The organism is Flavobacterium mesophilum, assembly GCF_039581405.1.
Lineage (GTDB): Bacteria > Bacteroidota > Bacteroidia > Flavobacteriales > Flavobacteriaceae > Flavobacterium.
The window spans coordinates 922,743-980,413 of the sequence record NZ_JBCPXZ010000002.1; the positions used below are offsets into that span (position 1 = coordinate 922,743).

A 57,671-nucleotide genomic window follows, 5' to 3' on the forward strand; every position below is an offset into this window, starting at 1 on the left:
TCTGTTTATCTATCTCTTTTTAGCATATAGTGGCATAGAAGCATATCAAGATGTAAGACTTCCGGGAGTTTTGCAAAGAATTGCTGTTGTTTATTTTGTTGTTTCCCTTTTGTATCTAAAAACATCACAGAGAACACAAATCATTACCGGAGCAGTTTTATTGTTAGGATATTGGGCCATGATGACCTTAATTCCAGTTCCAGGAATTGGCGAAGCAAATCTTGATAAAGGAACAAATCTTTCGGCATGGCTGGATGGTGTTTTATTAAAAGGACATATGTATCATGAAACCATGACTTGGGATCCAGAAGGAATTCTAAGCACAATTCCGTCAATTGTAAACGGAATTATAGGTTTATTGATCGGGAAGCTTTTGCTTTTTGACATGACCAAAATTCAAAAAGCTCAAAAAATGGGAATTGCAGGAACAGTACTTATATTTTTAGGATTAATTTGGGATCTTGTTTTCCCAATCAACAAATCAATCTGGACCAGCAGTTATGTTTTATATACAACCGGATTAGCAACTGTATTCTTGACTTTATTGTATTTAGTAATAGACATTGCCGATTATAAAAAAGGCTTCAAACTGTTTTTGATTTGGGGCGTAAATCCGATGATTGTATTTTTCAGCTCTCAAATTATCCCACAAGCTTTAGTTATGATAGAGTTTCAAAATCCGCATAATCCTTCAGAAAAAATCAATTTATTGAATTATCTGTATAGTTTCTGGATCGCACCATTTTTCAGCAATCCAATGAATGCTTCATTGGCTGGCGCATTGGTGTATGTTTGTATTTGGACCTTTATTTTGTGGATATTCTATAGAAATAAATTGATTTTCAAAGTGTAAATCTTCTAACCATATAAGTGATATAAGTTCATTTTAGCGAAGCTCCATATTTTTTGCGCACAATTAAATGAACTTATATAACTTATACGGTTTAAAAAAAACACTTTCTTGGTTAAAACATCATTCTAATGTGTTTTAATTATGAATTTATTAAAATCAATTCACAAAAAAAGTCTACTTTTGCACAAAATTAAAAATAAGCAATAAAATGGCAACAAATAGAACTTTTACAATGATTAAACCAGATGCTGTTGCAAACGGACACATCGGGAATATCTTAGCAATGATTACTAATGGAGGTTTCAAAATCGTTTCATTAAAATTAACTCAATTAACTGTAGCTGATGCAAAAGCATTTTACGCAGTTCACGCAGAAAGACCTTTCTACGGAGAATTAGTTGAATTTATGTCTCGCGGACCAATTGTTGCTGCAATTTTAGAAAAAGACAACGCAGTAGAAGATTTCAGAACTTTAATTGGTGCTACAAACCCAGCTGAAGCTGCTGAAGGAACTATTCGTAAAGCATATGCTACTTCAATTGGAGAAAATGCAGTTCACGGATCTGACAGCGACGAAAACGCTGCAATCGAAGGTGCATTCCACTTCGCAGGAAGAGAGCAGTTTTAATTTATGATTTTAGAGTTCAGATTTTAGATTGCTGAACTTTGTAAATTAATTTTAAAAGTAAAGGCCGATTCAAAATTGAATCGGCCTTTTTATATTTTACTACTGGAAAAGTTTAGAAGATTCCTTTTTAAAATTCGATTTTATTTCTCCCAAATCAACAAGATTCTTTTGCAGCAACATTTTCATATTATCAAAATTAGAATGATAAAAACTAGAAATACCACCTATTCTTTTTCCTTCTTTAACAATAAAAACAGATTCTGTAATTGCACCCTTTGCGGATTCAAGTAAAGTTACAAAACCTTCTAACTCATTAAAATGATAAACTTTAGATTTTCCAATTCCAAAATATCGTTTAACAATTATTCTATCTTTATCAATTTCTATTTTAAATGCTCTGGTTCTTAAAACTGTCAGCCAAAAAAAAACTACAAATAATAACATCAGAATCGGCAAAATCATACCTGCAACAGGAGACGTATATGCCATATAAACAACCAACAAACCTAAAATTGAAAGATACGAAATAAGTAAAACCGGAAAAATTTTAAATTTAGACTTCATATTAAACAAAATCATTCATATTACCTCAAAACAACATCTTTCACCACATCACGACCCAATTCTTCATTAATCATTTTAACGATTTTAGACTTTCCGTGGCTTAGTTCTTCTCTTAAAACAGCTGAACCCAATTCAACGTACAGCGTGCTCCCCTTCAATACAACGTTTCTCGTGTATGTGTTTACACCACTTCCCATTAATTGTTTCCAAGCGTCACGTACATCAATTTCATCCATTCCAGACTGAAGCTTGTTTGTCTGAATAATTTGTTTCAAAACAGCCCCAATCGTACTTTCGTTATTTAGTCTCTTTGCCATCGTTTAAAATATTAACTGGTCCTGCTTTTTTATAATGATACTCTTTATTCTGGTCATTTTTCACCACAAACTCTTTGTCCGAAATCGAAATCAGCTCCTCGCTCCACTTCGCATAATTCGTTTTATAATCCAAAAAAGTTCCTTTATCTGTAAATCTAACCGAAAAATTCTCAAAAGTATTCGTAGTCAAAAAAGTCCCATCTAATTGTGCCATCACTTTCGTCCTCGTTCCTTTTGTTCCTTTAATTTTAAAAAAATCAAAGTTCTCATTCATTCCGTAAGCCTTCTCTTCCCCTTTATCAAAAACAACTTTTTCAATTTCCCAGTAGCCATTAAGTTTTGCAATATCTGCCGGTTTGATCTCCTGTTTGCACCCCACAAACAAAAGCGATAAAACCAAAATCATAAAAGTGTTTTTCATAGTAATTTATAGTATTAAGTAGGAGCCGTTTCCTGCTGTCCACTGTATCTTTTATGGTGAACCCCACCATAAAAGGATGCCGCTTCCATCAGGGCTAGGGCACCTGTTTTCAAAAGAAAATTTAGCGAACTACAAAGTTAAACTTATAAATTTCAAAAGAAATAAAAATTTACAAAACCCATTAAACTATTTTACATATTTTTGGTCAAACCCCAAAACCAAAACCAAAAAAACATGAAACAAATCATTTGTATCATCCTGACAATGTTATTGTTCAGCGCATGCAGTAAAGACACAACCGAACCAGATACTGCTCCAACAGAAAACATGTATTTTCCGCCATTAACAGGAACAACTTGGGAAACAAAATCAGTTGCTGACTTAAAATGGAATCAAAATGCCGTACAGCCACTTTTAGATTATCTAGAACTTAAAAACTCGAAATCATTTATGATTTTAGTAAACGGCCGAATCGTTTTAGAAAATTATTTCAACGGACATTCAGCAACAACAAACTGGTATTGGGCTAGCGCCGGAAAAACCTTGACCTCTACTGTAACCGGAATTGCACAACAAGAAAATTTGCTGAACATAAACGACAAAGTTTCAAAATATCTAGGTACTGGATGGACAAGCGAAACTGCAGCAAAAGAAGACCTCATTACCTGCAAACATTTGCTCACGATGACATCAGGTCTAGACGACAGCACCGACGATGTTGAACCAGCAAATTTAATATACAAAGCTGATGCAGGCACGCGCTGGGCGTATCACAACGTTTATGTAAAACTTCAAGATGTTGTAGAAAAAGCCAGCGGACAAAAGTGGGAAACTTATTTCAACAGCAAATTAAGAGACAAAATCGGGATGAACGGAAATTGGGTCCAGCTTGGAGTAAACAGTGTTTATACCAGCACTACAAGAAGCATGGCGCGTTTTGGATTGTTAATGCTCAATAAAGGAAAATGGGAAAACAATACCATTTTGAATGAAGCCTATTTCAATGAAGCAACAACAACTTCGCAAAACATCAATTTGGGATATGGATACTTATGGTGGTTAAACGGAAAAGCCTCTTATCATTTGCCACAATCACAACTTACTTTTCAAGGAAGCGTAATCCCAACTGGGCCAAACGATATGTTTATGGCTTTAGGAAAAAACGACCAAAAAATCTATGTAATTCCAAGCAAGAAAATGGTCGTTATCAGAATGGGAGATGCAGCAGATAACGTAAATCTAGCATTATCTGATTTTGACAAAACGCTTTGGGAAAAGATAAACGCGTTGTATCAATAAAGCAATTTTAAATCAATTGCCATCCTTTACTTCTCAAAAAGCTTTTGCAATCATTGCAGAAGCTTTTTTCTTGATCAAAAGGATTTCGACCTTTAGCGTCACGCATTAAGCAAGTTTTAATTTTACAATGTGGCAAACCTTCTGTGTGTCCTAATTCATGCAAAACTAATTTATAAAACTGCTCGTTTTTATTCTTTGGGGACAATCTAAAATCTGAAACAACACAAGATTTACCAGGCCTATAACCTAATCCCATTACACCCCAATCTTTCACACCATCTTTAGTCGTACTGATATCAAAATGCGACAAACCAACAATTATGGAATCTCGCCCAATATCATTTTTTAGATTCTTAATGATACTATCTGCTCGATATCTATTCCTTGGCTTATAAAATGATTTTTCCGGAAAACGAATATTTGGCCTCAAAACTACTTTGGGATTGATCGCCTTAATCTCGGCAAAAATTTTACGAGATTGCTTTACTTGAAAATCACCTAGAGGTTGAATGACAATAACTTTCTGATTTTCAATTTCATTTTTAGTCTTCGTACATGAAAACAAACCAAAAAACAAAATGAATAGCAAAAACCGTATCATCTACAAAATATAATTATCGCTTAGTTTTCAATCTTTTTAAAATTCCTAAAAAGAACAAACCTACACCAAGAACTAATAGAATGTAATAAAAAGAAAGCGAATTATCCCTAATGACGTTAGCTATTGCAAGACAAATTATGCTTGCAAAATAAAATGCAATAGGAGGTAATTTTTTTAAAGATTCAAGACTCATTATATATTATTTAAAGAAACTGTCAACGAATTCATATTTATTAAAGACCTGCAAATCTTCAATACCTTCGCCAACACCAATATACTTTACTGGTATTTTAAACTGATCCGAAATACCAATTACAACACCACCTTTTGCAGTTCCATCTAACTTAGTTACTGCCAATGAAGTTACTTCCGTCGCAGCTGTAAATTGTTTTGCCTGCTCAAAAGCATTTTGACCAGTTGAACCATCTAAAACTAACAATACATCGTGAGGAGCATCAGCAACCACCTTTTGCATTACGCGTTTTACTTTTGTCAACTCGTTCATCAAATTGATTTTATTATGCAGACGTCCAGCAGTATCAATAATTACGACATCAGCATCTTGAGCTACAGCAGATTGTAAAGTATCAAAAGCTACAGAAGCTGGATCGCTCCCCATTTGTTGCCTTACAATTGGTACTTGAACTCTATCAGCCCAAACTTGTAATTGGTCAATCGCTGCAGCGCGGAAAGTATCAGCTGCACCTAAAACCACTTTGTGGCCCGCTTTCTTAAATTGATAAGCTAATTTTCCAATTGTCGTAGTTTTACCAACTCCGTTAACACCAACAACCATTAAAACGTAAGGTTTTTTGTCTTTCGGAATTTCAAATTCTGTTGCTTCGCCTGTATTAGTTTCAGCCAATAAAGCACCTATTTCATCACGAAGAATTTGATTCAACTCGTCAGTTCCAAGATATTTATCTTCAGCAACGCGTTTTTCAATTCTTTCAATGATTTTCAAAGTAGTGTTAACACCAACATCTGAAGCCACAAGAACTTCTTCTAGATTATCCAAAACATCATCATCGACTTTAGATTTTCCAGCAACGGCTTTGCTTAACTTCGAGAAAAAAGTAGTTTTAGTTTTTTCAAGACCTTTGTCTAAAGTCTCTTTTTTTTCGGTAGAGAATAATTTTTTAAAAAAACTCATTTTTTGTAGTTTATTTAGATTTACTAGATTTCTCAATTTCCATGCAAGAAATCCAAATCTTTAAAGAAAGCGTAATTGTTTTTCAAAAAAAGACCAATTGTTGCGATTCTTTAAATTTTTAGACAAATATAGGTAATAAAAAAGCTACTTCCTGTAAGAAAGTAGCTTTTCTATATAATGTAATTGTAATTATTTCTTTTTCAAGAATTCATCAACTTCTTCAGGAGCCATAATAGATTCTACGAATGTATATGCACCAGTTTTAGGAGATTTTACCATTTTGATGGCTTTTGACAATCTCTTAGAAGCTGTTTGTAACGATGCTACGGTTTTCTTTGCCATGATTCAAATGTTATTGAACTTTTCATAAAACTCGAATGGCCAAACCATTTGAGATTTATAAAAATCTCTAATTATTACTTAATTTCTTTGTGAACAGTTACTCTTTTTAAGATTGGATTAAATTTTTTAATCTCTAATCTGTCTGGAGTATTTTTTTTGTTCTTAGTTGTAATATATCTAGAAGTTCCTGGAACACCAGAAGTCTTGTGCTCAGTACATTCTAAAATTACTTGGATTCTATTACCTTTCTTTGCCATCTTGCTATATATTTATTTAGGAAAAGATTATTTGATAAATCCTTCTGACTGCGCTTTTTTCAAAACTGCAGTGATTCCATTTTTATTAATTGTTTTTATCGTAGATGCTGCTACTCTAAGAGTAATCCATCTATCTTCTTCTGGAAGATAAAAACGCTTTTTAACTAAGTTTACAGAAAACTTTCTCTTAGTTTTGTTCATAGCGTGAGAAACGTTATTTCCTACCATCGCTCTTTTACCTGTAAGGTCACAAACTCTTGACATTATACTTATCTTTTATCGTTATTCAAAATCAGGGTGCAAAGAAAAGAAAAATAAACCATTGTAGCAAAAAATTATTGCACAATTTTTAAAATTTCTTTCTGTAATATTTCTAAACTCTTAATAGAGGCTCTATCTATCACTTTTTCACGAGGTTGTCCAAAGTTAAATTCTTCAACAATTACTTCATTTGGCGTCGCTAATGCAATAAAAACAGCACCAATTTCAGCATCAGAGTCACCTTTTGAAGGCCCCGCATTACCTGTCGTTGCAATTGCATAGTCTGTTTTAAGCATCTCTTTCACATTCAAAGCCATAGCCGATGCAACCTCAGCACTAACTACAGAAAATTGATCAATTAAATCCTGCGAAACCCCAAGAACATTGACCTTTGCTTCTGTAGCATACGAAACAACACTTCCTTTAAAATATTTAGAAGCTCCTTGCACAGAAGATAAAAGCGAAGCAATTTTCCCTCCCGTACAACTTTCTGCCGTTGAAATTGTTTTATTTTGCTTGGTCAAAAACTTTGCAATAACGGTTTCAATTGTTTCGTTTTCTTCATAACCGACTATAATATCATGAATTATCGCATCAAGAGAGCGAACATTATCTTCAATTGCCTTTTCTAACTCTTCTTTATCCGTTCCGCGGGCAGTCATACGCAATCGAACTCTTCCTGGATTTGGCAAATAAGCTAATTTGATAAATTCTGGCAAATTGTTTTCCCAATTCTCAATACGTTCAGCAACTAAACTCTCTCCTTGACCATAAGTCAAAATAGTTTTATGAATAATATATGGACGTTTGTATTCACGAACTATTTTTGGAATTATTTCCTCTTCAACTAAATATTTCATTTCATACGGAACCCCCGGAAGCGAAACAAAAACAGTGCTTTCTTTCTTCATCCACATTCCTGGCGCAGTCCCCACTTGATTATGCAAAACAGTACAAGTTGACGGAACTAATGCCTGATCTTTATTTAATTGCGAAATTGGTCTTTTGTAAAAACCTTCGATCAATTGCGTCACGTGCGCTAGAACCTCCGGATTCACAACAAGCTCATCATCAAAATATTCACAGAATGTTTTTTTAGTGACATCGTCTTTTGTTGGCCCCAGACCTCCTGTTACAATAACAATATCAACTTTATTTTGAAGCTGAGCAAACGTATCTAAAATCTGTTTTTTATCGTCACTTATGGAAATCATTTCCGTCACTTCAACACCAATTCGGTCTAATGATTTTGCAATAAAACCCGAATTCGTATCGATAATCTGACCTATTAATATTTCATCCCCAATAGTTATAATAGTTGCTTTCATAACATTAAAATGCTTTATTATTTCTTACATGAGTAAGACAAAAATTTATAGAATTGTAAATTTTGTTTTGAGGAGATATTAAAGGGCTTTTACCAATTAAAAGCCACTTTCACAAAATTTAGAAAAATAAAAAAATTGACTTATTCCTATTTAGTAGAGCTAGGAATAAGCCCGATTTAGATTTTAAAGATCAAAGTCTTTTTTGATTTCTTTTATCGCTTCTTTTACTTGTACTTTAATACTTTTAAAAGTCTCAATGATATCTTTTTTCTTGCCTTCAGCCTTTGTCCAAGCTTCAACTTGAAGAATTTCTTCAAAAGCGACATTCAAGCCCATCAAATCTAATGTAGGCTTTATTTTGTGCGCATAAGAATAAGCATATTTATGATCCTTTTTCTTGATTCCTTCTTTGATTTGCTTTAAATCTTCAGGAACTTCAGTAACAAATAATTTAAGAATTTCGTTTACAAATTCCGGATCATTGTCTGAAAGCGCATATACTTTCGAAAGGTTGTACTTTAAAGCCATTATTTTACTTGTATTCTGAATAATTTTTTATCTTCTAAAAAGCCTTCTAAAACATCATTTGGCTTTACAGGCGCAACTCCCGCAGGCGTTCCTGTAAAAATTATGTCTCCAATTTTTAATGTAAAAAACTGAGAAACATAAGCAATAAGCTCATCAATTTTCCAAAGCATCAAGCTAGTATTGCCTTTTTGAACTGTATTAGAATTGTTTTTCAATTCAAAAGTAAGATTTTCCATAGAAACGAAATCACTTTTTGGCAAAAAATCTCCAATCACAGCAGAACCATCAAATGCTTTTGCTTTTTCCCAAGGTAATCCTTTTGCTTTTAGCTTATCTTGTAAATCTCTGGCAGTAAAATCGATACCTACACTAATTTCGTCATAATACTTATTAGCAAATTTAGGTTCGATGTACTTCCCCACTTTATTTATTTTAACAATTATCTCTATTTCGTGATGAATCTCCTCAGAAAATTCTGGAATTACAAACGGATGCTGTTTCAACAAAACTGCCGAATCAGGTTTCATAAAAATAACCGGTTCGTCTGGACGTTCGTTTTTTAATTCCTCAATATGATTGGTATAATTTCTACCGATGCAAATAATCTTCATTTCTTTTATAGGTTCTAAGGTTCTAAGACACTCAGGTTCTAAGGCGCTAAAAAGCTTAGCACCTTAGAACCTTAGCACCTCAGTCCCTTATTTCGTATTTAATTTTCTTAATTTAATTCCAGTTAAAACCTTTTTGGTGTACAATGGGAAATCTGCGTTTTGAATCCAGCTGAAATATCCTGGCTCTGTTTCAAGAATTTTTTCAACTTTGGCTCCTTTGTGTTTTCCGAAAGTAAAAATCTCTTCATCATCTTTATCAAAAGCAATCATTCCTGCAAAATCAGCGATTTTTTTGCGTGTTGTAAACTCAGACAATGCTTTCATATCATTTTCCAATTCAGGATAACGATCCAACTGTGCTTTTAAAATTTCGTAAGTCGCCATTGTATCTGCTTCTGCCGAATGCGCATTATCCAATGTTTTTCCGCAATAAAACTTCAAAGCGGCACTTAATGTACGTTCTTCCATTTTATGAAAAATAGTTTGCACATCTACAGAAACCTTGTTTTTCATATCGAAATCAACTCCTGCACGAAGCAATTCTTCAGCAAGCAACGGAATATCAAAACGATCTGAGTTAAAACCTCCCAAATCACTATCTTTTATCATATTATAAATATGAGGCGCAAGTTCTGCAAAAGTAGGTTCGTTTGCTACTTTTTCATCGGTAATGCCATGCACAGCTGTTGTTTGAGGAGGAATTGGAATTGTAGGATTCACCAACCATGTTTTACTTTCCTTATTCCCATTTGGGAAAACTTTGAAAATTGAAATTTCTACGATTCGATCTTTACCGATATCTATTCCTGTTGTTTCAAGATCAAAAAAGCAAATTGGTTTGTTAAGTTTTAATTCCATTTTAATTTTTATAAGATTACAAATGTAAATTTTAAAGCCGAATTTTCCGCCCCTATTTTTATTTTTTTTGCCTAAAAAAAGGCCATTTATTAGATTTTAACTTTAATCAAGAGCCTTAAATGGCAGTCATGAAATTTTAACTTCTAATTTTCTTGTTAATAAAAAACCCGGAAAATCATGACTTTTTCCGGGTTTTGAAATTTATTTATGAATTGATTAGAAATCTCTATCTACATCAAAAGCTTCTAAATATTCTGCTACTCTTTTCACAAAACTTCCTCCTAAAGCTCCATCTACAACTCTATGATCGTAAGAGTGCGACAAGAACATTTTTTGGCGAATTCCGATAAAGTCACCTTCTGGAGTTTCGATAACCGCAGGCACTTTACGAATTGCTCCAAGGGCAAGAATACCAACTTGAGGCTGATTGATAATTGGCGTTCCAAAAACACTTCCAAAAGTTCCTACGTTGGTAACTGTATAAGTTCCGCCTTGCGTATCGTCTGGTTTTAGTTTTCCAGCTTTTGCACGATTTCCTAAATCATTAACCGCTTTCGCCATTCCAACCAGATTTAACTGATCTGCGTTTTTAATTACAGGAACAATTAAATTTCCGTTTGGCAATGCAGCCGCCATTCCTAAGTTTATATTTTTCTTTTTGATGATATATTCACCATCAACAGAAATATTCATTCCTGGAAAATCTTTCAAAGCTTTCGCAACTGCTTCCATCATAATTGGCGTAAAAGTCAATTTCTCGCCTTCTCTTTTTTCGAAAGCTGTTTTCACTTTATCTCTCCATTTTACAATGTTCGTCACGTCAACCTCAATGAATGACTGAACGTGAGCCGAAGTTTGCACTGAAGCCACCATGTATCCTGAAATCAGTTTACGCATTCTGTCCATTTCGATAATTTCATCACCTCCATTTACAGAAACCGGAACCGCTTGATGACTTTTTTGCACTACTGGTTCTACCGCTTTTACTGGCTCAGCCACTTTTACTGGTTCTGCAACAACTTTTACAGGCTCTGCTGCAACGGGAGCTGCTACTCCAGATTTACGATCTTCAATATATTTTAAAATATCTTCTTTAGTTACACGTCCATCTTTTCCTGAACCTTGAATACTGTCAAGCTCAGCGACAGAAACGCCTTCTTCTTTGGCAATATTTTTAACCAATGGAGAAAAGAATTTATCAGACGAAGCAAAATCCTGCGGCGCACTTACCGTTTCCTTAACTGCTTCAATTGTTTTTTCAATTTCTGCCGCTGCTTCTGGAATTACTGTTTCTTCGACTTTTGTTTCAGCTGGAGCATCACCTTCTGTTTCAATAATTGCAATAGTCTGCCCTACCTGAACTAAATCATCTTTACCAAATAATTGTTCAACTAAAACTCCTGATACCTCGCTTGGCACTTCGCTGTCAACTTTATCAGTCGCAATTTCCAGTACAGCTTCATCAGCTTCAATTCTGTCTCCAACTTCTTTCAACCAGTTTGTAATAGTTGCTTCAGCGACACTTTCTCCCATTTTAGGAAGTTTTAATTCAAATCTTGCCATATTGTTAACCTCAAGGGTGATTTTGATTTTCAGATTGCGAAATTACTGAATATTTTAAATATAAATTACATTTAATATAATTTTTTACTCAATTTTTACAATTTGCCCCCTGTCATTTCGCGAATTGCTTCCAATAATAAAATTAGTTTTTTTGGGGAAAATCTTAAAAGTAACATTCTTATCTTTAAGAGTTTCTATGATTTTGATACATTTTTTGAACGAAACGTACTGATTATCTAAAATAATCTCAACTCTTTTACCCTTAAAAACGTGGGACGAATTTACCATTTTTTCTTTTTTGAAATCCAAAAACAGCACTTTATTTTTCAAAATTGACGGTAGTTTTTCAGACAAAATACTATTTGAAGAGTAAAAAATATACTTTTCCGGTAGCGGTTTTCGCTTTGGTTTTCCTTGAAACATTTTTATAAAAGAGAAAAACCAAATGCCTATCTGAATAAACGAACTAAAAAACAATGATTTCCTGAAATGCTTATTATAAAAGAAATTCATTGCTTCTTGAAAACGCTTCATGTATTTCTCATCTTTTATAGTGCTTTCACCTTTATAATGCAAAACCGTTGTTTCAGCGAAATAATAATTTGTCTTTTGTTTTTGCAACACACGATACGACAAATCAATATCGTCTGCATACATAAAGCAATCTTCATCGAAACCTTTCAAATCCTCGTAAAGCTCTTGTTTCATTAGCATGAATGCTCCAACAAGAATTTCGACTTTCCCGTTTTCATTTTCATTTATGTGCTGTGCATAATACTGATTAAAGATTTTCCATTTTGGAAAGAATTTATACAATCCTAAAACTTTCGTGAAAGCAACCCAAGGTGTTGGGATTCCACGTTTACTTTCGGGCAAAAAATTCCCTTTTCCGTCAATTAGCTTGCATCCTACAATTCCTAAGTCTTGTTTTTCTTCGGCGAAAGCCAAAATTTTTGCAAAAGTATCTTCTGCGACGACTGTATCGGGATTCAAAATACAAATGTATTTTCCTTTCGCTTCTTTAACGCCAATATTATTGCCTTTTGGAAATCCGAAATTTTCTTTGTTTTGAATAAGTTTTATAGAAGGAAAACGCTCTTGCATCATCAGACAAGAATCATCAGAAGAATTATTATCGACTACAATGATTTCGGCATCCATTGCAGAAACAGCTTCTTGAACACTCAAAACGCACTGTTCCAGAAAATAACGCACATTATAATTTAAGATGATAACCGAAAGCTGCATAAAAAAACAGGAAATTTATTTTTGGGGAAGTTAGAAATTTTCAGATAAACCTAATCGCAATGACCAATCGTTTTTACTAATTCCGTAATCCAATACTAAATTACTGTTGTTTTTTTTGTTAAATTTAATGCGCAGTCCCGTACCAACAGCGGGATTCCATTTTGAGAAATCATAAGTCTCAAACTTTGAAACCGACGAAATATTAGTAAAAAAAACAGCTCCCCAAAATCCATTTCTTGAAATATCCATTCTGTATTCTCCTTCAAAATATAAAAGCGCATTGCTTCGAAATCTATTTCGGGTAAAGCCCCTTCCTGTTTTTCCGTCACGATCCCAACCAATACTTGGAAGATCCAAATAATGAGGCTTTCCTCCAAAAGTCGACCAATAAAATGCTCGATAGGCCAAAACTTTATGTCTTTGTTTGCTAAACGAATGATATTTTCTCGCGTCTATATAAATTGAATTCCATTTTTTCCCTTCCACTCCGCTCGTATTTATTCTGTAATCAGCTTCTATATACATCCCTTGTTCAGGATTTACGTTATTTTCACGAGAATCATAAAGTCCTTGAATCGCAACTCCAAAAGAAGTATCGTTAGAAAAATCTCCATTCATATATTTATAGTAATCTGTCTCACCATCTATATAAGATTCCTCAGATATATTTTGATAATTGTCATACAGCAAACCCAATCCCGCCCTATAATTGCCAACTATCTTTCGTGTCACAAATTGGTAAAAACGCCATTGTTGGTAATCGAGAGTAGACATTTCATCTGCCGTATTATTTCCGCCCAAACCATAAGTATCTTGCGGATAAATCATAAAACGATAATCTCCTATAAAATTCCAATGATTATCTCTTGTATAAATATAGGATTGAATTGGAAAAACATATTGATTAGTGAAACTGAAATAAGGTGAAAATGTGACTTGAGACATGTTGGTCGTTTTTTCATCGCCCAAATAAAAAGAAGTCAAAAAGGAAACCACCAACCCTGCACTTTTATCAGCATTGACAGGAACGGGCAATAATGAAAAAGCAATCTTTTTATCCATCCCGGTTCTTACAGAATCGTTCTTGTGAAAAAGTTTGTATAGAACATCCAGAATATCTCTTTTATTATTCGTAATTGAATCAGTTTGCGAATAACAAAACGGCATTAAAAAAAAGAAAAACAAGACAATCAGACATTTCGTATTTTTCATCATATAAGGCTTTCAGAAACAACTTCTTACAAATTTAAAATTTTATTCTGAACAGAAGCTGATTTTAGAAAATAATAAACCCCAAGAAAAGCGCTAATTATCCTAAAAAATGATATTTTTGATTTGATCTCGAAATAATTCATTTCTATGAAAACTCAGAAGCAAGTTCCTATTTCTTTATTTCTTTTGCTAATTATATGTTGTTGTTTTCTTTTTGGTTTTTCTTCAAAAGAAAACAATCAGGAATCTGTTTTTAATTTGGTTGAAAAATCTACTTGGTACATTGCTGGGCCTGCAAATGAAAATCAAGAAACCATAAATAATCTTCGGCTAAAAAATGGCATCGTGAAAGTTACTGCAAATGATCATCCAAAAGGAGAAATTGAATTAAATGTGATGATTACGCCATCTGATTCTAATGATGGGAAACCCACAAATGTTTCAGAATCAAAGTTTGTAAGCATAACCTACAGATCTTCTCATTTGATAAAACTTCAAGCGCGAGAAGGAAATGAAAACGGGACGGGTTGCGTACATGGCGGTTCACACCCAAGAGTTGATTTGAATCCGTCTCCCAAGAAATTTATAAAAGTGAAAATTCCGTGGACAAACTTTAGACAAGACGGATTATCAAGCGGAAGACTTTTGAATATTCATAATCTTTGCAAGTTCAATTTTGTAAATTACAATCCCGTTGCAGGCGCATCTTTAGAAATAAAATCCGTTCTAATTCACAATTAAACTATGAAAACAAGACTTTTGCTTTTTGTTGCAGTACTTTTTTTTAATCTTGGCCATAGCCAACAAAAATCAATTCCGCCAAAAATTGACATCAATGGGGTTTGGGAAGATATTAATCCAGGCGTTCAGAATGCTGTCGCCATTATCTCAGAGCAAAACGGAAAGATTATTTTCACTCATTATTTAGAATGGAAAGGGCAAAAATTCGTAGAAAGTGGCACAGGAAAAAGGACAGGAAATGCAATTACCTATAACGTTAATGTGACGTTGCCAATTGAAGGTTGGGCTACTGCAGGAACGCACACTTTAATTTTGTCTGAAGACGGAAATAAACTCGAAGGGACTTTTAAAGACAATAAAAACCGAAGTGGTACAATTGCCTTCAAGAGAGTTCGCTGAGAATTTGTTTCAAGTTTCAAGTTGACAACCTGAAACCTGAAACCTTTTTATAAATGCAGTTGAATTTTATATTTGTTGCAAATTTTCATAACCAAAAGCATAATCGTCGAGAAAAGCAACGACCAAATAATTCCCGGAACTCCTTCTCTAAAATATTCTGGAATAATTTGAATATTAAAAGCTAAATTAAAATAATAAATAACGCCCGGCAAAATATAAATCAGTAACGGATTTGCTGCTGCGGGCATAAAAAACTCGCTCCATTTTGTTTGTTTTTTGACTTCCATAAGCCAAAAAAGAAAGTAGAACAAAATGGTACAAATTCCGGCACAAATCATTGTCCATGATGGAGTGCCTTGAATTTTAGAAATTCCGTAATACGGACGAAGTGCAAAACCGACAACAAAAAACAATGCTATAAATACTATTACGGCCCAATTGATTTTGGTTTCGATTTTTCGATCAAAAAACATCAATGAAATTACAACTCCAGCCGTCACTAACGAAGCATGAGTTAAATGTCCGAAAATAAAACCAAGCCATTCCGGCAAATGAACATTCTTAGTTAAGTTAATCGAATTTGCGATTACGCAGCAGATCAAAAAAGCAATCATTGCATACAACTTGCCCGAAACCAACCAATAATAAACAACAGAAATAAGATAAGCCCATCCAATCAAACCTAAAATTCCCCACCATTTTGGCGTCATTCCTCTTTCACCCGTATCTTGAATATACAGAAAATAAAGGGCTAACAAAACAAGCATTCCACCATACTGAAGCGTATTTTTCAACCAAGCCGGAAAATTCTTAGCATATTTATTCCAAATAGGAATAGGCATCGCATAAGCCAAAAGTCCCCAAAAAGCTGGAGTGACTATCATTTTTGAAGCATCATAACCATATTCGGCATTGACCATGAAAACGCCAATGATTATCAAAGCCAATGCTCTTTTCAAAGTATGTATCCAAATTGTTTTTGCGCTATCGCCTTTTATTAATCTAGCATTAAAAGCAAATGGGATCGACATTCCAACAATGAACAAAAAAGCAGGAAACACAACATCCACAAAAGTCATTGCATCGGCATCGGCGGGCATGTGCTTCGTCCATTGAGGCACATTTTTTACACTTGCCAACTCATTTACAAATATCATTACAAAAATTGTAATTCCTCGCAAAGCATCTATAGAAACAATTCTTTGATTATACAAATTCTCTTTAATTCTCATAGAACATTAAATTATTACTATAAACAAATATAAAATAATTGTTGAGATAGAAAAATCATATCACAATTCTAAATATACCTGTAATAAAAAGTTTACCTTTTATAATATAAAATACGAAGTACTTTCCTTACTTTTGCAGCATGTTATCATTTTTAAAATCAAAACCGTACCTAAAGGACCTTCTTGCTGGGAACTATGTCGATATTCATTCACATTTATTACCAGGAATTGATGATGGTGCCAAGACAATAGAAGACACGAGCAAACTTGCCAAGTCTTTTCAGGAAATGGGTGTTGAGCAATTTATTGCTACACCACATATTAGTCATTACATTTGGAATAATTCGCCTCAAGAAATTATTGCTAAACAAAAAGAAACTCAAATTTTGTTGGAAGCTGAAAATGTCAATATACCTTTTAAAGCAGCAGCAGAATATTTCATGGATGATTGGTTTGAGAATCATTTCCAAAATGAAAAACTTTTGACATTGAAGGACAACTATGTTTTAGTAGAAATGTCATATATGAATGCACCTGTTCAACTGTACAAAATTCTTTTCGACATTCAAGTAGCAGGCTATATTCCAGTATTAGCACATCCAGAGCGCTATTTGTTCTATCATAAAAATTTCAATGAATATGACAAATTAAAAAAAGCGGGATGCATGTTTCAACTTAATTTGTTGGCGACAGTTGGATACTACGGTGGTGAAATCACCAAAGTAGCAGACGAGCTTCTTAAAAAAGGAATGTATGATTTTGTTGGTACAGATGTACACCATAAAAACCATATAGCTTCTTTTAATCAAAAACTAAAAATTGACAATAATAATGTTAAGGCACTAAAAGACGTTATTGCAAACAATCAATTCTTCAAATTTTAATCTACATTCTTATAAATAAAAAAAACGGCTCAATTACTTGAGCCGTTTTTTATTTACAATATCTCTTTTTATTTCTTAGAGATTAATCTTTTGTACCATGGTTTCTTATCTACTTTAACGCCATAACCATAACCATAACCGTAACCTTTTGTAGAATCGGTATCATTAAGTACGATACACATATTAGGTAATTTCTTCTCTTTGTAGAATGTATTGGCAATATTCAGCATACGCTTTTCTAGAACATTAGCACGCATCACATATACAAATGTATCCGCATTTTTAGCGATTAATAATGTATCTGTAACCAAACTCACCGGAGCAGTATCTACAATAATATAATCGTATTCTTTTTTAAGTTCCTCAAAAAGCTGATCTACTTTATTGCTCATCAACAATTCAGCCGGATTTGGAGGAATCACCCCAGAAGGCAGAATAAAGAAATTCTTGTATCCTTCATGTTTAATGATGTAATCTTTGACGTCCTTATCCGTAGATGATAAATAATTAGTTAAACCTACGCCCGGAACATTGATGTACTCTCCAAACTTTGGATTTCTAATATCAGAACCAATCAACAAAACTCGTCGTCCTGACAAAGCAAAAGTTGCTGCCAAGTTCACAGATATGAATGTTTTACCTTCAGAAGGGAAAGTAGAAGTCACAAAAATAGTCTTTGCAATTCCATCTGGAACCTTTGTAAGCATGAACTCCAAGTTGGTTCTCACAATACGAATTGCCTCAGCAGAACTTGTTCTGCTTTCTGACTTAATTAATTCGGCAATATCATCTGAAGTTGGCACATCTCCAATAAATGGAATTTGAGTTTTCCCTTCAAGATCCAATTTACTTTTAATTTTTGTGTCTAAAAGATCATTTCCATAAATCGCACCAAATGGCACAAGCAGCCCTAACAACATTCCAGCCAAATAAATAATTTTTTTCTTTGGACTGATTGGATCTTTCTCTGCTTTTCCAGCATCAATTACTCTTGCATTTGGTTCCGTTGCAGACAGAGAAATTGCAGTTTCTTCACGTTTTTGAAGTAAATACAAATATAGTTCTTCTTTAACTTTTTGCTGTCTTGCAATTACCCTAAACTGACGCTCTTGAACTGGAATTTTACCAATTTTATTATTCAACACACTTTCCTGGCTTTTAATATCACGATTTTGAATTTGCAAATTAGCTTGTATACGCTTTAAACTAGAAGCAACATTTGATTTTAATGACGTGATTTGTTGATCCAATTTCACTACTGATGGATTTTCTTCAGTAGCTGATTTTAAAATCCTATTACGATCTAGAACTAACTGATTGTAAGATGAAATTAAACCACTTGCGTCAGTATTGTCAGAAATCATGTTAGATGGCAATAAATCAGAATTAGTACTTTTTTTCATGAAATCCAAAAGTGAAGAAACAACATTCAATTGAATTTCAGTTTCAACTCCTTTTTTATCATATTCTGTAGAGCCTTCAATAAAAAGTTTTGCTTCAGATTCTATATCTGTCAATTTATTAGATTTTTTAAAACTTTCCACATCAGCTTCTACACCATCAAGTTCCTGAGCAATCAATGCTAATCTACTAGCAATAAACCTTGAAGTATTCTCTGAAATGAAGTTTTTGTCTTCAGCGGCATTTTCATTATAAATCTGAATCATTTTATCCAAAAAATCTTCTGCTTTTTTAGCAACAGGATCAGAAATTGAAACGTTCACAACACTACTAGTTTTGCTAATAGGTTCTACCTTTAATTTTTTTCTAAAACTTTCAGTCAATTCATCCAATGGATTAATAACTATACGAATGGATTCAAATCTACCAGTATGGTTTTTAGCATAAAAAGCTGTTTTTACAATAACTAAAACACCTACTGTAGTAGGTATTTTTTCCCCAAATTTAAATTCATTTTTAGTAGACAGAATAAAATTTCCCTTTTCCTCTCCTTCTTCGTTTTCTAATGAAAATGTAGTTGAATTTAAAAGTTTACAATTTAAGACAGCCTCACTCTTATCGAATAGGATCGTTTTGTTTGTAAAGCGAGCATTAATTGGCGCATCTAAATATATGTCACGATCAACAACTTTTCCTTCAACATAAAGCGCAACATCTAAATTTAACCGCTTTATCGTATTTTCTACTAATGTTCGTGATTTTAAAATCTCAACTTCATTATCGACGTTGTTTTTCATACTTCCGCCTAATCCTAAATCAGCAAAGGCAGATAATTCTGAAAGCATTCCTCCTTTTTTCTCATCCTTAACTAAAATAGAGGTTGTTGCTTCGTAACTTGGTGTAGTATAACGCAAATAAACAAAAGCTAAAACTAAACCAACAGTAACACTTATTAAAAACCAACGCCAGTGAATTAAATATTTATCTAGTTGTTCTCTTAAATTAACATCTTCGATTTCATCATCAATTACGTCATTATAAAAATCTTGCTTTTGCATTTTTTAGTTCAATTTTATTTAAAGATTAGGACAGAAAGCGATACTAAAATAGAAACCGCCGATATAATTACTGAAGTATTTGGACCAACTGCTGATGCATTTACCTTTGTCTGATTAGGCTCTACATATACAACATCATTTTGAGCCAAATAGTAAAACGGTGAATTAATAAAATCTGATTTTGTTATATCAACTCTGTTATATGATTTTACTCCATTAGTTTCTCTAATAACTAATATATTATCTCTTCGTCCATAAATGGTTAAGTCTTTTGCCATACTTAACGCTTCAATCAAAGTTACTCTCTCAGATGCAATCGGATAAGTTCCCGGCAAATTAACTTCACCTTGCAATGAAATTTTAAAATTCATAATGCGAAGATTGATAATCGGATTTTTAATGTAAGTACTAATTTTATCTTGAAGTAATTTTAGCACTTCCGTACGGGTCAATCCACCCACATGTAATTTTCCAATTACTGGAAATTCTATATTACCTGTTTGATCAACTAAATACAACTGAACTGTTTCTTGACCACGAACTAGATCAAGTTTATTATTTGTAGAAATACTGACCGTTTTTAAATTAAACGGCAAAGCGACTTCTGGATCATCTGCTGAAACGATAATCATTAACAAATCATCAGGCTGAATTTTAATTTCAAAAGAATTTGTGTTTTGCTGAGACAATTTATCAATATCTTGATAATAAACTATGTCTTTTTTAGATCCACAGGAAAAACATAAAAATAAAAGAAATAAAAAGCTAATAGCTTTCATAAAAAAAGAAGAATTCAATTTCATTAGGTCTACAATTTACGGGGGCAAAGATAAGGATTAAAATATTTTATTACACAAGCTTAACGGTTCTAAAGCAATTATATTGGTCAGAATTTAATTTTAAAAAAATTATATAATCTGGACAAACATTAAAAGGCGTTTTCTTCTCCTTTAAATACATTGACAACTGTTTTTACTATTATTTTAATATCCAACAGCAAACTCCAGTTTTCAATATACCAGATATCATACTCTACTCTATTTTCCATATCAACGAGCTCTTTAGTTTCACCACGGAAACCATTAACTTGAGCCCATCCGGTTATACCTGGTTTGGCATATTGGCGAACTAAATAATTGTCAATTAACTCACTATATTGTTTAGTATGATTTACCATATGAGGCCGTGGACCAACCACAGACATGTCCCCAAAAAAGACATTAAAAAACTGAGGCAATTCATCAATGCTTGTTTTTCTCATAAAAGAACCAAATTTAGTGACACGACTATCACCTTTTACCGCCTGCTTGCTATCAGCTGTGCCATTTAAGCGCATACTTCTAAATTTTAGACATGTAAAAGATCTATTGTCTCTACCGGATCGTTCTTGCTTGAAAAATACCGGGCCAGGAGATTCCATTTTAATAATAATCATTATAATCGGAAACAACCACGGAAATATAAATACCAAAACAAATAGTGAAAAACAGATATCAAATACCTTTTTCAAAAAACGATTTACTGCTGCCTCCAACGGTTCTCGGCGAAACATTAAGACTGGAGTGTTTTCATAAAAAGTCATTTCGACCTTATTTGATTTTGTGTACAATTGAAAATCTGGTATGAATTTTATTCGCACCATGTGATGCTCACAAATTTTTATTAATTTATTTATAACTGCGATGTTATCAATATGTAATGCCACATACATTTCATCGACTTCCTCGTTTATAATAAACTCCTCTATTTGATCAAATCCTCCTAAAATTGGATGCGAAATAAATGCGAATGGATCGACCCTTTCGTCAAAAAAGCCGAGAAATCTATAACCATAGGTAAGATCTTTGGCTAAAATTCTTCGCATTCTTTCACCTGTATCATTGGCACCAATTATGATAAAACTCCTAAAATTATACCCTTTTGCTCTGATGTATTTGAGAAGCTTCATTGATAAGAATCGTGAAATCATGAGCAATCCAAAGAAAATCAAATAGAAATAAACCAAACGAAGTCTCGAAATATCACTGTATTTTAGGACCACAACAAAAAAAGTTGTTATTGCTATATGGATGATTACTTTTTTAATCGTTCGTCTTAATATAGATTCGATAGGCTCGACCCTAACAATTCTAAAAGAATCTTTATACAACAAAAGCGAAATCCAAACTAAATTACCTAATAAAGAAATCGTTTGTACTTCTTTTAAGAATAGCTTATCAATAGTTCCAAATCTTAATAATGCCGATAAAACAATTGCAGTATTTAGCAATACCACATCCCAAACTAAAAAAATAGCTTTAAAATAACGAGAAAAACGATATTCTGAAAGTTCTTGTAGAATTTTCATAAATTAGATATTACTTTTTTTAACTTTTAAAATATCTTTAAAATGATTAGCGTATTGATCAACGATCAGTTCCCAATCAAACTGGTCGGTAATTTTTCTTTTATTTTCGCTTAACATTAACTGAAATTGATTTTCTTCATATTTCACATTTAATAAATGATCAGCCACATCTTTTGAATCTTTAAAATAGATAGCTTGTTCTCCCAAGATATAACGGTTGAAATCATTATCATTTGCACAAATCAAACTATTAGATGCCATAGCTTCTAATAATGATGGATTAGTGCCTCCAACGGTATGACCATGGAAATAGATATTTGAATAATAGCGTAAATTATTTAAAACATTAATATCATATATACCTCCAATAAATCTAATTTGCGAAAAAGAAGAGAATTTTTGTTTCAAATATTTCCCATATGGTGTTTCATGATTACCAATTACTAAAAATGGACGATCAGTTTTCGCTTTTGCTACACCATCTAAAATAACTTCAATACTATTTTCAGGTTCTAAACGAGCAATCAGCATATCGTAGTTATAAGATTTCAAAGCATAATCATTCAAAACATCTGCATTATTATTCTCAAAAAGAGTTGCACCGTATGCAATGTAAGTAGACTCGACATTATACGTTTTCTTAAGATAGTTTTGAATACCAATTGAATCGGAAATAAGATGGTCACTATATTTAACGCCTAATGATTCTGCATATCGAAGAAACCTTTTTACCTTTTCAGAATATTTAGTCCTCTTCCATTCCAAACCATCCATGTTGGTTGTTATCACTGCTCTCTTAGGCATTAACCATCCCCAAATAGAGCTACTGGTATATCCTAATTGCAAAACTATATCGCAATTACGTTTTCTAACATCTAGAATACAATTAAAATCATATATAAACTGGCCTGCAGTTCCTAATTTATTTTCGGGATCATAGCAATGTACGATTTGAACGCCTTTCCAATACTTCTCTTGATAAGGATGATTATGTGAATTATAAACAACAACCTCAAAGCCTCTTTTAATCAAACCAAGCGCTAAATACTCTGCACATTGTTCAAAACCACCATAGTGATTAGGAATTCCCCTTGTACCTATTATTGATATTTTCAAAATGTTTACTGATTTTTTGCGGTTCCAATTCCAAAAAATTTATTTTTTAATTGAACAGCTGTGTTATAATGTTTGGCTGCAAATTTTTTAAATGGAGAAGAGTCTTTATTTGGAAACCAATCCGTAGTTCGTGGAGTTTCCAGAATTGTATTATGATTGGTATATGCATAAGTAGCGATTGAAGTTCTATTTTTTCCTTCTGGAAAACTTGTCATATCATAGCCATGTAATGAATAAGGGCGGCATTGCTGAATTATCATTCTATTTAAAGGAATATCTAATTCTCTTTTTACCCCTGATCTTAAATCTTCAATTTTAAGTTCCCCTTTATATTCTTTTTTCCAATCCTTATTCAAATAAAATAAAAGATTCATGTTGCGATACCAATTTTTGTTAATTGGATGATAATTAAAATCCAAATGCATATCTAGGAAACTATTCTTTTTCCCTTGGTGCAAACCTCCTCCATGATTTTTTGGATCGACAAAAACATCTTCACAAGCAATATAGCTTAAAAACTGATTAAATCGGTCAGATTTTAAATCTTCATAGAATTCATTAAAAACTGAACCAAGCTCTTTATAATTTGATTTTTCAAATTTATTGTTCGCGAACATATAATCACGACTTTTATTTTCTAATTCAGGTATAAGACTTAACATTTGATGGGTCTTTTCTAAATCACAGAAATCATCAATAATCAAATGCGGGAATGGAATTGCTGTAAGATATTGTTCTCTTAGCAATTGTTTATTTTCTTCTAATTTTTCAAAATTTATCATACTATATATTATTTAAAATTTTATTTATTTTGTTTGCTGAATCTTCCCATCTATATGTTGCTACAATTTTTTCAAAAATATTGTTAAGATGATCTTCATTTGGTTTGTTCTTTAATTTTTCAAGAAGTTTGATTTCAAATTCTTGTTTATTTTCTGGATCAAATAAGTCATCTTTAAAAAAAACAAAATCACTCATTGCCGTTTTATTAGAGCATAGAACAGGTGTTTTTAAAACGGCTGCTTCAAGAGGAGGAATTCCAAATCCTTCAGCAAGTGATGGATATACAAATAATTCCGCACCATTTAAAAATTCTCTCAAATCTTTCTGCTCAATAGATTCAAAATAAAAATATTTTTCTAAATTAAGATTCTTTTCTACCATTTCATTGAGAAAATCATTTTTTAAAGATTCTTTTCCTATAAAGACGAGAGAAATTCCCTGTTCAAAAAGTTTTAAATCTAAATATGATTTAAGCAAAAGATCATGTTTTTTTCGAGGCTCTATTCTACTTACATACAAAATATATTTGCTTATTCCATATTTTTCTGCAATATATTTTTTACTCTCCTGTTTGCTTCCTAAATAAAATAATTCCAGATTAACTGCATTTTGGCTAACCATTATTTTATTTTTAGTAAATGGGAAATAATGTTCAATTCTTTCTTTCGAATAATTTGATACTGTGAAAATGTAATTAGACAATCTTGCTGAATTCCTATAAAAAAAATTTCTTTGTAAGATATAAAATTTACTAAATTCAGTTTTAAAATCAAGAAATAAAACATCGTGAATTGTAGTCATGAATTTACAAACCTTGAAAAACGGTACTACATATTGAAAGTGTGCTAAATCAATTCTATTAAACAATAATATAATTGGCAATTCAACTCCTAAACGAAGAATGCTGCTTTTAAATTTATATTTAACAAACTTAACATTATCTGGTGTACCAAAAATATTCTTTAAATTATTAACATTATTTGCTCCAAAATAAAATACAACATCGGGGCGTTCTTTTATTAAAACATTATAAATTTCTTTTATATAAGTAACTGTCCCTTGAAATTCCCCATCGAAGACATGCGCGTCAACAAATATTCTCTTTTTCATTATAATTTAAAATCGTAAATATTTTTTTTTAATTTTTTAAAGCTTTTTTAAGTCCTATTAAAGGATTAAAACTGCTTTTTGTGGGCGTCAAATATGCACCTTCTCCATATTCATTCCAAGCGTAAATAAATCCAATTTTCTCTTTTACAGTATTATTAGAATTTGTTTCCAACCATTTTTTACAAGCGAGTACTGAATTATACACACTATTTTCAGAGAAACCCGCAAAATAAGGACTATCTGAATAACTTTTATTAGTAGAAGCCCAAGGTCTGGGATCCCAATTTAAAGTTGCCACCGGTATATATGGCAATTTACTCATATTTGCAAAACGATTCCATATATTTAATTCTCCCTTTTGTAAATTTTCCACTGGAAGAACCTTTTTATTGTCACTAAATCCACTACTATGATAATTGTATCCTGTTAAAATATCAAATCCACAACTTTCGGCTAATTGAATTTCATCTTTACTTGATCCAATACAGATTGCAATAGAAACGCCTTCCAGGCCAGATTTAGAAGCTGTAGATCGTAAATAATCCAGTACTTCTTTTACTTTATTAGCGGTTTTAAATTTTTCTAACAAGGAGTTTATACTAAAAAAAGTAATCAGTGGTTTTCCATTCACTTTTACATAGCTCTTATTCTTAAATTGTTTTATCCATTCAGCACACACAAAATTCCAATCATCAGGACCAATACTAGCTCCGCCATAATTTACAACCAATAACATATATTGTAGCTTATCAATATCATCTGATTTTAGATAAAAATTCAAAGCATTATTCAATGGTTCTTTTTTTTGTTTCTCAGCTTCTGTATAATACCAGCAAAAACTAAAAAAAGAAAGTCCTGCTTGTGAAGCTTCCTTAATTTGCTTATTAACGATATCTTGTGAACTTGTTATCCAACCCCATATTGGTTCTCTTTCTGAAAAAGAATTTGTTAATTCCTGAGTGATGTGATAAGGATAAGTTCCTGTCCAGCCATCAAAATAGTAAGCTCCTATCTTAATATTATCGGGATTTTTCTTGCTATCATTAATTGTATTTTGCGAAAAAACACATCCAATCGAAAAAAAAAACACACATAATGTCGTAAAACGTATTCTTGCCAATTTCAACATATTACTTATTTAAACCCCAAGTATCCAATCGCATAATTATTTATAATTTTTAAATATGTGATTCTTTTTTCTTGTTTTACTAAATGCCTCAAAGAACAGAACAATCCGAGTGCTGCAATGGATTTTACTATTTTTTTTAACGTCTTAAATTTAGAAATCGAACTATCAATTATCCTTTCAGATCTTCCAAGCTCTTTAGAATAATTTAAAATATAATTTTCGTTTAATTTTTCATTAATTTTATGCAGTATATTTTGTTTCGGGTCATAATAAATTTTGTACCCCATTAAACGAGCTCTATTCTGATAATCTACTTCTTCTCCACCTCCAAGTTTCTTACCATTACGTCCTAAAGCTGTATCATATAAGCCAATTTTAAGCGCATCGATCCTTCTTATAGCAAAATTTCCGCCCATAATACATGTTACAAATTTTGGCTGGTCGCCTAAATCAAAAACACTCACCAGATGATAATATTTCAACGGAAGCCAAGCGGGAATATTGATTTTATGTGGCAACACTTTTCCTCCAGAAATTATAATATCTTTATTTGCAAATATTGCATCACAAGTTTTGAAATAATTGGAAACCAACTCAATATCATCATCTAAATAGATCAAAATATCACCTAAAGCTTCATTTAGTCCACGATTTCTTGCATGCGACAATCCTTGCTTAAGTTCTAAAAAATACTTAACATGATTATTACCCAAATACTCTTGTTTAATATTAACCGTTTGATCTTTTGAATTATTATCAATAATTAATATTTCAAAATCATTCCTATTTTCTATCACTTCAAGAATAGAATCAATAGTTGCTTTCAAAAATTCATAACGATTATAACTACAAACAATAATACTATATTTAATCATTATCTAATTTTAATTTATTTAAATTACTCTTTACTAATTTCATCTGTTTTATTTTGTTATCATACAGAAAAAGAAACATCCCGTAAAGAAAACTCATGAAATAAGGATAATAACTGAGAAGAATTGTACTTAAAAAAAAAGCACAAAATGCTATATAATAACTTAAAAAAACATTCCTATTTAAATTAATAGCTTTTTTACTTAGTCGTAAAATTTTATAAACAAATAATAAGTAAAGTATAAATGCTATAATACCTTGTTCAAATAGTATTTCTAAATAATTTGAGTGAGTTGCTAATTTATCAATTGCTTCGTCTCCCAAGCCATAAAAACCAACACTTTCTACATAACTTAATAAATTCGAATTTTTTGATCCCTTACTAATATTTACAATATTACCAGGGCCGATACCAAGCAAAGGAGATTGGGCAAATTGTTTCATACCTGAATTCCAAGAAATTATTCTTGGAAGTATGGTTTCATCACCACTTTTTTCGCTAAAGGATGATAAGGATGTAATTTTTTGAATAGTTTCAATTGGTTTAAAAACGGCTGAAGCTACTATTAACCCTAGAAGAATTACGCTCAAAATAGGAAACATTTTCGATCTTAAGAAAATAAAATTGTTTCTATAATAAAAAAGTAAAGCAATTCCTAATGAGACCATCCCTCCTTTAGATCCAGATAATAATATGGATAGCGATATAATAAGAATATAAAATATTTTATTTTTTGTCTTACTAAAATAAATGAAACTAAAGGCAGTAATAAGAAAAGTACAAAAAAAGTTTGCATCCACAAATAGCGAAATTCTTCTGTATATTGTAATTCCACCAAAACTTCTCACCGATCCTCCATCATCAACCTGTCTTAATAAAAATAGAGCTCCAACAAAGCAAATTAAAACGACAACTTTTAAATTTTTCAAGAAAACTACCTGAAGATATTCAATGTTGTTTTTTTTCACCGCCCTAGATAAGAAGCCATAAATTAAAAACACAAAAAAGTAAATTGTCAAAATATCAAGCCATTTTTTGAACGAATAAAAAACATCTTGAGAGTTTAACGCGGAAAACAGTACTACAATGATATAAGACACTATAATCTTAAACACATTTCGAACTTCCTTTGATGAATTTGCAACAAACTCTTTATAGCTAAAAAAAGGTATTAAAAGTAAAAAAAGAGCTCTTGCAGGGTAAAAGTCAAAAAATCCAACGTAGAATATTTGTTGTAATCTTTCTGTACAGAATACTATAAGTACTATTATGAAAAAATAAACCTTATTTTTCATTTATCAGAAGGAATTGAAAAATCATTAGATGATCTAAAGTTGGCAAACATTTTATCTTTTTCCCATAGAAATGAATATGATTTTACCTTATGCCCAAAGAGTCTAGCATAATGAAGCAACGAAGATGTAAAGCCATAAATAATCAGTTTTTTACTTCTCAAAAATTCAAATTCAAGAATTACATTATTGTCTAAAACAATAACCTCAATCTTTTCAGACAAAATATCATAAATTTTTCTTATATTATCTTCATTTTGTGCTGGATGAAATTTTACGTATATTTTATAACTTTGAATATCATTTAAAACTTCATAAATTGATTTAAAAAATAAATCCATGGACAAATTACCTTGCTCAACTATCGCCTCAAAAACAAATATTGTACTATTATCATTTATTTTTTTTTCCATAAAATTTAACTCGTGAAAATCTAATGCAATTTCTTTTTTTTCAAAAAGAGATACTTCTGAAAAAGCATTCGGAGTCAAGTAATAAAAAATAGTTTGTACTTCTTTTTTTATAAAAAAATCAATATTTGAGCGAACTCTAAAAAATCTTCTTTTGCCATATAATCCTAAAATATTAAAAAATAAATTAATAAAACTAAACTTCAAAGAAGAACTATTATCATACAATTTCTTTGAAAGACAATTTACGCCTTCTTCTAAAATATGAACGGCTACACATCGCTCATTCGTGTAAAGGATTTGAAAAAAAGGATGGGCAACATGTGGTAGATAAATAGTAAAATCATTATTTATCTTATTTTTTATAAAATTGTCTATCATTTTTATTTGTTTCCAACCCTTAAAAAAATTCAAATAATTAATTCCCTCAAGTTCCTGAAAAAAAATATCTCCATCTATATTACTATAATCAAAAGAGTTTTTAAATCCTCTAGTTAATAAAAATAAAATATCCTCTTTTTGAAGTTTCTCTTTTTTGATTACTCCGTTTGCAACAATTAAAGTCGTATTACTATGAACTAGAAAAACATGCTTCATTATATAATTTCTATAATTTTATTTTTTTTAATAAATGCAAGCAATAATAGAAATCTTTTCTTATCAAAAAACAAAAACAGATAATTCCTAAAGCAAAAACAGAGATTAATATTGTCGTATTTTCAAGGAAACTAAAACACAAAATCATTATCGTAATAATCAGCAACATCATAATATAAAATGCAAGATTATATATTTTCGCACTCCTCCAAGAATATTTAATTCTTGACAACATCATTACAAAATGAGATAATCCAGTCGAAATAACTGCTCCATAAAGCCCCCATAAAGGAATTAAAAGAAAATTAAAAATTACTGCTATCACGGCTCCCCAAACACTTGAATAAAAATAATATTTACTCTCTCTAGTTGCAGAAAAATTGGCTCCAACAAAACCGGAAATCGATGAAAACAATGATGCCAAAGAAAGTATTGGAATATAAAGCCAGGCATCCAAAAATTTAACATCAGTAACTAATGCAGTTAAACTTTTACCTAAAGCACTTAATGTAATTACACAAATTCCAAGAAATATAAAAACTAACTTTAATACCTGATTGTAAAATTTCTCATAATTTTCTTTTTTATATTCCTCAATTACTGAAATCTGCCAAGATACCATAAATACTGAAAAAAGGACATTAATTAAAGATGGAAATTTATATGCTACAGCAAAAAGCCCAATAGCATGCATCCCTAAATACTCTTCCATTATTGGTCTATTTAAAGATCCTACTAGCCACCACATTATAGCATTTGGAATCAGAGGAACAGAATATTTTGCCATTTCTTTATAGCGGTCAAAACTTAAAGCATTAAATGAAAAATACTTATAAGATTTTGAATGCATAAATGCGTAAATAGCCGAAATAAAATACGAAAGAATTTGTGCAATAAAAAAACCTTTTAAACCAAATTTATGAACTAAAACTATTGAAAAAAATGCCGTTAACAATGTTAGAACAACTCCTGAAATTGCATATACTAAAATCTTATTAATACTGCGAGCAAACTGTTGCAAAAAAGTTTGAAGAAATAAGGATACAATTAACAGATAAATATATTCCATATTATCTGTTATACTTTTAAGGATTTTTTGTTCAATCAGAATTTCTTTTGTTCCGTACAACAAAAAGGCCGTCACAAACAACAATATCAAAGAACCAATAAAACCAGACGAAAAAAATTGCTTTTGTTTACTGAACTCTTGGTCTTTAGGGAAAATAAAAATTGATTCTGATATACTTAGCGTAAAGATCCCAATTAAAAGATTGACATAAATCAATGCATTATCAGATGTCCCATAATCTTCGACGCTAAGCCATTTAGTGTAAAAAGGAAGCATCAAAAAAGCAATCATTTTACTTCCAATATTCCCTACAAAAACAAGAACTGTATTTTTTCCTAACTCCTTAAATTTACTCATTTTATTTTGTTCAAATCAATTATCAAAATCGTATGACTATTTTAATGAGCTAATTTTAGATCTAAAAACTCCTCCATAACTTCCTTTTATTATCATATCTTCATGCACTTCTATAAACTGAATTGTTCCAACCAAATTGCGAGAAAAATCGTGAACAATATTAAGTACTCCAGGTTCTGTTTCTATCATATCTGGGTACGATACATGATTACCTCCATTGATAGTCATTTTGTATGGCCATGTTACCCCATCATCTTCTGATAAGAAAATAACTAAATTAGATCTCGTTGTCGCATTATTAAATATTAATATTAAGCGACCCGATTTTAATTTTCCAAGATGAAATCGTGCTACAGTTGTGCTACCTAAATCAGTAAATTTTTTACTCATATCCCAGATTGCGCCATCTTTACTTTTAGAATAATAAATACCATCAAATGTACGCACCATACCAAGAAACGATTGATCCTTTAATTGAACAATCATATGTTCATGTATACCCATAATATCAGGATTAACAGGAATAAAACCGATCTTTGAGAAATTAACTAAACTATGTTCTCCATAACTAGCGCTGTAAATAAATGGTCTATGCAACAACGCATCACCTTCATACCACCTTGCTATAGGAAAAAAAAATTGACCTGAAGCTTCTGAATAAAATGGTTTATTAAGCATACTCCCTTCTGCAATTCTTCGCGGAGGAGTAAAGTGGATAGTGTTATCTTCTTCTGAAAATTCTAATTTAGAATACCATACTATTGCCCATTCTTTCTTTAAATTTTCTTTTTTTTGCACATACTTGTGCCAAGCCATATATAAATTACCAAATTTATCATTAAAAAAACAGGGATCTGCTACTCTTGTAGAGTCTTCAGGATTAACATAAATTACTAGCTTATCATTAGACCAAGTTCTTCCTTTATCTTTACTCAAAGACAAAGTCAAATAATTATCATTGCCCTCTCCTTTACCACCTGTCACCCAAGCTGCATATAAATAACCTAGATTATCTTTCCCTATTGAAGGAATACCTTGCCAAGTCCTTCCCGAGATATTATACTTAGGGTTGTCATTTTGATCTAATAAAATTCCTCCTTCGAGATATAAATCAGATTTCAATGCCAGATTCTTAGGAAGCAAAGTAAATCCTTTCTCTGTAGTATCTTCTGGATTTGTTGTATCAACTGGAGGCTTTCCTGTATTTGAAACAGGATCTTTTTCTGAACTGCAAAAAGAAAAGAATAAGACAAAAAAAACAAAAAAAACAGGTAATATTTTTCGCATGAGTATTTATCTATTATTTTTAAAATTTGATTTGTTCTAAATATTTTACTGAAAAGAGGTAATATATTTGACGGTTTTATCTAAAAGTTTTTCATTATTATAGCCTATAAAAACAATTTCATTAACTTCTGCCGCCTCAAGATCGTTATATGAGTCACCAATCAAACATGTTTCTTCTTTTTTATACGCACTTTCAAGTAGTAGTTTCTGCACCAATTCTTTTTTTGGAGTTGGTGAGCCATGAATAGAAATGAAATATTTTGATAATCCAAGTTTCTCACAAATGTATCTAAGTTCATTACCATCTGAACCTGAAACTACATGCATGTTGTATTTCTTATGATTGTCTTTTATAAAATTCAGTGAATCTTGTATCAACAAATTTTCATCCAAAAGATTTTCTAACATTACGGCTGAAAATTGCTCTGCTAATGCCAGAATTTCATCATCCGTTATAGATTCTTTTCTTATTTCTTCAAAAAAATATCTGAATTTATGATATCGAGACAAACCTCCATTTTTTTGATGATAATTCATTAAAAGTGAAACTTGATCTTGAGGATATTTTTGCAAAACAATTTCAAAACCTTTGTCACGAACAGGCATTGAATCCATTATGACACCATCAAAATCCCACAGAATTGTCTTAAAATTTTCCATCTAAATGTTTATAAATTAATTCAGCCAATTCAAAGTCATCTTCCCAATCAACATCAAACGACTTAAATCCAGACTGCTCCATTAAAAATGGTTTTTGTCCAATTCTATCTTGACTGTTTAAATAAATATTTCGAGAAGCAATAAAAAATGCACTATCAATTTCATATAATGGCATTAAATCTTGTGTTCTCGGCCATTTGACATCTGAAATTCTATTTATTAAATCATTTTTTTCTTTAGACCATAAAAAGTTTTGAATAGTTTTAACGCTCATTAGAGAATCATAACCTTCAGCCAGTCCCTTAAAATATGCTGTAATGGCCGCATCATAATCTTCGCCAGTTACAAAGGGTGAAGTTACATGAGTCCATAAAAAGTTTGTAGTATTACAGATTGAAGGAACATAATTCACTAAATCTATAAGATTTGTACTGCTGAGTGCCAAATGATCTGGACGCTCAATAACTTTTAATCTACTCTCATTCTTAGCAATTCCATTTCCGAAATCTAAAGATGCTTCATCATTAGAGGACAAAATTATTTCATCAACTAATTTGGTCTTTAGAAGCTGGCCTAACTTAACTTGTAATAGTCCATTAGGAACATCTGCAAAAATTCGGGTATTTTTATTTATTACTCTTTCACTACCTTTTCTCGTAGGCAAGAATACACTAACTGTTTCCATGTAATTATTTATAAAGTTCAGAATAAACAGATTCCTGAAGCAAACCTTTATATTTTGTAGGAGTAACAGACTTTAAAATATAATTGTCCTTTGAAAAATTTCTAAACAAATATTCATTCTCATTAAACAACTCTAATTTATGCTGCGTAATCTCACCATTATATCCATCATATCCACAAAAGATTAATTCTTCAACATTCATTTCTTTTGTTAATTGAAGAACTAAAGCCGTAATAGAATTCTTGTATTTTTCTGTGACATTAATTTCGGATAACTGATAAGAATTCGATTTAAAATTAACAGGGATATAAGTTCCCATTGTTCGAGGAAAAGGTGGCAGTATTGCAATTCTATTATTTGGTACAGAATTAAACACTTTTTCTAATCGATGTCCCTCATTTCCTGCCAAACAATGAAATTGTTTATTATCGCAATCATTTAAATAAGCAACATTCCTTGAACTAGAATGGATTATGACAACATCTGGATTCAATGACAAATAGCTTTTAAGCGCATCAATATGCTCTTTAACACTATCACCTCCTCCAACAATTAAAGCTTTTTTAAATACTTCAGTTGGATGATATTCACTTAATGTTTCATTATCCTTTATTCCTTTCGATTGATTGCTTAAAGCTCGAATTATACTATTATAAGAATAATAACGCTTTCCAACCCAATCCATAACATCTTTCTGAGGCAATGAATTTGCACCAGAAACCATATAAGGCAGGTTTGTTCCCCACTCATATTCTTTCTGCAATTGTGTAAAAGCATCAGTAACTGAACTCAAAGCATTAAAATCAACTTCTAAATTGTTTTTTTGATTCAACGCAGTAAGCAACAATTCTGTTTTTAAATTTCCTGCACCACGCCCCATTCCTGTTATCGTTGCGTCAACCATATCAGCACCGCACTCAATCGCAGTAAGCGTGTTTATCAAACCTAATTCTAGATTATTATGTCCATGAAAACCGATTTTTGTCTTCATTTGTGAACGAACCAACGAATATATTTCTTTTACATCTTCTGGATAAACGCCACCATATGAATCTACCATATAAAAATAATCTGCAACACCATCGACATATTTTAAATTAGATAGAAACTCTGGCAAGTTTTTCCATTTTGACATATACATTACGTTGAATCCTAGCTCAAATCCCATTGATTTAACTTTTTTCGCCAAATCAATTGCTCTTAACAATTTTTCGGGATCAATAGCAATTCGAACCATTGTAATTATGCCAAGACAAGGCTTTAACAGCTCTTCAACGGTCTCAATATCAATATTTTTTTCATCTAATATAATTACTAGTTTTTTATTTGATATGCGAGCCAGTCTTTTTAGCACAAAATCAGGACAATAAAAATACTCGCCGTAATATCCTGATAATTTAGGACTTCTGTAGCCAACTTCTAAATAATCAACGGGCAAATCATTCATAGCCGCGATATATGTATCAACTAAGTTTTTATCGAAATCCCAATTGGTATAATATCCTCCGTCACGTAATGTACAATCTAAAATTTTCATATATTTTTATTATAACTTAACCATTTATAAATCAAAGAACATCTTTTCAAATTATTATTCTTTCGTATAAATGTAAAGGTAATTATTTTACTCTTTTTAATTCTTTTACTGCAACTTCTTTTCTTAATCCACTGCTTGAAAAACGATGATCTCTAGTATTAAAATACAATTGTATACCTTTCTCTTCACAATAAGCTCGCCCTGAAAAATTTTTATCTTTATACTCATCTCCAAGTATACGAACATCAATTTTAAAAGCGCGCAGAATATCATCTAAATCTTGTTCTGTGGCATAAGGAACAATTTCATCTACAAATCTACATCCTTTTAATTGAATATATCTTTCAACAACGGTTTGCGTTGGGCTATTTTTTTCGGGACGATCTATTGTAGGGTCTGTCTGTAAACCAACAATCAAATAATCACATTGACGCTTAGCTTCTTCCAGCATTTTTATATGTCCAGCGTGCAACAAATCAAATGCACTAAATGTGATTCCTATTTTCATATTTTAAAAATATTTTTTGCAATTTTACACTTCCTTTCAGCACACGGCTTCGCCCCTCCGACTCCCAAAAATTGAAAGCAGAAAAATTTACATTAGCGGCAAATATATTGACAAATTTTAAGTTTTTTTTATTAAATAATACTTTAACAAAGCTGTTAAAACCATCATCACTCTATATAATATATTACACGTCAACAAGATAAGTAAAAACATGTAAGAATAGACCTCTAATATTTTTGCAAAAATACACTTCTAAAATGAATAGCAAAACAGCTAAAGAAAGAAATGTCTTAATTTAATACACTATAAGCTTATTTTTGCCCTCTAGGAATAACATCTTAATTTTTAAAAAATTGTATCTCTAAAAAATATTTTATTAAATAATTTCACATACAATTTTTAATAATTAAAATTACTTTTGCTATCTCATTGAGAGAAAAGTTTATACATGAAAAATCTCGCTTTTTTTTTATTTTTAATATTTCAGTCAACATATTCGCAAATATCGGGTTGTACGGATTTGTTGGCCAAAAATTACAATCCAAATGCTGTTGAAAATAATGGTAACTGTCTATATGAAAATTTAAAAGTAAGGCCAAAACATTCGATAAAACTGAATGATACTATTAACGAAACTTCAGGATTGATTGCTTTTGAAAATTTGCTTTGGACGCATAATGATGATCATGACAAAACCATTTATGGATTAGACACTTTAGGAAAGATTCAGAAAAAAATTATTCTGGATAAAGTTATCAATCATGATTGGGAAGAAATTTCACAAGACAGCACTCATATCTACATTGGTGATTTTGGAAATAATTATGCTGGAAATAGAACTGATTTGAATATTTTAAAAATCAATAAAAAAGATTTTCTAGATGGCAAACCAACAGCAGAAAACATCTTTTTCAAATATTCAGATCAAACTGACTTTTCTTCTCAAAAACCAAATACAACAAATTTTGACTGCGAGGCTTTTATTGTTTCGAAAGACAGTATTTATTTGTTCACCAAACAATGGAAATCATCTAAAACAAGCATTTATGTTTTACCAAATCAATCTGGAAATCATATTGCTCAATTAAAGCAAACAATTGACACAAAAGGCTTAGTTACAGGCGCGACTTATTTAGAATCTAAAAAATTAATTACGCTTTGTGGCTATTCTAAACTCGGAAAATCATTTTTGTATTTGTTATATGATTTTAAAAATCACGAATTTGATTCTGGAAACAAACGAAGAATCGATCTCCAGCTTTCTTTTCATCAAATTGAAGGAATTGCAACTACAGACGGACTTCATTATTATTTGACCAATGAAACATTAATTCGGAAACCAATTATTAATGTACCTGCACAAATTCATTATTTGGATTTAAGTCCAATTCTAAATCCCTACGTTCACAAATAATTCGCAAATCGGGAGATAAAAGTTTACTTTTGCAAAAAATTTTATTCTTGTGAATTACTTATCTGTAGAAAATATATCAAAGTCATTTGGCGAAAGAGTCCTTTTTGACAACATTTCTTTTGGAATCAACAAAGACCAAAAAATTGCCTTTATCGCAAAAAACGGTTCTGGAAAAACGACCATTATGAATATTATTAATGGTTTGGACGAACCGGATACGGGACAAGTGGTTTTAAGAAAAGGAATCAGAATGGCATTTCTTTCTCAAGATAATAACTTGCAAGATGAATTGACAATTGAAGAAAGTATTTTCGCTTCAGACAATGAAACTTTGAAAGTTATCGAAGCTTACGAAAAAGCTTTAGAGAACCCGTCTGATGAAGAAGCTTACCAAAAAGCTTTTGATGCAATGGATCAGCACAATGCTTGGGATTTTGAAACGCAGTACAAGCAGATTTTATTCAAATTAAAATTAGAAGATTTTAAACTTAAAGTAAAAAATCTTTCTGGAGGTCAAAAAAAGCGTCTTTCTTTAGCTATCATTTTGATCAATCGTCCAGATTTATTGATTTTAGATGAGCCGACTAACCATTTGGATCTTGAAATGATCGAATGGCTGGAAAGTTATTTCGCAAAAGAAAACATCACTTTGTTCATGGTAACGCACGATCGTTTCTTTTTAGAGCGTGTCTGCAATGAAATTCTTGAGCTTGACAATGGAAAACTGTACCAATACAAAGGAAATTATTCTTATTACTTACAGAAAAAAGAAGAAAGAATTACTTCTGAAAATGCGAGCATTGACAAAGCCAAAAACTTATTTGTAAAAGAATTAGAATGGATGCGTCGCCAACCAAAAGCAAGAACAACCAAATCGAAATCACGTCAAGACGACTTCTACATTATTAAAGAAAAAGCCCAAAGCCGACGTAAAGAAAATAAAGTTGAGCTTGAGATCAATATGGAAAGAATGGGAAGCAAAATCATTGAGCTTCACAAACTTTCTAAAAAATTCAAAGACCGCGTAATTCTAGACAATTTTAGTTTTGATTTTCAACGTGGCGAAAGAATCGGAATTATTGGTAAAAACGGAACTGGAAAATCGACTTTCTTAAATCTTTTGACAGGCACAATTCCGCCAGACAGCGGACGCGTTGTGAAAGGAGACACTATAAAGGTAGGCTATTACACACAATCCGGAATTAACCCAAAACCAGGACAACGTGTTATTGATGTTATCAAAGAATACGGAGAATACATTCCGCTTGCAAAAGGCAAGATTATTTCGGCTTCACAATTGTTGGAACGCTTTCTTTTCGATGCTAAAAAACAATACGATTATGTCGAAAAATTAAGTGGTGGAGAATTAAAACGCTTGTATTTGTGTACCGTTTTAATTCAGAATCCAAACTTTTTGATTCTCGATGAGCCAACAAATGATTTAGATATTGTGACTCTAAATGTTTTGGAAAGTTTTCTTTTAGATTATCCTGGATGCCTTTTGGTGGTATCGCACGACCGTTATTTCATGGATAAAATTGTCGACCACTTATTTGTTTTCAGAGGTCAGGGCGAAATTGAAAATTTCCCAGGAAACTATTCTGATTTCAGAGCTTACGAAGACAGCGCCGACGTTGCTCAAAAAGAAGAAAACAAAGCCGAAAAGAAAGATTGGAAACAAAACAACCCAACAGGAAATCTGACTTTTAACGAACAAAAAGAGTATCAAAAAATCGAAAGAGAAATTAAAGATCTTGAAGCTGAAAAAGCTAAAATAGAGCAATTATTTTCTGACGGAAAAGTTGCAGACGCTGATATTGAGAAAAAAGCAAACGAACTTCAAAACATCATTAATAAAATCGATGCAAAAGAAGAACGTTGGTTTGAGCTTTCTGCTAAACTTGAGGGATAAGGTTTTTGTTTCAGGTTTCAGGTTTCAGGTTTCAGGTTTCAGGTTTCAGGTTTGCCAAGAATGTTAAAAAACTGAAAACGGTGATTGCGACTGTGACTAAAAAACTATATTTACGTCATTTAAAAATAAATACCACATGAAAAAATTATTAGCCACATTATTTACAGTAACACTTTTTATTTCTTGCACGAGCTCGGATAAAGATTATACGACAACCCCACCTAAGGATTATTCTGCAGAAAACGAAAAAGAAATTACAGATTATTTAGCTAAAAATAATTTGACAGCTCAAGTATCAGAGTCTGGTTTACATTACATCATAAAAGAACCAGGAACTGGCAAACAACCTACAGGCACATCTACCGTTACTGTTTCATACAAAGGATACCTAACAAGCGGAAAAGTATTTGATGAAAATGTAAACGGGGCAACCTTTTCATTAAGCAGAGTAATTGCCGGATGGACAGAAGGAATTCCGTTGTTTAAAGAAGGAGGAAGCGGAGTACTTTTAATTCCTGCACATTTAGCTTATGGAAGCAACAGTGTTGGCTCGATACCTGCTGGTTCAGTACTAATTTTTGATGTAAAATTAATTTCTGTAAATTAATTCATATTCATCTGTAAAATTCTGAAATGCTTTTTCAAATAAAATCGTATCTCAAATTCCTTTGGAAGTCTAAAAATGAACATGCCGTACATTCGCCGTTTGTTTTTAATTTATTGACAAAGTGTTTTTATGATAAAAAAAGAAAACCGGAATACAGCATTCTTCAAAATTACAGAAAATCACTTTTAGAAAATCAAAATTTCATTGAAGTAACTGATTTTGGAGCAGGTTCAAGAGTTTTCAAATCAAATCGAAGACAAATTTCGAAAATTGCCAAAACTGCTGGAATTTCTTCAAAACGTGCTGAATTACTTTTTCGCGTTTCGAATTATTTTCAACAGCAAAATGTTTTAGAGATTGGGACTTCATTAGGATTAGCGACTGCCGCTTTGGCCTTAGGAAATCCTAGAGGAAAAGTAATTACAATTGAAGGTTGCCAAAACACTGCAACTATTGCTCAAAATCAATTGAATGAATTCGACTGCAACAATGTCGAAAATGTCGTTTCAGAATTTGAGTCTTTTCTAATTGCAGAAAATCTTCAATCTTCAATTTATGATCTAATCTATTTTGATGGAAATCATTCTAAAAAGGCAACCTTAGAATATTTTGAGCTCTTGCTTCCAACAATCAACAATGATTCCGTTTGGATTTTTGATGACATTCATTGGTCTCCGGATATGGAAGAAGCTTGGGAGATCATAAAAGATCATCCAAAAGTAAAAGTAACGATTGACACTTTTCAATGGGGATTTGTTTTCTTCAGATACGAACAGCCAAAAGAACATTTTATAATAAGAGCATAAAAAAGACAATCATTTCTGATTGTCTTTTTTTTCTAATTCAAAAAACGTAAAAATTTATTTTTTAGCATCCCTATTTTCTTCAGCTTTTGCTCCCATTCTGTTTATTTTGTACATAGGTGCAAATTTAATTTTCAAGCCAGCAATTTTTCTATTGTCTTCCGCTGTCAAACCTTCTTTTTCAACTGTATTTTTTCGGCTGTCTAATGCTTCATATAATACTTTAATTTCATCCCAATCTTCTCTCGAATAACGGTCTTTATTATCTTCAACAGTATGGACAAATTGCTGATATACGCTGTGAATATTTTGGGCATTTACCCAAGCAAAACTCATATCATCTCCAATTTTCCCTTCTCCAAACAAAGCATTTCGCAATTGTTGTTTCGGACTTGGAGCTGGCGGAGGCGCCAAAGCAACTGTCATTTCATTTTTAAAATCTTCATATTTAACTTTGCTAGCATTTATTCTTGCAGTTTCAGCAGTGTTATCTTTTAAATCTGCCAAAGCCGCTTGTGCACTTTCAGCCCTTCTATTATATTCGGCATCAACATTTTCCCAATTTGCTTTCAGCTCATCTGATTTGATATTTTTTACTGAATCTACATAAACTACGTATGATTCAATTGTCTTTTGCGCTCTTTCTTGTTTTTCATCCTTACATGATGTCAAACCTAATACTAATAACGTAATTCCCGCAGCTATTTTTATGCTTTTCATAATCTTGATTATTTAATTAATAGATAACCAAATTTACTACACCACAACTCAAAAAAAATTACATTATTATCACATTTTTAAAATTAAAAACATTTTAAAACTATAAAATTCACAAAACAATGATAATTATACAATTTCAATCACAAAAGATGTAACGCTTTTATACTTTAAAAGCTTATTCTTTTCAATATTATTTATTAAAACACCTTTTGTAACAAAATCCATTTCTAAACTACTTATCATTTTATTGAAAAGTGTTTTGTACTTTTAAATCCAAAATTGTAAAACAAAATGGCAAATCCATTAATTAAAATAACCGACATAAAACGAAATTTTACACTGGGCAATGAAATCGTTTATGTTTTAAAAGGAATTGATCTTGAAATAAACAAAGGCGAATATGTTGCTTTAATGGGACCTTCAGGATCTGGAAAATCTACATTAATGAACTTGCTTGGCTGTTTAGATACTCCAACTTCTGGTCGATATATTTTAAATGAAAAAGATGTCAGCCAAATGCGAGATGATGAATTAGCCGAAATCAGAAACAAAGAAATTGGTTTTGTTTTTCAGACATTTAATCTTTTGCCTCGAACAACCGCACTTGACAATGTTGCGTTGCCTATGATTTATGCCGGTTACGGAAAATCAGAAAGAATTGCCCGCGCCACTGAAGTTTTAAAACAAGTTAATCTGGGCGACAGAATGGATCATCAACCAAATCAGCTTTCTGGAGGACAGCGCCAGCGTGTTGCCGTAGCTCGCGCTTTGGTCAACAAACCCTCAATTATTTTAGCCGATGAGCCAACAGGAAACTTGGACAGTAAAACTTCTGTAGAAATAATGAAACTTTTCGGAGATATTCACGCACAAGGAAACACTGTAATTCTGGTAACTCACGAAGAAGATATTGCAGCTTATGCGCATCGCGTAATTCGTCTAAGAGATGGTTTAATCGAAAGCGACACCAGAAAATCTGTTTAACCGTTTATTTGGTTAATCGTTTAATCGCAAAAGAGAAAAACTTAGCATCTCAGCACCTTAAAACCTTAGCATCTTAAAAAAATGAAAGTATATACCAAAACAGGCGATAAAGGAACGACAGCTCTTTTTGGAGGAACTCGCGTACCTAAAGACCACATCCGTATTGACAGTTACGGAACTGTTGATGAATTGAATTCTTATATCGGATTAATTCGTGATCAGGAAATGAATCCGCATTATAAAACCATTTTAATAGAAATTCAAGATCGACTTTTTACTGTTGGTGCCATTTTGGCAACGCCGCAGGAAAAAGAAGTTTTAAAAAATGGCAAACTTCGTTTAGAAAATCTAGGAATAATCGATTCAGATATTGAATTGCTCGAAAACGAAATAGATACAATGGAAGAAAGCCTTCCGCCAATGACTCATTTTGTTTTGCCAGGCGGCCATCCAACTGTGTCACATTGTCATATAGCACGTTGCATTTGTCGCAGAGCGGAGCGTTTGGCAGTTCATTTAAGCCATAATGAACACGTTCCAGAAATAGCAATCAAGTACTTAAACCGACTTTCTGACTATCTTTTTGTCTTGGCACGGAAGTTGTCGTTTGACTTAAAAGCGGAGGAAGTAAAATGGATTCCACGAAAATAAATTTTCGTAAAATTCCAAATTTCTAAATCCCAAATTCCAAAATAAAAATTGGAATTTAGAAGTTGAATATTGAGATTTTATTGTCCTTTTTGGGGTTTGGAATTTAAATATTGAAATTTAACAAGAGACGTTCTTAAATTTTATTAAAATAAATCAAAATTTACTTGTCTTTTTCAGTAAAAAATTTATTTTTGCACAAACTAAACAGATAACAGATGTATTGGACATTAGAATTAGCATCGTATTTAAGTGATGCGCCATGGCCTGCTAACAAAGATGAACTTATTGACTACGCTATTAGAGCTGGTGCTCCATTAGAAGTAGTAGAAAACCTTCAGTCAATCGAAGATGAAGGCGAGATATATGAATCAATGGAAGAAATTTGGCCTGACTATCCAACAGACGAAGATTATCTTTGGAATGAGGATGAATATTAAAAAATAAACCAAATGAAAAAGTCTCTCATCATAGAGACTTTTTTTTTGGTTCAAATACATATTATATAATAAAGAAATACAATAAATCATGAGTTTCATAAACAGTATTATTAAAGTCTTTGTAGGTGATAAATCACAAAAAGATGTCAAAGCTTTACAACCTTACTTAAACAAAATCAAAACATTCGAAGCTCCTTTAATGAGTCTTTCTAACGACGAATTAAGAGCAAGAACCGTTTATTTTAAAGACAGAATTAAAGAAGCTAGAGCTGATAAAGATGCTAAAATTGCTTCGCTTAAAGCTGAAGTAGAAAACATCGAAGACATCGATAAAAGAGAAGCTATTTATGATGCTATAGATGCGCTTGAAAAAGAAGCATATGAAATCTCTGAAAAAACTTTATTGGAAATCCTTCCAGAAGCGTTTTCTGTAGTTAAAGAAACGGCTCGTCGTTTTAAAGAAAACTCACATATTGAAGTTACTGCAACTGCAAAAGACCGCGAATTTTCAGCAACAAAATCATACATTGCTATTGAAGGCGACAAAGCAATTTGGGCTAACAAATGGAATGCTGCAGGAAAAGATATCACTTGGGATATGATTCACTATGATGTTCAGTTGATTGGCGGTATGGTATTGCATGAAGGTAAAGTTGCCGAAATGCAAACGGGAGAAGGTAAAACTTTAGTTGCTACTCTTCCACTTTACTTAAACGCTTTGACAGGAAATGGAGTTCACTTAGTAACAGTGAATGACTACTTGGCAAAACGTGATAGTACTTGGAAAGCACCTTTATTCGAATTCCACGGTTTATCTGTTGACTGTATCGACAACCACCAGCCAAGTACAGAAGCTAGAAAAAAAGCTTACGATGCTGATATCACTTACGGAACTAACAATGAGTTTGGTTTCGACTACTTAAGAGATAATATGGCGCACTCGCCAAGTGATTTAGTCCAAAGAAAACACAATTTTGCAATTGTCGACGAGGTTGACTCTGTATTAATTGATGACGCTAGAACACCGCTTATCATTTCTGGACCAGTTCCTCAAGGAGATCGTCACGAATTCAACGAATTGAAACCAAAAATCGAAAACTTAGTTGGACAACAGCGTCAATTAGCAAATGGTTTCTTAGCTGAAGCTAAAAAATTAATCAAAGAAGGTAATACTAAAGATGGAGGTTTCCAATTATTGAGAGCTTACAGAAGTTTACCAAAAAATAAAGCATTAATTAAATTTTTAAGTGAAGAAGGAATCAAACAATTACTTCAAAAAACTGAAAATCAATACATGCAAGACAACAATCGTGAAATGCATAAAGTTGACGAAGCTTTATATTTCGTGATTGAAGAGAAAAACAATCAAGTAGAATTGACAGACAACGGTATCAAATACCTTTCTGGAGATACTGATGCAGATTTCTTCGTTTTACCAGACATTGGAACTGAAATAGCTGCAATTGAAAAACAAAAATTAGACAAAGACGCTGAAGCTGAAGCTAAAGAAAGATTATTCCAAGATTTTGGTGTAAAAAGCGAGCGTATCCATACTTTAACACAGCTTTTAAAAGCTTACGCTTTATTTGAAAAAGATGTGGAGTACGTTATCATGGACAACAAAATTTTGATTGTCGATGAGCAAACAGGTCGTATCATGGATGGTCGTCGTTACTCTGACGGTCTTCACCAAGCGATCGAAGCAAAAGAAAATGTAAAAATCGAAGCTGCAACTCAAACTTTTGCAACTGTAACATTACAGAATTATTTCAGAATGTACAGCAAATTAGGTGGAATGACAGGTACTGCTGTTACAGAAGCTGGTGAGCTATGGCAAATTTACAAATTAGATGTTGTTGAAATTCCAACAAACAAAGGAATTGCAAGAATTGACAAAGAAGATTATATCTACAAAACAACTCGTGAGAAATTCAACGCTGTAATTGAAGACGTAACTGAATTATCACAAGCAGGTAGACCAGTTCTTATCGGAACAACTTCTGTAGAAATTTCAGAATTATTAAGCCGTATGCTTAAAATGAGAGGAATCCAACACAACGTATTGAACGCGAAAATGCACAAGCAAGAGGCGCAAATCGTTGAAGAAGCTGGTAAAGCCGGAGTTGTAACTATTGCAACAAACATGGCTGGTCGTGGTACCGATATCAAATTATCTCCAGAAGTAAAAGCTGCAGGAGGTTTAGCAATCGTTGGTACTGAGCGTCACGATTCTCGTCGTGTAGACAGACAGTTGCGTGGTCGTTCTGGTCGTCAAGGGGATCCAGGAAGTTCTCAATTCTATGTTTCTCTTGAAGATAACTTAATGCGTTTGTTCGGTTCTGAAAGAGTTGCGAAAGTAATGGACAGAATGGGATTAAAAGAAGGTGAAGTTATTCAGCATTCTATGATGACTAAATCTATCGAACGTGCTCAGAAAAAAGTAGAAGAAAACAACTTTGGTGTTCGTAAACGTTTATTAGAATATGATGACGTAATGAACTCTCAACGTGAAGTAGTTTACAAACGTCGTCGTCACGCGTTGTTTGGAGAGCGTTTGAAATTAGATATTGCAAACATGCTTTATGATACTTGCGAATTGATCGTTAGCAACAATAAAATTGCAAATGATTTCAAAGGATATGAATTCGATTTAATTCGTTATTTCGGAATAACATCTCCAATTTCTGAAGCTGATTTTGCAAAATTATCAGATATCGAAGTAACTGGAAAAGTGTACAAAGAAGCTTTAGCTTTCTATACAGAAAAAACAGAAAGAAGCGCTAGAGAAGCTTTCCCAATCATCAAAGGTGTTTTTGAAGAACCAAACAATCATTTCGAAAGAATTGTAGTTCCATTTACAGACGGAATCAAAACGTTGAATGTGGTTACAGATTTGAAAAAAGCATACGAAAGCCAAGGTGCTCAATTGATCGCTGATTTCGAGAAAAACATCACACTTTCAATTGTGGATGAAGCTTGGAAAAAACACTTACGCAAAATGGACGAATTGAAACAATCTGTTCAATTGGCTGTTCACGAGCAAAAAGATCCATTGCTTATCTACAAATTAGAAGCTTTCAACTTGTTTAGAGGAATGTTAGACAACGTTAACAAAGAAGTTATTTCATTCTTGTTCAAAGGTGATTTACCTGCTCAAAACGCTCCAGAAATTCACGAAGCAAGAGAAGTTCGTCAACAAGAAAACTTGCAATTAAGCAAAGATGAAATTCCAAACAGCGAAAGCATGAATCGTGAAGCTGGAGAAAAGCAACAACGTCAAGTTACTGAAACTATCGTTAGAGATATGCCAAAAATCAACCGTAATGACAATGTTACGATTCAAGAAGTTGCAACTGGCAAAACTGAAACAATGAAATATAAAAAAGCAGAAACTCTTTTAGCTTCAGGAGCTTGGGTTTTAGTTAACGAATAATTTCTGTTTCAAATAACAAATATAAATGGACCCGACAGGTTTTAAAATCTGTCGGGTTTTTCATGTCTAAAAATCTCGTCCTGTTGTTTTTTAACATTAAATGACAAAAATCATTCTTGTAAATAATATTTATAATGTATTTTTGCTCTCGAAAACAACGAAACACACTTTGAAACGACTTTTCGTCATATTTCTTTCTTGCATGCTATTAGTTCCTTCTTTTGGCAGTTTCTTTGTTTATACCTCATTCAAATTAAATCAGGAAGAAATTTCAAAAACAATCTGTGTGCAGCGCAAAATGGTTTTCAACACCTGTAACGGTCGTTGTGAACTTCAAAAAAGCTTAAAAAAATACGCAGACAATGAAAAAAGAATGCAAAACAATCTGAAAGAAAAAGCAGAAGTAGTTTACATTCAGTCTTCAACTTTAAACAATTTCAAATTGACAGGACTTATCGAATCAAAAGCAAAAATTTTCGCTTCATTCGATAAAAAACCAATTGCAATCGCAAATTCAATTTTTCATCCTCCATCCTATTTTATATAAATTTTAAAAAGTCAAAATTCTACGACTTACAGTTTAGCTTAGGGCCTAAAGCCTATAGCTTACAGCTTTAATTTATATAATCCAAAATGAAAAAAATATACTTTACCCTATTGATCATAGGGCAATGTGTCGTTGCACAAAACAAAACTGAGCAAGACACAATAAAATCGCAAGAACTTGAAAATGTTTTTGTAACAGCAAATCGTACGGCAACTTTAAGAAAAGAAACACCAGTCGCAATCAGTAAATTGACCGCAAAAACGATCAATGAAACCAAAGCTACTGCGGTTTACGAAATCATAAACAAAACTCCAGGTGTCCTAATGGTGAATCTAGGAAACGAACAGCACATGATGTCTATTCGCCAACCTATGACCACAAATGCTTATTATTTATATCTGGAAGACGGATTGCCGATTCGCCCAATGGGAATTTTCAACCACAATGCTTTATTGGAAATAAATCAATACAACCTTCAAAGCATTGAAGTGGTTAAAGGACCTGTTTCTTCTTTATACGGACCAGAAGCCGTTGGCGGAACTATCAATTTAATTTCGATAAAACCACCTGTTGATCCTGAATTCAAATTTGGAATTCAAGCAGATAATTACGGCTACAAAAGATTTCAGGCCGCTGGTGGCGCAACTATCGGAAAAGTTGGCTTTCATATTGCAGGAATTTCAAGTTTACAGGAAAATGGTTGGATGACGTATTCTGATTATAATAAAAATAATTTGAATGCAAGAATTGACTACAACATCTCTCCTTCTACCCGCTTGATCAGCAATACCATGTATGGAAAATATTATTCAGACATGAGCGGCACTGTGAACGAAGAAGATTTTTATAACAGATCTTATAAAAGCACTTCTGATTTCACGTATAGAAAATCAGATGCTTTGAGAACGCGTTTAACGTTAGAACATGACTGGAACGAAAATTCTAGCAGTTACATCACCGCTTATTTGCGTGACAACAAGTTGGGACAAAATCCATCATACGGAATCAAATGGAGTCCGACAGTAAATCCGACAACAGCCAAAGGCGAAGTAAATTCGAATAACTTTAAAAGTTACGGCGCAATTGGGCAACACACCCAAAAATTTGATTTCTTGAACACTAAAATTGTTGCTGGAGCTTTATACGATTATTCTCCGGTCACCTATTGGGCATATGTAATTGATTTAAAAGCCAATTTAAATCCGGGTGAACCAGGGAAACAAACGGTTAATTCGTATGAAATCATTGCCGAACATCCAGATTCAAAACTTTCTGATTATACAGCAGATATTTTCAACACTGCCGGTTACGCGCAAATCAGTTTTAATCCAATTGAAAAATTAGTGGTTACTGTTGGCGGACGTTATGATAATATGAAAGTGAATTATGACAATGCAATTGACCTTTCAACAGGAAGCAAAGTGTACGACAAATTTACTTTTAAGGCTGGAGCCAATTATAATCCTGTAGAATTTGCAGGTTTTTATGGTAATTATTCTCAAGGTTTCGCTCCTCCTGGAATTACTTCGATTTTCAGAGCCAAACCTGGAACTGGCGGTACATCGGGCGTTCCTGCCGAATTTTATTACAACCTAAAACCAGCAGATTTTGATAATTATGAAGTTGGCGGATGGCTTTCTTTCTTCCAAAACAGATTAAATTTTGACTATGCTTTTTATTATATGGAAGGCAGAAATGAATTATTAAACATCAAACTTCCAGATAATTCCACAGATTATCGTTCGGCTGGAGAAACGCGTCACAAAGGAATTGAGTTTGGCGCTTCATACAAACCATCAAGACAATTCAATATTCGTGTTGGCGGAACTTATGCGCAACATACGTATATCGATTTTAAACTTTCAGATAAACCATCAGATCCTATTCAGGATTTAAATGGGAAAGAAATGCCGTCTGCGCCAAAATGGTCAGGAAATTCAGAACTGAGTTATTATCCAAATTGGCTTCCCAATCTAAGAACATCAATTGAATGGCAACTTGTTGGCAGTTATTATCAAGATCAGATCAATACAGTAAAATATGATGGCTACAATATCTTCAATGCCAGAATTGGTTACCAATGGAAAAAAATTGAGGTTTACGGAAACGTGCTGAATCTAACAGATAAATTATACGCCTACAATGTTACAAGAACAAATGTTACCAATGCTCAGCCAACTTACACAGCAGCGGCGCCACGAACTTTTGTATTCGGAATTCAATATAATTTTTCTTTAAAAAAATAAAACATGAGTAAAGAAACAAACAAAAAATCTTCGAAGAAGAGAGATTCCAAATTCATCAAAAAAGTCAAGCAAAACATGTACAAATGGCATCGTGTTATTGGTTTGATTACAATTGTTCCCGTAATTTTTTGGACATTTTCTGGTTTGATGCATCCCTTTATGGCGCATTTTTTTAAACCTGAAATTGCTCATGACAAAATTGAGCAACCCATAATCGATAAAAGCCAATTGCATTATTCTATTCAGGAAGTTTTGCTGAAAAATGAAATATCGCAATTCAAAAATTTCAGAATTGTCACTTTCAATAACGCGACTTATTATCAAGTAAAAACTATTTTTGGTGAGCTTTGGTATTACGATGCTTCTACTGCTAAAAAATTAGAAAACGGAGATCAAAAATATGCTGAATGGCTTTCACGATATTTCTTAGACGATCAAAAAAGCACTATAAAAAACAGTGAAGTCATCACTGAATTTACCTCGCAATACAAATATGTAAACCGTTATTTGCCAGTTTACAAATTAAATTTTGACCGCCCAGATGCTATGCAGGTTTATGTAGAAACTTCATCTAGCAAATTGGCAACTTATAATCCAACTTCCAGACAAGTTTTTATATGGTTTTTCGACACTTTCCACAATTGGTCTTTTATAGACGCAATCAGCAACAACAGCATTCGAATTATTACGATGATTTTCCTGTTGTCAATCATTGGATTTTCTGCCTTGAGTGGGATTCTTATTTATGGCTTGCTTTGGAAACAATTCAAAAAAACAGATAGTGTAGCGCCAAAAAAAGGCTTAAGAAAATACCATCGCCAAATTGGAATTTGGATTTCGCTTTTCACTTTGACTTTTGCTTTCAGCGGTGCGTATCACGCGACTACAAAATGGGCGCCGTATACTTTATCGCAAATGGTTTATGAACCAACTTTTGTTACCAAAGAAATCCCTGGAGCAAATAACAATCTCAATTTAGATTGGAGTCGTTTTCAAAATATTAGTCTAATTACATTAAACGACACGACGTATTACCGTTGTCAATTGCTTGAAAAAGACACGAAAAGATTTAAGATGCCAAAATCTGATTCGAAATGGAATAAAAAAGAAGATCAAAAATCTGAGGTAGTTCACATTAATGCCATAACAAATAAAATTGCACCAAATTTAGATATAGAATATGCTGAATTTCTCGCGTACTATTTTACCGATGGAGCTCCAAAAGCTTCTTGTTGCGAAATGATTGATACATCAGAAGATGATTCGCAACCTTCTTTTGAAAACATAAAATTGCTTGAATCAAAAGTTCTGACTGATTTTGATAGCAGAGAATATGGCTTCGTCAACAAACGACTTCCGGTTGTAAAATTGGCTTATGATACGCCACAAAAAACAACTTATTTTATTGAAACCGCAACATCAAGATTGGCTGCAGTTGTCAGTAATTCAGATCGAGTTGAAGGTTATTCTTTTGCTATCCTTCATAAATTTTTATTTATGGATTGGGCTGGGAAAAACATTCGAGATCTAGCAACTGTTTTAGTAGCGTTGTCTATTTTAATTGTCAGCATTTTAGGATTTATTCTTTTTCTTAAAAAGTAAACAAAGTTTCTGAGGTTCTGAGATGCTAAGGTTCTAAGAAAAAAAACTTAGCAACTCAGAATCTTAGCATCTCAGAACCTCAGAATCTTTTTCTTACATTTGATTTCCAATTAATCTCTTGTAAATAAAATTGAACAAATACCTGAAATCATCGTTTCCGCTTCTACTGACGCTTTGTTTTAGCTTTTTTTTCATCTTGATGATTCAAATTACTTGGCAATATATTCCATTTAGGAATGACGTTGCCTTTCTTCAAATCAAACAAACCGAAGTTTCAGAAATTCCGTTTTACCTTGTCTTCTTTTACACGCATGTATATTCTGCGATTTTTGTTTTGCTTGCCGGATTTACTCAGTTCAATTCGCGTTTATTAAAAAATCAGCCAGTTGTTCATCGAAGCATTGGGAAACTATATGTTTTTACGATTCTTTTTTTGAGCGCTCCGTCAGGTTTATTTATTGGTGTCTTTGCCAATGGAGGCTTTTATTCTAAAATATCTTTTGTGACATTATCCATTTTATGGTTTTACTTTACTCTAAAAGGTTTTTTAACCATAAAAAACAAAAACATAGCACTTCACAAGGCATTTATGTATCGAAGTTTTGCTTTAACATTTTCTGCTGTAACACTCCGTTTTTGGAAGGTTATTCTTGTATATTTGTTTCAGCCCTCGCCAATGGATGTTTATCAAATAATAGCATGGCTCGGCTGGGTTCCTAATTTATTAATCGTTGAATATTATCTTTATAGCCAATCCAAAAAATGAAAAACCTACTTTATTTATTTGTTGCCGTTTTATTATTTTCATGTAATTCAAAAGAGAAAAAAGACACTAAAAAATCGCATCTTTTAGCTGAAAACAAAGAAATAAGAACTTATTTATACGGTTCGTTTGTAGGTTACTCCATGATCGAAGAACGTGATACTACAAAACCAATGATTGAAGAAAATGCTACTACCATCAATATTTTAATCAAAAGAATTACTGAATCAGAAGTAATTGCTCAAAGAATTATAGACGGCAAAAGCAAACCGATAAAAGGTCAAATGAGAAAAACGGGAAATACGTTTTATTTCACGCTCAAAGAAACTGGAGATCCCAAAAACGACGGTGTCTTTAATTTTGAAATTCAAAAAGATACGACACTAGTAGGAACATGGACAGCCAACGATCCAACAAGAGGAGTAACCAAAAGAAAATTTATACTTAGAAAAAGAGAATTTAAGTACGACCCAAATTTGATGCTTCCTGAAGGAGATATGTACATTGATTATGAAAATCCTAAAAAAGTGGAAGCAGAAGAGCAAGAACAGGAAGAAACTGAAAAAGATTCAATTAGTGACGAGGAGGATTATGAATCTCCTTCCGAACTTTTCAGAGCAGCTTCAGGTGCGATCACTACTATTAATTCTTCAACAACAAAATTGAATGAAAGTCAATTAAAGAATTTAAAAAAACTTGATTTAGAAATTCTCAGAAATACTATTTTTGCTCGTCATGGTTATGCTTTTAAATCAAGCACAGTCCGTCAATTTTTTGACTTTGTGCCTTGGTATGTTCCAATTTCAGAAAACGTAGATGCTCAATTAAGCGAAACAGAAAAGCAAAATATTGCATTATTAAAACGTTTTGAAAAATATGCCGAAGATAATTACGATTCTTTTGGAAGATAATTTTCTTTGGACAAAAAAATCCCCAACCGATTAAGTTGGGGATTTTTTTATCTCGGATTATCTTGATAATATCTTGCTTCTATTCGTTTAATATCTTTAATCGAATTTCTAGCCCAGTCTAAACGTTTTACTAGAATTTCTTCTTCAGACAATTGCCATTTCACATCTGATCTTCTCAATCGGTTGGTCAAATTTTGAATGATGATCGCTGCTGAAACCGAAATATTCAAACTTTCAGTAAAACCAACCATTGGTATTTTTAAGAAACCATCGGCATTATCCATGATTTCTTGCGACAAACCTTCTTTTTCTGTTCCGAAAAATAAGGCGCTTGGTTTTGTAATATCGAAATCTTCCAACATCGAATCTTTTTCGTGTGGCGTCGTTGCAATGATTTGATACCCTTTGCTTTTTAAATCAGAAAGGCATCCTGAAACCGAATCAAATCTATTGATGTCTACCCATTTTTGTGCACCAAGAGCAATTTCTTTGTCAATTCTTTTTCCGAAACGCTGTTCAATAACATTTAATTCTTGAATTCCAAAAACTTCACAGCTTCGCATTACCGCGCTTGTATTGTGCATCTGAAAAACATCTTCTACAGCAACTGTAAAATGTTTGGTACGATTTTCCAGAACATGTAAAAACCTTTCTTTACGATTATCAGTTAATATATTTTCTAAAAATTCGAGGTAATCTAAATCAATCATTTTATTTCTGTTTGCGGCAAAAATAAAAAAAAATCAGGTAAGAGGATTGTACTTTTTGAAGTTTAAAAAATCCACTTAAAATCATAAATCATTCTAAGTTCTGATCAAATAAAGGCAAAAAACCTTTTATCGATTCCTTACTTGTTAAAAATTCAATCCCGGTTAGTTTCTTACGTGTAGAATCATCAAAAGTTTTTATTATCATTATATTTTTCTTTTCATCATAATACCCCGCAAGGTTCTCCCATAGTTTTGTTTTAGTTGGCTCAAAATTTCCTATAAATTCGTTTTTCAATTCTTCAAATTGAGCATCAAGATATCCTACAGTTTTATTAAAACTTACATCTAACAGTAAGGAATCTTTTTTTTGAAATAAAAAACTAGCGTTCTCTACATCACTAATCACCTTTTTTTGAATAAAACTTTCATCTGTAATTGTTTTCCCAAACTTATTTTGAACTTTATAATAATTGACTTTTAATTGTCCAAAACAAAAATTACAAACTACTAACAAAACAAATACTATTTTCATTTATTTAATTTTTTATTATCGAGTATATTTTTAATTACATTATATACTACAAAAGTATTCCAATCTTTCTTAAATGAATAACCACGGTTAAAATCCATTGCATTTTCTTTTGAATAAATTGAAACATAAGAAATGTATTTTCTAAGTGCAACATCTTCCCATGGAATTAGTTTTTTTTCTTGCTTTAAAAGTTTCGACACGGAAATAATTACGCCTTCAGGATTAATATTGACTTCTCCAATATTGATAGATTCACCAGCTTCAAATTCCTTTACAAAGGAAGCAACCTGTTTTGCAAAATACAAATTCCAAATTGCATTAATTATTTTAACATAAAGTTCATGGGTTTTATGCTTTTTTATTCCAAGATAACTTTTGATTTTAATCTTTAGAATTTCATCATTAAAATTCTTAATCAATATTTCATATTCTCGTCCAAAAACAAAATGGTATTGATAAAAAGTCACACCATAACAAAACTCCTTTATTTCGTCTGCATTAAAAGATGTAAAGCCATTGCTAGCCAAATACTTATCCTCGAATTTGATAAAATCAGGATGAAGATGAAGTTCTCGCTCATAATTGTCAAACAAACTCCTTTTAATTTTTAGTTTTATTTCTGTTTCCAAGTAAATGCAATTTAATAAGGTCTAAAAATAAGTATTTACTTCAATATTCAATTTTTAAATATGCAATTTAAATTCAATATTTTAAACTGGTATGGTTTAAGTCCGCACTATGCTTAAATCGGTTATTTTTACGAATTCGAACAATTAACTCATTTTCGTTTTTTGCTAACTACAACCAAACAACTTTTTAATGAAACCACATTTTCACAAAATCCTCTTTTTTCTTTTTTTAAGTTTATTTTCCTGCACTGCACAACGAAACGTAGAAATTCCAGTAGGAAACGGCTGGAGCAGCAATTCTGTCAATACCGTAAAATTTAGAAAAAATGCTTTGACGACTTTCAGGGACTTTCAGTTTATCGCTTATTATGACAACGATGCTCGTGTAGTTTTGGGCAAGCGAAAATTAAATTCCACAAAATGGGAAATTGTAAAAACACCTTATAGTGGCAATGTAAAAGATGCTCACAACACAATAAGCATTGCAATTGACGGCGATGGCTACTTACATATTAGTTGGGATCATCACGATACAAAACTTCGCTATGCAAAAAGCAAATCTCCTTTAAGTTTGGATTTAGGCGAAGAAGAATCCATGACCGGAATTGCCGAAGAAAAAGTAACCTATCCCGAATTTCACAATTTGCCAAACGGAAATTTATTGTTCTTCTATCGTTCAGGCGCTTCTGGAAGAGGAAATATGATCATCAATTCGTATTCGATAAAAAACAAAAAGTGGTCTCAAATTCAAAGCAATTTAGTAAACGGCGAAGAACAAAGAAGTGCTTACTGGCAAGCAAAAATAGATCAAAAAGGTACTATTCATCTTTCATGGGTTTGGAGAGAAAGCTGGGATGTTTCGACCAATCATGATATTTGTTATGCGCGCTCAAAAGACGGAGGTTTAACTTGGGAAAAATCAAACGGAGAAAAATATAATTTACCTATAACGATTGCATCGGCAGAAATTGCTTGGAAAATTCCTGAAAAATCAAGCTTAATCAACCAAACTTCAATGACGACTGATGAAAACGGAAATCCTTATATCGCCAATTATTGGAGTGAAAATGGCATTCCGCAATTTCAAATTGTCTATTTAGAAAATGGAATTTGGAAAAAATCAAATACAAGTTTCAGAAAAACTTCTTTTTATTTAGGTGGTGGCGGAACAAAAAAAATCCCAATTTCAAGACCTGATTTATTGATTAAAAAAGACGGAAATAATCGCTATTTATATCTTCTTTTCAGAGATGCCGAAAGAGAAAACAAAGTCTCTGTAGCTTATAGCAATTTAGGAGGAAACAATTCTTGGAAACTAACCGACTTAACAACAGAATCAGTAGGCGAATGGGAGCCAAATTATGATATTTTGCTTTGGGAAAAACAAAAAAAACTTCATATCTTTCTTCAAAATGTAAATCAAGTTGATGGCGAAGGACTCGCAAAATCAGAACCAACAATGGTAAAGGTTTTGGAAGTGAATAAACTGCCGAAATAATACAATTAAGAAAAATGAAAAAGAAATTAGTCGTTTTAACCGGAGCCGGAATCAGTGCTGAAAGTGGCATCAAAACGTTTCGCGACAGTGACGGTTTATGGGAAGGTCACGACGTCATGGAAGTGGCAACTCCCGAAGGCTGGCATAAAAATCAGGAATTGGTTTTGGATTTTTACAATAAAAGACGTCAACAGCTAAAAGAAGTAAAGCCAAATTTAGGACATATTATTTTAGCCGAATTGGAAAAAGATTTCGATGTTTACATTATCACTCAAAATGTTGATGATTTACACGAACGCGCCGGAAGCACAAAAGTTTTGCATTTGCATGGCGAATTACTAAAAGTACGAAGTACCAGAAATCGGGATTTGATTTTAGATTGGACAGAGGATTTATTTACTGGAGATTTGGATGAAAACGGACATCAGTTACGACCACATATTGTTTGGTTTGGCGAAGAAGTTCCTGCTCTTGAAGAAGCAATCGACATAACCGAAACAGCAGATTTTTTTGCTGTAATTGGAACTTCATTGCAAGTTTATCCAGCAGCTGGATTAATTTCTTATACGCCAAGCACAACACCTGTTTTTTATATTGATCCAAAACCAATTGCGATTCCGAATCTTAGAAATAAAGTGGAAACAATCGCCAAATTTGCTTCGGAAGGAGTTGCAGATTTGAGAGATCGTCTAAAATCAATTTAAACATATATAAATGACGTTTTTGATGCCTTCAAATCGCTAAATTCTGTTTATATTTGCACCTTTCGAAAAAACAACATAACAATGACTACTCTAAACGAATTGAATGCTATATCGCCTATAGATGGGAGATATAGAAATAAAACTCAAAATTTAGCCCCTTTTTTCTCTGAAGAAGCTTTAATAAAATATCGCGTTTTAGTTGAAGTGGAATACTTCATTTCTTTATGCGAGATTCCGTTACCACAGCTAAAAGGCATTGATTCAAGTTTATTTGACAGTTTAAGAAACATCTACAAAAATTTCTCAACTGAAGATGCACTTTGGATTAAAGAAACTGAAAAAGTAACCAACCACGACGTAAAAGCGGTTGAATATTTTATCAAAGATGCTTTTGAAAAATTAGGATTGTCTCAATACAAAGAGTTCATTCACTTCGGGTTGACATCTCAAGATATTAACAATACTGCGATTCCGCTTTCTACAAAAGAAGCTTTTGAGCAAGTTTATATGCCAACTTTGATTTCAGTAATTTCGAAATTAAAAGAATTAAGCGTTGAATGGAAAGATATTCCAATGTTGGCACGTACGCACGGACAACCAGCCTCTCCTACTCGTTTAGGAAAAGAGATTTTGGTTTTTGTGGAGCGCTTAGAAGAGCAAATGCGTTTGTTATTCAACATTCCGTTTGCAGCTAAATTTGGTGGCGCAACTGGAAACTTCAATGCACATCATGTAGCATATCCGCAAATCGACTGGAAACAATTCGGAACTAAATTTGTTGAAACTAGTTTAGGTTTGCAACATTCATTCCCAACCACTCAAATCGAGCATTACGATCATTTTGCAGCGTTTTTTGATGGTTTAAAAAGAATCAACAATATCATTATCGACTTAGATCGTGATATCTGGACGTATGTTTCAATGGATTATTTCAAACAAAAAATCAAAGCTGGCGAAATTGGATCATCAGCAATGCCGCATAAAGTAAATCCAATTGATTTTGAAAATTCTGAAGGAAACTTAGGAATTGCAAATGCGATTTTCGAAC

58 protein-coding genes (2 of these 58 cut by a window edge) are annotated in these 57,671 nt (G+C 32.4%); 22 read left to right on the forward strand and 36 right to left on the reverse strand.

Annotated features, from left to right (window positions below):
• Together AAYQ19_RS08375 and AAYQ19_RS08380 are read left to right on the forward strand one after the other, a co-directional pair.
• On the forward strand, positions 1–853 hold the 3' portion of the coding sequence (locus tag AAYQ19_RS08375) for an acyltransferase family protein (RefSeq protein WP_343535792.1). It extends 419 nt beyond the left edge of the window; the window shows 853 of its 1,272 coding nt (coding positions 420–1,272); the start codon falls outside the window, past its left edge; the stop codon is at positions 851–853.
• 208 nt (positions 854–1,061) lie between these two features.
• Entirely contained in the window at positions 1,062–1,481 is a 420-nt protein-coding gene (locus AAYQ19_RS08380; RefSeq protein WP_031456090.1) for a nucleoside-diphosphate kinase, read from the forward strand.
• A 99-nt stretch (positions 1,482–1,580) separates the two neighbouring features.
• Here AAYQ19_RS08380 and AAYQ19_RS08385 read toward each other — a convergent pair whose 3' ends face one another.
• Genes AAYQ19_RS08385 through AAYQ19_RS08395 form a run of 3 tightly spaced genes read right to left on the reverse strand, consistent with a single transcriptional unit; the run spans position 1,581 to position 2,783 of the window.
• A complete protein-coding gene (locus AAYQ19_RS08385; RefSeq protein ID WP_343535793.1) occupies positions 1,581–2,045 on the reverse strand; it encodes a hypothetical protein in 465 nt (154 codons plus the stop codon).
• 20 nt (positions 2,046–2,065) lie between these two features.
• Entirely contained in the window at positions 2,066–2,362 is a 297-nt protein-coding gene (locus tag AAYQ19_RS08390; RefSeq protein WP_026728031.1) for a DciA family protein, read from the reverse strand.
• On the reverse strand, positions 2,343–2,783 hold the full coding sequence (locus AAYQ19_RS08395; RefSeq protein ID WP_343535794.1) for a hypothetical protein: 441 nt from the start codon (positions 2,781–2,783) through the stop codon (positions 2,343–2,345). The genes AAYQ19_RS08390 and AAYQ19_RS08395 overlap by 20 nt, the downstream gene beginning before the upstream one ends.
• Before the next feature lie 234 nt (positions 2,784–3,017).
• Here AAYQ19_RS08395 and AAYQ19_RS08400 point away from each other — a divergent pair, with 234 nt between their 5' ends.
• Positions 3,018–4,082 (forward strand): serine hydrolase domain-containing protein, encoded by a 1,065-nt coding sequence (locus AAYQ19_RS08400; RefSeq protein ID WP_343535795.1) that lies wholly within the window; start codon positions 3,018–3,020, stop codon positions 4,080–4,082.
• Between the two features lie 7 nt (positions 4,083–4,089).
• Here AAYQ19_RS08400 and AAYQ19_RS08405 read toward each other — a convergent pair whose 3' ends face one another.
• From AAYQ19_RS08405 to AAYQ19_RS08460, 12 genes are all read right to left on the reverse strand, one after another.
• Positions 4,090–4,683 carry a Zn-dependent protease gene (locus AAYQ19_RS08405; RefSeq protein WP_343535796.1) on the reverse strand — a complete coding sequence of 198 codons (594 nt, stop codon included), beginning with the start codon at positions 4,681–4,683 and terminating at the stop codon, positions 4,090–4,092.
• Between the two features lie 199 nt (positions 4,684–4,882).
• Complete coding sequence (ftsY, locus tag AAYQ19_RS08410; RefSeq protein ID WP_343535797.1) at positions 4,883–5,836, reverse strand: signal recognition particle-docking protein FtsY; 954 nt, start codon at positions 5,834–5,836, stop codon at positions 4,883–4,885.
• A 189-nt stretch (positions 5,837–6,025) separates the two neighbouring features.
• Positions 6,026–6,178 carry a DUF4295 domain-containing protein gene (locus AAYQ19_RS08415; RefSeq protein WP_070261881.1) on the reverse strand — a complete coding sequence of 51 codons (153 nt, stop codon included), beginning with the start codon at positions 6,176–6,178 and terminating at the stop codon, positions 6,026–6,028.
• Between the two features lie 74 nt (positions 6,179–6,252).
• A complete protein-coding gene (gene rpmG, locus AAYQ19_RS08420; protein ID WP_008253902.1) occupies positions 6,253–6,435 on the reverse strand; it encodes a 50S ribosomal protein L33 in 183 nt (60 codons plus the stop codon).
• Positions 6,436–6,462: 27 nt separating this feature from the next.
• Positions 6,463–6,699, reverse strand: coding sequence for a 50S ribosomal protein L28 (gene rpmB, locus AAYQ19_RS08425; RefSeq protein WP_008468080.1), 237 nt, complete (start codon positions 6,697–6,699; stop codon positions 6,463–6,465).
• 71 nt (positions 6,700–6,770) lie between these two features.
• Positions 6,771–8,024, reverse strand: coding sequence for a CinA family nicotinamide mononucleotide deamidase-related protein (locus AAYQ19_RS08430; RefSeq protein WP_343535798.1), 1,254 nt, complete (start codon positions 8,022–8,024; stop codon positions 6,771–6,773).
• 183 nt (positions 8,025–8,207) lie between these two features.
• Positions 8,208–8,552 carry an Hpt domain-containing protein gene (locus AAYQ19_RS08435; protein ID WP_343535799.1) on the reverse strand — a complete coding sequence of 115 codons (345 nt, stop codon included), beginning with the start codon at positions 8,550–8,552 and terminating at the stop codon, positions 8,208–8,210.
• Positions 8,552–9,163, reverse strand: a complete 612-nt coding sequence (locus tag AAYQ19_RS08440) for a fumarylacetoacetate hydrolase family protein (RefSeq protein WP_132989688.1) — start codon at positions 9,161–9,163, stop codon at positions 8,552–8,554. Before AAYQ19_RS08440 ends, AAYQ19_RS08435 begins: the two co-directional genes overlap by 1 nt.
• An 87-nt stretch (positions 9,164–9,250) precedes the next feature.
• Positions 9,251–10,021: a 3'-5' exonuclease gene (locus AAYQ19_RS08445; RefSeq protein WP_132989687.1), complete on the reverse strand. Its 771-nt coding sequence runs from the start codon at positions 10,019–10,021 to the stop codon at positions 9,251–9,253.
• 216 nt (positions 10,022–10,237) lie between these two features.
• Entirely contained in the window at positions 10,238–11,584 is a 1,347-nt protein-coding gene (locus tag AAYQ19_RS08450) for a dihydrolipoamide acetyltransferase family protein (RefSeq protein ID WP_343535800.1), read from the reverse strand.
• 84 nt (positions 11,585–11,668) lie between these two features.
• Positions 11,669–12,832, reverse strand: a complete 1,164-nt coding sequence (locus tag AAYQ19_RS08455) for a glycosyltransferase family 2 protein (RefSeq protein ID WP_343535801.1) — start codon at positions 12,830–12,832, stop codon at positions 11,669–11,671.
• A 30-nt stretch (positions 12,833–12,862) separates the two neighbouring features.
• Positions 12,863–14,044 (reverse strand): BamA/TamA family outer membrane protein, encoded by a 1,182-nt coding sequence (locus AAYQ19_RS08460; protein WP_343535802.1) that lies wholly within the window; start codon positions 14,042–14,044, stop codon positions 12,863–12,865.
• 147 nt (positions 14,045–14,191) lie between these two features.
• Here AAYQ19_RS08460 and AAYQ19_RS08465 point away from each other — a divergent pair, with 147 nt between their 5' ends.
• Positions 14,192–14,785, forward strand: a complete 594-nt coding sequence (locus AAYQ19_RS08465) for a hypothetical protein (RefSeq protein ID WP_343535803.1) — start codon at positions 14,192–14,194, stop codon at positions 14,783–14,785.
• A 3-nt stretch (positions 14,786–14,788) separates the two neighbouring features.
• Entirely contained in the window at positions 14,789–15,184 is a 396-nt protein-coding gene (locus tag AAYQ19_RS08470; protein ID WP_343535804.1) for a hypothetical protein, read from the forward strand.
• 47 nt (positions 15,185–15,231) lie between these two features.
• Here the strand turns inward: AAYQ19_RS08470 and AAYQ19_RS08475 are convergent, their stop codons facing one another.
• Complete coding sequence (locus AAYQ19_RS08475) at positions 15,232–16,416, reverse strand: DUF5009 domain-containing protein (RefSeq protein WP_343535805.1); 1,185 nt, start codon at positions 16,414–16,416, stop codon at positions 15,232–15,234.
• A 140-nt stretch (positions 16,417–16,556) separates the two neighbouring features.
• Between AAYQ19_RS08475 and AAYQ19_RS08480 the strand changes: the two genes are divergently transcribed.
• Complete coding sequence (locus AAYQ19_RS08480; RefSeq protein WP_343535806.1) at positions 16,557–17,300, forward strand: tyrosine-protein phosphatase; 744 nt, start codon at positions 16,557–16,559, stop codon at positions 17,298–17,300.
• A gap of 68 nt (positions 17,301–17,368) precedes the next feature.
• Here the strand turns inward: AAYQ19_RS08480 and AAYQ19_RS08485 are convergent, their stop codons facing one another.
• The 16 genes from AAYQ19_RS08485 to AAYQ19_RS08560 all read right to left on the reverse strand — a co-directional run bounded on the left by AAYQ19_RS08485 (position 17,369) and on the right by AAYQ19_RS08560 (position 35,520).
• Positions 17,369–19,759 (reverse strand): GumC family protein, encoded by a 2,391-nt coding sequence (locus tag AAYQ19_RS08485; RefSeq protein WP_343535807.1) that lies wholly within the window; start codon positions 19,757–19,759, stop codon positions 17,369–17,371.
• 14 nt (positions 19,760–19,773) lie between these two features.
• On the reverse strand, positions 19,774–20,538 hold the full coding sequence (locus tag AAYQ19_RS08490; RefSeq protein WP_343535808.1) for a polysaccharide biosynthesis/export family protein: 765 nt from the start codon (positions 20,536–20,538) through the stop codon (positions 19,774–19,776).
• Positions 20,539–20,687: 149 nt separating this feature from the next.
• On the reverse strand, positions 20,688–22,106 hold the full coding sequence (locus tag AAYQ19_RS08495) for an undecaprenyl-phosphate glucose phosphotransferase (RefSeq protein ID WP_343535809.1): 1,419 nt from the start codon (positions 22,104–22,106) through the stop codon (positions 20,688–20,690).
• A 3-nt stretch (positions 22,107–22,109) separates the two neighbouring features.
• A complete protein-coding gene (locus AAYQ19_RS08500) occupies positions 22,110–23,222 on the reverse strand; it encodes a DUF1972 domain-containing protein (RefSeq protein ID WP_343535810.1) in 1,113 nt (370 codons plus the stop codon).
• Positions 23,223–23,227: 5 nt separating this feature from the next.
• Positions 23,228–24,004 carry a 2OG-Fe(II) oxygenase gene (locus AAYQ19_RS08505; RefSeq protein ID WP_343535811.1) on the reverse strand — a complete coding sequence of 259 codons (777 nt, stop codon included), beginning with the start codon at positions 24,002–24,004 and terminating at the stop codon, positions 23,228–23,230.
• Position 24,005: 1 nt separating this feature from the next.
• Positions 24,006–25,115 (reverse strand): glycosyltransferase family 4 protein, encoded by a 1,110-nt coding sequence (locus AAYQ19_RS08510; protein ID WP_343535812.1) that lies wholly within the window; start codon positions 25,113–25,115, stop codon positions 24,006–24,008.
• Positions 25,116–25,143: 28 nt separating this feature from the next.
• On the reverse strand, positions 25,144–26,244 hold the full coding sequence (locus tag AAYQ19_RS08515; RefSeq protein ID WP_343535813.1) for a glycoside hydrolase family 99-like domain-containing protein: 1,101 nt from the start codon (positions 26,242–26,244) through the stop codon (positions 25,144–25,146).
• Positions 26,245–26,249: 5 nt separating this feature from the next.
• Entirely contained in the window at positions 26,250–27,119 is an 870-nt protein-coding gene (locus tag AAYQ19_RS08520) for a glycosyltransferase family 2 protein (RefSeq protein WP_343535814.1), read from the reverse strand.
• Positions 27,112–28,413: an O-antigen ligase family protein gene (locus tag AAYQ19_RS08525; protein WP_343535815.1), complete on the reverse strand. Its 1,302-nt coding sequence runs from the start codon at positions 28,411–28,413 to the stop codon at positions 27,112–27,114. Before AAYQ19_RS08525 ends, AAYQ19_RS08520 begins: the two co-directional genes overlap by 8 nt.
• The gene (locus AAYQ19_RS08530; protein WP_343535816.1) at positions 28,410–29,417 is read right to left on the reverse strand and encodes a polysialyltransferase family glycosyltransferase; all 1,008 of its coding nucleotides are present in this window, start codon (positions 29,415–29,417) and stop codon (positions 28,410–28,412) included. Before AAYQ19_RS08530 ends, AAYQ19_RS08525 begins: the two co-directional genes overlap by 4 nt.
• A 10-nt stretch (positions 29,418–29,427) precedes the next feature.
• On the reverse strand, positions 29,428–30,843 hold the full coding sequence (locus AAYQ19_RS08535; protein WP_343535817.1) for a lipopolysaccharide biosynthesis protein: 1,416 nt from the start codon (positions 30,841–30,843) through the stop codon (positions 29,428–29,430).
• A 36-nt stretch (positions 30,844–30,879) separates the two neighbouring features.
• Complete coding sequence (locus tag AAYQ19_RS08540) at positions 30,880–32,130, reverse strand: sialidase family protein (RefSeq protein ID WP_343535818.1); 1,251 nt, start codon at positions 32,128–32,130, stop codon at positions 30,880–30,882.
• A gap of 45 nt (positions 32,131–32,175) precedes the next feature.
• Positions 32,176–32,790, reverse strand: a complete 615-nt coding sequence (locus tag AAYQ19_RS08545) for an HAD family hydrolase (protein WP_343535819.1) — start codon at positions 32,788–32,790, stop codon at positions 32,176–32,178.
• Positions 32,777–33,475, reverse strand: coding sequence for an acylneuraminate cytidylyltransferase family protein (locus AAYQ19_RS08550; RefSeq protein ID WP_343535820.1), 699 nt, complete (start codon positions 33,473–33,475; stop codon positions 32,777–32,779). The genes AAYQ19_RS08545 and AAYQ19_RS08550 overlap by 14 nt, the downstream gene beginning before the upstream one ends.
• A 4-nt stretch (positions 33,476–33,479) precedes the next feature.
• On the reverse strand, positions 33,480–35,012 hold the full coding sequence (locus AAYQ19_RS08555; protein WP_343535821.1) for an aldolase catalytic domain-containing protein: 1,533 nt from the start codon (positions 35,010–35,012) through the stop codon (positions 33,480–33,482).
• Between the two features lie 82 nt (positions 35,013–35,094).
• The gene (locus tag AAYQ19_RS08560; protein ID WP_343535822.1) at positions 35,095–35,520 is read right to left on the reverse strand and encodes an adenylyltransferase/cytidyltransferase family protein; all 426 of its coding nucleotides are present in this window, start codon (positions 35,518–35,520) and stop codon (positions 35,095–35,097) included.
• Between the two features lie 448 nt (positions 35,521–35,968).
• On the opposite strand from AAYQ19_RS08560, the gene AAYQ19_RS08565 reads away from it, so the two are divergent.
• The 4 genes from AAYQ19_RS08565 (at position 35,969) to AAYQ19_RS08580 (ending at position 40,259) form a co-directional block, all read left to right on the forward strand.
• A complete protein-coding gene (locus tag AAYQ19_RS08565; RefSeq protein ID WP_343535823.1) occupies positions 35,969–36,934 on the forward strand; it encodes a T9SS C-terminal target domain-containing protein in 966 nt (321 codons plus the stop codon).
• 49 nt (positions 36,935–36,983) lie between these two features.
• Complete coding sequence (locus AAYQ19_RS08570) at positions 36,984–38,846, forward strand: ABC-F family ATP-binding cassette domain-containing protein (RefSeq protein ID WP_343535824.1); 1,863 nt, start codon at positions 36,984–36,986, stop codon at positions 38,844–38,846.
• A 136-nt stretch (positions 38,847–38,982) separates the two neighbouring features.
• The gene (locus AAYQ19_RS08575; protein WP_343535825.1) at positions 38,983–39,453 is read left to right on the forward strand and encodes an FKBP-type peptidyl-prolyl cis-trans isomerase; all 471 of its coding nucleotides are present in this window, start codon (positions 38,983–38,985) and stop codon (positions 39,451–39,453) included.
• Positions 39,454–39,479: 26 nt separating this feature from the next.
• Entirely contained in the window at positions 39,480–40,259 is a 780-nt protein-coding gene (locus tag AAYQ19_RS08580; RefSeq protein WP_343535826.1) for a class I SAM-dependent methyltransferase, read from the forward strand.
• A 54-nt stretch (positions 40,260–40,313) separates the two neighbouring features.
• Here AAYQ19_RS08580 and AAYQ19_RS08585 read toward each other — a convergent pair whose 3' ends face one another.
• A complete protein-coding gene (locus AAYQ19_RS08585; RefSeq protein ID WP_343535827.1) occupies positions 40,314–40,976 on the reverse strand; it encodes a DUF6565 domain-containing protein in 663 nt (220 codons plus the stop codon).
• Between the two features lie 291 nt (positions 40,977–41,267).
• On the opposite strand from AAYQ19_RS08585, the gene AAYQ19_RS08590 reads away from it, so the two are divergent.
• The 9 genes from AAYQ19_RS08590 (at position 41,268) to AAYQ19_RS08630 (ending at position 52,550) form a co-directional block, all read left to right on the forward strand.
• Positions 41,268–41,960, forward strand: a complete 693-nt coding sequence (locus tag AAYQ19_RS08590) for an ABC transporter ATP-binding protein (protein ID WP_343535828.1) — start codon at positions 41,268–41,270, stop codon at positions 41,958–41,960.
• Between the two features lie 81 nt (positions 41,961–42,041).
• A complete protein-coding gene (locus AAYQ19_RS08595; RefSeq protein ID WP_132989660.1) occupies positions 42,042–42,611 on the forward strand; it encodes a cob(I)yrinic acid a,c-diamide adenosyltransferase in 570 nt (189 codons plus the stop codon).
• A 215-nt stretch (positions 42,612–42,826) separates the two neighbouring features.
• On the forward strand, positions 42,827–43,048 hold the full coding sequence (locus tag AAYQ19_RS08600) for a DUF2795 domain-containing protein (RefSeq protein WP_007138072.1): 222 nt from the start codon (positions 42,827–42,829) through the stop codon (positions 43,046–43,048).
• An 88-nt stretch (positions 43,049–43,136) separates the two neighbouring features.
• Complete coding sequence (secA, locus tag AAYQ19_RS08605; protein ID WP_343535829.1) at positions 43,137–46,481, forward strand: preprotein translocase subunit SecA; 3,345 nt, start codon at positions 43,137–43,139, stop codon at positions 46,479–46,481.
• A gap of 100 nt (positions 46,482–46,581) precedes the next feature.
• Positions 46,582–47,028 (forward strand): hypothetical protein, encoded by a 447-nt coding sequence (locus tag AAYQ19_RS08610; protein WP_343535830.1) that lies wholly within the window; start codon positions 46,582–46,584, stop codon positions 47,026–47,028.
• Positions 47,029–47,114: 86 nt separating this feature from the next.
• Positions 47,115–49,274, forward strand: coding sequence for a TonB-dependent receptor (locus tag AAYQ19_RS08615; RefSeq protein WP_343535831.1), 2,160 nt, complete (start codon positions 47,115–47,117; stop codon positions 49,272–49,274).
• Between the two features lie 3 nt (positions 49,275–49,277).
• A complete protein-coding gene (locus AAYQ19_RS08620; protein ID WP_343535832.1) occupies positions 49,278–50,876 on the forward strand; it encodes a PepSY domain-containing protein in 1,599 nt (532 codons plus the stop codon).
• Between the two features lie 199 nt (positions 50,877–51,075).
• Positions 51,076–51,642: a DUF2306 domain-containing protein gene (locus AAYQ19_RS08625; protein ID WP_343535833.1), complete on the forward strand. Its 567-nt coding sequence runs from the start codon at positions 51,076–51,078 to the stop codon at positions 51,640–51,642.
• A complete protein-coding gene (locus AAYQ19_RS08630; protein ID WP_343535834.1) occupies positions 51,639–52,550 on the forward strand; it encodes a YARHG domain-containing protein in 912 nt (303 codons plus the stop codon). The genes AAYQ19_RS08625 and AAYQ19_RS08630 overlap by 4 nt, the downstream gene beginning before the upstream one ends.
• 47 nt (positions 52,551–52,597) lie before the next feature.
• Here the strand turns inward: AAYQ19_RS08630 and AAYQ19_RS08635 are convergent, their stop codons facing one another.
• From AAYQ19_RS08635 to AAYQ19_RS08645, 3 genes are all read right to left on the reverse strand, one after another.
• Entirely contained in the window at positions 52,598–53,260 is a 663-nt protein-coding gene (locus tag AAYQ19_RS08635) for a TrmH family RNA methyltransferase (protein ID WP_343535835.1), read from the reverse strand.
• Between the two features lie 88 nt (positions 53,261–53,348).
• The gene (locus tag AAYQ19_RS08640; protein ID WP_343535836.1) at positions 53,349–53,792 is read right to left on the reverse strand and encodes a hypothetical protein; all 444 of its coding nucleotides are present in this window, start codon (positions 53,790–53,792) and stop codon (positions 53,349–53,351) included.
• Positions 53,789–54,421 (reverse strand): hypothetical protein, encoded by a 633-nt coding sequence (locus AAYQ19_RS08645; protein ID WP_343535837.1) that lies wholly within the window; start codon positions 54,419–54,421, stop codon positions 53,789–53,791. Before AAYQ19_RS08645 ends, AAYQ19_RS08640 begins: the two co-directional genes overlap by 4 nt.
• A 190-nt stretch (positions 54,422–54,611) precedes the next feature.
• Between AAYQ19_RS08645 and AAYQ19_RS08650 the strand changes: the two genes are divergently transcribed.
• From AAYQ19_RS08650 to purB, 3 genes are all read left to right on the forward strand, one after another.
• A complete protein-coding gene (locus AAYQ19_RS08650) occupies positions 54,612–55,919 on the forward strand; it encodes a BNR repeat-containing protein (RefSeq protein ID WP_343535838.1) in 1,308 nt (435 codons plus the stop codon).
• Positions 55,920–55,933: 14 nt separating this feature from the next.
• Complete coding sequence (locus tag AAYQ19_RS08655; protein ID WP_343535839.1) at positions 55,934–56,623, forward strand: SIR2 family NAD-dependent protein deacylase; 690 nt, start codon at positions 55,934–55,936, stop codon at positions 56,621–56,623.
• 81 nt (positions 56,624–56,704) lie between these two features.
• Positions 56,705–57,671, forward strand: partial view of an adenylosuccinate lyase gene (gene purB, locus AAYQ19_RS08660; RefSeq protein ID WP_343535840.1) — the 5' portion only. The gene runs 380 nt beyond the window's last position; the window shows 967 of its 1,347 coding nt (coding positions 1–967); the start codon lies at positions 56,705–56,707; its stop codon lies off the right edge, out of view.

What these genes read in the sequence shown, in the direction of transcription:
- AAYQ19_RS08655 (WP_343535839.1), top strand. Translation starts at nt 55,934, where the DNA reads ATGAAAAAGAAATTAGTCGTTTTAACCGGAGCCGGAATCAGTGCTGAA.
- AAYQ19_RS08630 (WP_343535834.1), top strand. Translation starts at nt 51,639, where the DNA reads ATGAAAAACCTACTTTATTTATTTGTTGCCGTTTTATTATTTTCATGT.
- rpmG (WP_008253902.1), bottom strand. Translation starts at nt 6,435, where the DNA reads ATGGCAAAGAAAGGTAATAGAATCCAAGTAATTTTAGAATGTACTGAG.
- AAYQ19_RS08635 (WP_343535835.1), bottom strand. Translation starts at nt 53,260, where the DNA reads ATGATTGATTTAGATTACCTCGAATTTTTAGAAAATATATTAACTGAT.
- AAYQ19_RS08455 (WP_343535801.1), bottom strand. Translation starts at nt 12,832, where the DNA reads ATGCAGCTTTCGGTTATCATCTTAAATTATAATGTGCGTTATTTTCTG.
- AAYQ19_RS08555 (WP_343535821.1), bottom strand. Translation starts at nt 35,012, where the DNA reads ATGAAAATTTTAGATTGTACATTACGTGACGGAGGATATTATACCAAT.
- AAYQ19_RS08450 (WP_343535800.1), bottom strand. Translation starts at nt 11,584, where the DNA reads ATGGCAAGATTTGAATTAAAACTTCCTAAAATGGGAGAAAGTGTCGCT.
- secA (WP_343535829.1), top strand. Translation starts at nt 43,137, where the DNA reads ATGAGTTTCATAAACAGTATTATTAAAGTCTTTGTAGGTGATAAATCA.
- AAYQ19_RS08465 (WP_343535803.1), top strand. Translation starts at nt 14,192, where the DNA reads ATGAAAACTCAGAAGCAAGTTCCTATTTCTTTATTTCTTTTGCTAATT.
- AAYQ19_RS08540 (WP_343535818.1), bottom strand. Translation starts at nt 32,130, where the DNA reads ATGCGAAAAATATTACCTGTTTTTTTTGTTTTTTTTGTCTTATTCTTT.
- AAYQ19_RS08385 (WP_343535793.1), bottom strand. Translation starts at nt 2,045, where the DNA reads ATGAAGTCTAAATTTAAAATTTTTCCGGTTTTACTTATTTCGTATCTT.
- AAYQ19_RS08470 (WP_343535804.1), top strand. Translation starts at nt 14,789, where the DNA reads ATGAAAACAAGACTTTTGCTTTTTGTTGCAGTACTTTTTTTTAATCTT.
- AAYQ19_RS08490 (WP_343535808.1), bottom strand. Translation starts at nt 20,538, where the DNA reads ATGAAAGCTATTAGCTTTTTATTTCTTTTATTTTTATGTTTTTCCTGT.
- AAYQ19_RS08495 (WP_343535809.1), bottom strand. Translation starts at nt 22,106, where the DNA reads ATGAAAATTCTACAAGAACTTTCAGAATATCGTTTTTCTCGTTATTTT.
- AAYQ19_RS08515 (WP_343535813.1), bottom strand. Translation starts at nt 26,244, where the DNA reads ATGTTGAAATTGGCAAGAATACGTTTTACGACATTATGTGTGTTTTTT.
- AAYQ19_RS08640 (WP_343535836.1), bottom strand. Translation starts at nt 53,792, where the DNA reads ATGAAAATAGTATTTGTTTTGTTAGTAGTTTGTAATTTTTGTTTTGGA.
- AAYQ19_RS08390 (WP_026728031.1), bottom strand. Translation starts at nt 2,362, where the DNA reads ATGGCAAAGAGACTAAATAACGAAAGTACGATTGGGGCTGTTTTGAAA.
- AAYQ19_RS08650 (WP_343535838.1), top strand. Translation starts at nt 54,612, where the DNA reads ATGAAACCACATTTTCACAAAATCCTCTTTTTTCTTTTTTTAAGTTTA.
- AAYQ19_RS08535 (WP_343535817.1), bottom strand. Translation starts at nt 30,843, where the DNA reads ATGAGTAAATTTAAGGAGTTAGGAAAAAATACAGTTCTTGTTTTTGTA.
- AAYQ19_RS08485 (WP_343535807.1), bottom strand. Translation starts at nt 19,759, where the DNA reads ATGCAAAAGCAAGATTTTTATAATGACGTAATTGATGATGAAATCGAA.
- AAYQ19_RS08435 (WP_343535799.1), bottom strand. Translation starts at nt 8,552, where the DNA reads ATGGCTTTAAAGTACAACCTTTCGAAAGTATATGCGCTTTCAGACAAT.
- AAYQ19_RS08585 (WP_343535827.1), bottom strand. Translation starts at nt 40,976, where the DNA reads ATGAAAAGCATAAAAATAGCTGCGGGAATTACGTTATTAGTATTAGGT.
- AAYQ19_RS08380 (WP_031456090.1), top strand. Translation starts at nt 1,062, where the DNA reads ATGGCAACAAATAGAACTTTTACAATGATTAAACCAGATGCTGTTGCA.
- AAYQ19_RS08505 (WP_343535811.1), bottom strand. Translation starts at nt 24,004, where the DNA reads ATGATAAATTTTGAAAAATTAGAAGAAAATAAACAATTGCTAAGAGAA.
- AAYQ19_RS08600 (WP_007138072.1), top strand. Translation starts at nt 42,827, where the DNA reads ATGTATTGGACATTAGAATTAGCATCGTATTTAAGTGATGCGCCATGG.
- AAYQ19_RS08580 (WP_343535826.1), top strand. Translation starts at nt 39,480, where the DNA reads ATGCTTTTTCAAATAAAATCGTATCTCAAATTCCTTTGGAAGTCTAAA.
- AAYQ19_RS08415 (WP_070261881.1), bottom strand. Translation starts at nt 6,178, where the DNA reads ATGGCAAAGAAAACCGTAGCATCGTTACAAACAGCTTCTAAGAGATTG.
- AAYQ19_RS08565 (WP_343535823.1), top strand. Translation starts at nt 35,969, where the DNA reads ATGAAAAATCTCGCTTTTTTTTTATTTTTAATATTTCAGTCAACATAT.
- AAYQ19_RS08545 (WP_343535819.1), bottom strand. Translation starts at nt 32,790, where the DNA reads ATGGAAAATTTTAAGACAATTCTGTGGGATTTTGATGGTGTCATAATG.
- AAYQ19_RS08430 (WP_343535798.1), bottom strand. Translation starts at nt 8,024, where the DNA reads ATGAAAGCAACTATTATAACTATTGGGGATGAAATATTAATAGGTCAG.
- AAYQ19_RS08615 (WP_343535831.1), top strand. Translation starts at nt 47,115, where the DNA reads ATGAAAAAAATATACTTTACCCTATTGATCATAGGGCAATGTGTCGTT.
- AAYQ19_RS08480 (WP_343535806.1), top strand. Translation starts at nt 16,557, where the DNA reads ATGTTATCATTTTTAAAATCAAAACCGTACCTAAAGGACCTTCTTGCT.
- AAYQ19_RS08590 (WP_343535828.1), top strand. Translation starts at nt 41,268, where the DNA reads ATGGCAAATCCATTAATTAAAATAACCGACATAAAACGAAATTTTACA.
- AAYQ19_RS08405 (WP_343535796.1), bottom strand. Translation starts at nt 4,683, where the DNA reads ATGATACGGTTTTTGCTATTCATTTTGTTTTTTGGTTTGTTTTCATGT.
- AAYQ19_RS08445 (WP_132989687.1), bottom strand. Translation starts at nt 10,021, where the DNA reads ATGGAATTAAAACTTAACAAACCAATTTGCTTTTTTGATCTTGAAACA.
- AAYQ19_RS08575 (WP_343535825.1), top strand. Translation starts at nt 38,983, where the DNA reads ATGAAAAAATTATTAGCCACATTATTTACAGTAACACTTTTTATTTCT.
- AAYQ19_RS08625 (WP_343535833.1), top strand. Translation starts at nt 51,076, where the DNA reads ATGATTCAAATTACTTGGCAATATATTCCATTTAGGAATGACGTTGCC.
- AAYQ19_RS08530 (WP_343535816.1), bottom strand. Translation starts at nt 29,417, where the DNA reads ATGAAGCATGTTTTTCTAGTTCATAGTAATACGACTTTAATTGTTGCA.
- AAYQ19_RS08595 (WP_132989660.1), top strand. Translation starts at nt 42,042, where the DNA reads ATGAAAGTATATACCAAAACAGGCGATAAAGGAACGACAGCTCTTTTT.
- AAYQ19_RS08550 (WP_343535820.1), bottom strand. Translation starts at nt 33,475, where the DNA reads ATGGAAACAGTTAGTGTATTCTTGCCTACGAGAAAAGGTAGTGAAAGA.
- AAYQ19_RS08440 (WP_132989688.1), bottom strand. Translation starts at nt 9,163, where the DNA reads ATGAAGATTATTTGCATCGGTAGAAATTATACCAATCATATTGAGGAA.
- rpmB (WP_008468080.1), bottom strand. Translation starts at nt 6,699, where the DNA reads ATGTCAAGAGTTTGTGACCTTACAGGTAAAAGAGCGATGGTAGGAAAT.
- AAYQ19_RS08620 (WP_343535832.1), top strand. Translation starts at nt 49,278, where the DNA reads ATGAGTAAAGAAACAAACAAAAAATCTTCGAAGAAGAGAGATTCCAAA.
- AAYQ19_RS08400 (WP_343535795.1), top strand. Translation starts at nt 3,018, where the DNA reads ATGAAACAAATCATTTGTATCATCCTGACAATGTTATTGTTCAGCGCA.
- AAYQ19_RS08520 (WP_343535814.1), bottom strand. Translation starts at nt 27,119, where the DNA reads ATGATTAAATATAGTATTATTGTTTGTAGTTATAATCGTTATGAATTT.
- ftsY (WP_343535797.1), bottom strand. Translation starts at nt 5,836, where the DNA reads ATGAGTTTTTTTAAAAAATTATTCTCTACCGAAAAAAAAGAGACTTTA.
- AAYQ19_RS08460 (WP_343535802.1), bottom strand. Translation starts at nt 14,044, where the DNA reads ATGAAAAATACGAAATGTCTGATTGTCTTGTTTTTCTTTTTTTTAATG.
- AAYQ19_RS08510 (WP_343535812.1), bottom strand. Translation starts at nt 25,115, where the DNA reads ATGAAAAAGAGAATATTTGTTGACGCGCATGTCTTCGATGGGGAATTT.
- AAYQ19_RS08525 (WP_343535815.1), bottom strand. Translation starts at nt 28,413, where the DNA reads ATGAAAAATAAGGTTTATTTTTTCATAATAGTACTTATAGTATTCTGT.
- AAYQ19_RS08475 (WP_343535805.1), bottom strand. Translation starts at nt 16,416, where the DNA reads ATGAGAATTAAAGAGAATTTGTATAATCAAAGAATTGTTTCTATAGAT.
- AAYQ19_RS08395 (WP_343535794.1), bottom strand. Translation starts at nt 2,783, where the DNA reads ATGAAAAACACTTTTATGATTTTGGTTTTATCGCTTTTGTTTGTGGGG.
- AAYQ19_RS08560 (WP_343535822.1), bottom strand. Translation starts at nt 35,520, where the DNA reads ATGAAAATAGGAATCACATTTAGTGCATTTGATTTGTTGCACGCTGGA.
- AAYQ19_RS08610 (WP_343535830.1), top strand. Translation starts at nt 46,582, where the DNA reads ATGACAAAAATCATTCTTGTAAATAATATTTATAATGTATTTTTGCTC.